At 71.9% G+C, this 56,564-nt stretch carries 48 protein-coding genes (1 of these 48 cut by a window edge); 23 read left to right on the forward strand and 25 right to left on the reverse strand.

Going from position 1 to position 56,564, the window contains the following annotated elements; genetic code table 11:
• A protein-coding gene (locus tag ACWEFL_RS09830) for an ATP-binding protein (protein ID WP_451709939.1) crosses the window boundary here: on the forward strand, positions 1 to 1,102 show its final stretch. Its footprint begins 1,115 nt before the window's first position; 1,102 of the gene's 2,217 nt are visible here — the last part of the coding sequence; the start codon falls outside the window, past its left edge; it ends in the stop codon at positions 1,100 to 1,102.
• A gap of 349 nt (positions 1,103 to 1,451) precedes the next feature.
• Here the strand turns inward: ACWEFL_RS09830 and ACWEFL_RS09835 are convergent, their stop codons facing one another.
• From ACWEFL_RS09835 to tdh, 3 genes are read right to left on the reverse strand one after another with little or no spacing between them, the layout of a single operon-like run.
• The gene (locus ACWEFL_RS09835; RefSeq protein WP_451709941.1) at positions 1,452 to 2,366 is read right to left on the reverse strand and encodes a LysR family transcriptional regulator; all 915 of its coding nucleotides are present in this window, start codon (positions 2,364 to 2,366) and stop codon (positions 1,452 to 1,454) included.
• Between the two features lie 42 nt (positions 2,367 to 2,408).
• Complete coding sequence (locus ACWEFL_RS09840; protein WP_451709943.1) at positions 2,409 to 3,590, reverse strand: glycine C-acetyltransferase; 1,182 nt, start codon at positions 3,588 to 3,590, stop codon at positions 2,409 to 2,411.
• A 54-nt stretch (positions 3,591 to 3,644) separates the two neighbouring features.
• A complete protein-coding gene (tdh, locus tag ACWEFL_RS09845; protein WP_451709944.1) occupies positions 3,645 to 4,673 on the reverse strand; it encodes an L-threonine 3-dehydrogenase in 1,029 nt (342 codons plus the stop codon).
• A 360-nt stretch (positions 4,674 to 5,033) separates the two neighbouring features.
• Here tdh and ACWEFL_RS09850 point away from each other — a divergent pair, with 360 nt between their 5' ends.
• Positions 5,034 to 5,324, forward strand: coding sequence for a hypothetical protein (locus tag ACWEFL_RS09850; protein WP_451709946.1), 291 nt, complete (start codon positions 5,034 to 5,036; stop codon positions 5,322 to 5,324).
• Positions 5,325 to 5,531: 207 nt separating this feature from the next.
• Here the strand turns inward: ACWEFL_RS09850 and ACWEFL_RS09855 are convergent, their stop codons facing one another.
• From ACWEFL_RS09855 to ACWEFL_RS09885, 7 genes are all read right to left on the reverse strand, one after another.
• Positions 5,532 to 6,683, reverse strand: coding sequence for a DUF6397 family protein (locus ACWEFL_RS09855; protein ID WP_451709947.1), 1,152 nt, complete (start codon positions 6,681 to 6,683; stop codon positions 5,532 to 5,534).
• Between the two features lie 136 nt (positions 6,684 to 6,819).
• Positions 6,820 to 7,224 carry a roadblock/LC7 domain-containing protein gene (locus tag ACWEFL_RS09860; RefSeq protein WP_451709949.1) on the reverse strand — a complete coding sequence of 135 codons (405 nt, stop codon included), beginning with the start codon at positions 7,222 to 7,224 and terminating at the stop codon, positions 6,820 to 6,822.
• A gap of 78 nt (positions 7,225 to 7,302) precedes the next feature.
• A complete protein-coding gene (locus ACWEFL_RS09865; RefSeq protein ID WP_451709951.1) occupies positions 7,303 to 7,908 on the reverse strand; it encodes a GTP-binding protein in 606 nt (201 codons plus the stop codon).
• 253 nt (positions 7,909 to 8,161) lie between these two features.
• Positions 8,162 to 8,569 (reverse strand): DUF742 domain-containing protein, encoded by a 408-nt coding sequence (locus ACWEFL_RS09870; protein WP_451709953.1) that lies wholly within the window; start codon positions 8,567 to 8,569, stop codon positions 8,162 to 8,164.
• A gap of 22 nt (positions 8,570 to 8,591) precedes the next feature.
• Entirely contained in the window at positions 8,592 to 9,023 is a 432-nt protein-coding gene (locus ACWEFL_RS09875) for a roadblock/LC7 domain-containing protein (RefSeq protein ID WP_451709955.1), read from the reverse strand.
• The gene (locus tag ACWEFL_RS09880) at positions 9,020 to 11,656 is read right to left on the reverse strand and encodes a nitrate- and nitrite sensing domain-containing protein (RefSeq protein ID WP_451709956.1); all 2,637 of its coding nucleotides are present in this window, start codon (positions 11,654 to 11,656) and stop codon (positions 9,020 to 9,022) included. The genes ACWEFL_RS09875 and ACWEFL_RS09880 overlap by 4 nt, the downstream gene beginning before the upstream one ends.
• A 141-nt stretch (positions 11,657 to 11,797) precedes the next feature.
• Positions 11,798 to 12,637, reverse strand: coding sequence for an MHYT domain-containing protein (locus ACWEFL_RS09885; RefSeq protein ID WP_451709958.1), 840 nt, complete (start codon positions 12,635 to 12,637; stop codon positions 11,798 to 11,800).
• Between the two features lie 150 nt (positions 12,638 to 12,787).
• Between ACWEFL_RS09885 and ACWEFL_RS09890 the strand changes: the two genes are divergently transcribed.
• The 3 genes from ACWEFL_RS09890 (at position 12,788) to ACWEFL_RS09900 (ending at position 15,044) form a co-directional block, all read left to right on the forward strand.
• Entirely contained in the window at positions 12,788 to 13,384 is a 597-nt protein-coding gene (locus ACWEFL_RS09890; protein ID WP_451709960.1) for a class I SAM-dependent methyltransferase, read from the forward strand.
• A 341-nt stretch (positions 13,385 to 13,725) separates the two neighbouring features.
• Positions 13,726 to 13,959 carry a hypothetical protein gene (locus ACWEFL_RS09895; RefSeq protein ID WP_451710029.1) on the forward strand — a complete coding sequence of 78 codons (234 nt, stop codon included), beginning with the start codon at positions 13,726 to 13,728 and terminating at the stop codon, positions 13,957 to 13,959.
• A gap of 191 nt (positions 13,960 to 14,150) precedes the next feature.
• Positions 14,151 to 15,044, forward strand: a complete 894-nt coding sequence (locus ACWEFL_RS09900) for a hypothetical protein (protein ID WP_451709962.1) — start codon at positions 14,151 to 14,153, stop codon at positions 15,042 to 15,044.
• 243 nt (positions 15,045 to 15,287) lie between these two features.
• Here ACWEFL_RS09900 and ACWEFL_RS09905 read toward each other — a convergent pair whose 3' ends face one another.
• Positions 15,288 to 15,470, reverse strand: a complete 183-nt coding sequence (locus ACWEFL_RS09905) for a hypothetical protein (protein ID WP_451709963.1) — start codon at positions 15,468 to 15,470, stop codon at positions 15,288 to 15,290.
• 91 nt (positions 15,471 to 15,561) lie between these two features.
• Entirely contained in the window at positions 15,562 to 16,731 is a 1,170-nt protein-coding gene (locus tag ACWEFL_RS09910) for a fatty acid desaturase family protein (protein WP_451709964.1), read from the reverse strand.
• Between the two features lie 560 nt (positions 16,732 to 17,291).
• Between ACWEFL_RS09910 and ACWEFL_RS09915 the strand changes: the two genes are divergently transcribed.
• From ACWEFL_RS09915 to ACWEFL_RS09930, 4 genes are all read left to right on the forward strand, one after another.
• A complete protein-coding gene (locus tag ACWEFL_RS09915; protein ID WP_451710031.1) occupies positions 17,292 to 20,261 on the forward strand; it encodes a DEAD/DEAH box helicase in 2,970 nt (989 codons plus the stop codon).
• Positions 20,262 to 20,314: 53 nt separating this feature from the next.
• Complete coding sequence (locus tag ACWEFL_RS09920) at positions 20,315 to 21,715, forward strand: SWIM zinc finger family protein (protein ID WP_451709966.1); 1,401 nt, start codon at positions 20,315 to 20,317, stop codon at positions 21,713 to 21,715.
• A gap of 712 nt (positions 21,716 to 22,427) precedes the next feature.
• Positions 22,428 to 23,051, forward strand: coding sequence for an N-acetylmuramoyl-L-alanine amidase (locus ACWEFL_RS09925; RefSeq protein WP_451709968.1), 624 nt, complete (start codon positions 22,428 to 22,430; stop codon positions 23,049 to 23,051).
• Between the two features lie 104 nt (positions 23,052 to 23,155).
• Positions 23,156 to 24,409: a GAF domain-containing protein gene (locus ACWEFL_RS09930; RefSeq protein ID WP_451709970.1), complete on the forward strand. Its 1,254-nt coding sequence runs from the start codon at positions 23,156 to 23,158 to the stop codon at positions 24,407 to 24,409.
• Positions 24,410 to 24,615: 206 nt separating this feature from the next.
• Here the strand turns inward: ACWEFL_RS09930 and ACWEFL_RS09935 are convergent, their stop codons facing one another.
• Both ACWEFL_RS09935 and ACWEFL_RS09940 read right to left on the reverse strand, forming a co-directional pair.
• Positions 24,616 to 25,812: an acyl-CoA dehydrogenase family protein gene (locus ACWEFL_RS09935; protein WP_451709972.1), complete on the reverse strand. Its 1,197-nt coding sequence runs from the start codon at positions 25,810 to 25,812 to the stop codon at positions 24,616 to 24,618.
• A gap of 61 nt (positions 25,813 to 25,873) precedes the next feature.
• Entirely contained in the window at positions 25,874 to 27,088 is a 1,215-nt protein-coding gene (locus ACWEFL_RS09940) for a CaiB/BaiF CoA transferase family protein (RefSeq protein ID WP_451709973.1), read from the reverse strand.
• A gap of 345 nt (positions 27,089 to 27,433) precedes the next feature.
• Here ACWEFL_RS09940 and ACWEFL_RS09945 point away from each other — a divergent pair, with 345 nt between their 5' ends.
• Both ACWEFL_RS09945 and ACWEFL_RS09950 read left to right on the forward strand, forming a co-directional pair.
• The gene (locus ACWEFL_RS09945) at positions 27,434 to 28,921 is read left to right on the forward strand and encodes a PucR family transcriptional regulator ligand-binding domain-containing protein (protein WP_451709975.1); all 1,488 of its coding nucleotides are present in this window, start codon (positions 27,434 to 27,436) and stop codon (positions 28,919 to 28,921) included.
• Positions 28,922 to 29,882: 961 nt separating this feature from the next.
• The gene (locus ACWEFL_RS09950; protein ID WP_451709976.1) at positions 29,883 to 30,698 is read left to right on the forward strand and encodes a hypothetical protein; all 816 of its coding nucleotides are present in this window, start codon (positions 29,883 to 29,885) and stop codon (positions 30,696 to 30,698) included.
• A 287-nt stretch (positions 30,699 to 30,985) separates the two neighbouring features.
• On the opposite strand, the gene ACWEFL_RS09955 is transcribed toward ACWEFL_RS09950, so the two are convergent.
• The 4 genes from ACWEFL_RS09955 to ACWEFL_RS09970 form a co-directional block, all read right to left on the reverse strand.
• Positions 30,986 to 31,855, reverse strand: coding sequence for an HpcH/HpaI aldolase/citrate lyase family protein (locus ACWEFL_RS09955; protein ID WP_451709978.1), 870 nt, complete (start codon positions 31,853 to 31,855; stop codon positions 30,986 to 30,988).
• A gap of 59 nt (positions 31,856 to 31,914) precedes the next feature.
• Entirely contained in the window at positions 31,915 to 32,775 is an 861-nt protein-coding gene (locus ACWEFL_RS09960) for an FAS1-like dehydratase domain-containing protein (RefSeq protein WP_451709980.1), read from the reverse strand.
• The gene (locus tag ACWEFL_RS09965) at positions 32,772 to 33,938 is read right to left on the reverse strand and encodes a CaiB/BaiF CoA transferase family protein (protein WP_451709982.1); all 1,167 of its coding nucleotides are present in this window, start codon (positions 33,936 to 33,938) and stop codon (positions 32,772 to 32,774) included. The genes ACWEFL_RS09960 and ACWEFL_RS09965 overlap by 4 nt, the downstream gene beginning before the upstream one ends.
• A gap of 352 nt (positions 33,939 to 34,290) precedes the next feature.
• The gene (locus ACWEFL_RS09970; protein WP_451709983.1) at positions 34,291 to 35,244 is read right to left on the reverse strand and encodes a LysR family transcriptional regulator; all 954 of its coding nucleotides are present in this window, start codon (positions 35,242 to 35,244) and stop codon (positions 34,291 to 34,293) included.
• Positions 35,245 to 35,806: 562 nt separating this feature from the next.
• Between ACWEFL_RS09970 and ACWEFL_RS09975 the strand changes: the two genes are divergently transcribed.
• The 3 genes from ACWEFL_RS09975 to ACWEFL_RS09985 all read left to right on the forward strand — a co-directional run bounded on the left by ACWEFL_RS09975 (position 35,807) and on the right by ACWEFL_RS09985 (position 39,172).
• On the forward strand, positions 35,807 to 36,973 hold the full coding sequence (locus ACWEFL_RS09975; protein ID WP_451709984.1) for an acyl-CoA dehydrogenase family protein: 1,167 nt from the start codon (positions 35,807 to 35,809) through the stop codon (positions 36,971 to 36,973).
• A gap of 392 nt (positions 36,974 to 37,365) precedes the next feature.
• The gene (locus ACWEFL_RS09980) at positions 37,366 to 38,154 is read left to right on the forward strand and encodes an electron transfer flavoprotein subunit beta/FixA family protein (protein WP_451709986.1); all 789 of its coding nucleotides are present in this window, start codon (positions 37,366 to 37,368) and stop codon (positions 38,152 to 38,154) included.
• A 55-nt stretch (positions 38,155 to 38,209) separates the two neighbouring features.
• Positions 38,210 to 39,172 carry an electron transfer flavoprotein subunit alpha/FixB family protein gene (locus tag ACWEFL_RS09985; protein WP_451709988.1) on the forward strand — a complete coding sequence of 321 codons (963 nt, stop codon included), beginning with the start codon at positions 38,210 to 38,212 and terminating at the stop codon, positions 39,170 to 39,172.
• A 206-nt stretch (positions 39,173 to 39,378) separates the two neighbouring features.
• On the opposite strand, the gene ACWEFL_RS09990 is transcribed toward ACWEFL_RS09985, so the two are convergent.
• The 3 genes from ACWEFL_RS09990 to ACWEFL_RS10000 form a co-directional block, all read right to left on the reverse strand.
• Positions 39,379 to 39,789: a VOC family protein gene (locus ACWEFL_RS09990; RefSeq protein ID WP_451709990.1), complete on the reverse strand. Its 411-nt coding sequence runs from the start codon at positions 39,787 to 39,789 to the stop codon at positions 39,379 to 39,381.
• Positions 39,790 to 39,799: 10 nt separating this feature from the next.
• Positions 39,800 to 40,240, reverse strand: coding sequence for a helix-turn-helix transcriptional regulator (locus ACWEFL_RS09995; RefSeq protein ID WP_451709992.1), 441 nt, complete (start codon positions 40,238 to 40,240; stop codon positions 39,800 to 39,802).
• A gap of 90 nt (positions 40,241 to 40,330) precedes the next feature.
• On the reverse strand, positions 40,331 to 41,149 hold the full coding sequence (locus ACWEFL_RS10000) for a LysR family substrate-binding domain-containing protein (RefSeq protein ID WP_451709993.1): 819 nt from the start codon (positions 41,147 to 41,149) through the stop codon (positions 40,331 to 40,333).
• A gap of 58 nt (positions 41,150 to 41,207) precedes the next feature.
• On the opposite strand from ACWEFL_RS10000, the gene ACWEFL_RS10005 reads away from it, so the two are divergent.
• From ACWEFL_RS10005 to ACWEFL_RS10020, 4 genes are all read left to right on the forward strand, one after another.
• On the forward strand, positions 41,208 to 41,636 hold the full coding sequence (locus tag ACWEFL_RS10005) for a DUF5997 family protein (RefSeq protein ID WP_451709995.1): 429 nt from the start codon (positions 41,208 to 41,210) through the stop codon (positions 41,634 to 41,636).
• A 164-nt stretch (positions 41,637 to 41,800) separates the two neighbouring features.
• The gene (locus tag ACWEFL_RS10010) at positions 41,801 to 41,923 is read left to right on the forward strand and encodes a DUF418 domain-containing protein (RefSeq protein WP_451709997.1); all 123 of its coding nucleotides are present in this window, start codon (positions 41,801 to 41,803) and stop codon (positions 41,921 to 41,923) included.
• 308 nt (positions 41,924 to 42,231) lie between these two features.
• Positions 42,232 to 43,539: a magnesium transporter MgtE N-terminal domain-containing protein gene (locus tag ACWEFL_RS10015; RefSeq protein ID WP_451709998.1), complete on the forward strand. Its 1,308-nt coding sequence runs from the start codon at positions 42,232 to 42,234 to the stop codon at positions 43,537 to 43,539.
• Positions 43,540 to 43,898: 359 nt separating this feature from the next.
• Positions 43,899 to 45,485 (forward strand): NRAMP family divalent metal transporter, encoded by a 1,587-nt coding sequence (locus tag ACWEFL_RS10020; protein WP_451709999.1) that lies wholly within the window; start codon positions 43,899 to 43,901, stop codon positions 45,483 to 45,485.
• Here ACWEFL_RS10020 and ACWEFL_RS10025 read toward each other — a convergent pair.
• Positions 45,387 to 45,929 (reverse strand): hypothetical protein, encoded by a 543-nt coding sequence (locus tag ACWEFL_RS10025; protein ID WP_451710001.1) that lies wholly within the window; start codon positions 45,927 to 45,929, stop codon positions 45,387 to 45,389. The two genes, ACWEFL_RS10020 and ACWEFL_RS10025, sit on opposite strands and share 99 nt — an antisense overlap.
• Before the next feature lie 282 nt (positions 45,930 to 46,211).
• Positions 46,212 to 46,787 carry an AMIN-like domain-containing (lipo)protein gene (locus ACWEFL_RS10030; RefSeq protein ID WP_451710003.1) on the reverse strand — a complete coding sequence of 192 codons (576 nt, stop codon included), beginning with the start codon at positions 46,785 to 46,787 and terminating at the stop codon, positions 46,212 to 46,214.
• An 855-nt stretch (positions 46,788 to 47,642) separates the two neighbouring features.
• On the opposite strand from ACWEFL_RS10030, the gene ACWEFL_RS10035 reads away from it, so the two are divergent.
• The 3 genes from ACWEFL_RS10035 to ACWEFL_RS10045 all read left to right on the forward strand — a co-directional run bounded on the left by ACWEFL_RS10035 (position 47,643) and on the right by ACWEFL_RS10045 (position 52,256).
• Positions 47,643 to 48,992, forward strand: a complete 1,350-nt coding sequence (locus ACWEFL_RS10035; RefSeq protein WP_451710004.1) for a cytochrome P450 — start codon at positions 47,643 to 47,645, stop codon at positions 48,990 to 48,992.
• Between the two features lie 151 nt (positions 48,993 to 49,143).
• Positions 49,144 to 51,075 (forward strand): peroxidase family protein, encoded by a 1,932-nt coding sequence (locus tag ACWEFL_RS10040; protein ID WP_451710006.1) that lies wholly within the window; start codon positions 49,144 to 49,146, stop codon positions 51,073 to 51,075.
• Between the two features lie 503 nt (positions 51,076 to 51,578).
• A complete protein-coding gene (locus ACWEFL_RS10045; RefSeq protein ID WP_451710008.1) occupies positions 51,579 to 52,256 on the forward strand; it encodes a hypothetical protein in 678 nt (225 codons plus the stop codon).
• A gap of 255 nt (positions 52,257 to 52,511) precedes the next feature.
• Here the strand turns inward: ACWEFL_RS10045 and ACWEFL_RS10050 are convergent, their stop codons facing one another.
• The gene (locus tag ACWEFL_RS10050) at positions 52,512 to 52,847 is read right to left on the reverse strand and encodes an indolepyruvate ferredoxin oxidoreductase subunit alpha (RefSeq protein WP_451710010.1); all 336 of its coding nucleotides are present in this window, start codon (positions 52,845 to 52,847) and stop codon (positions 52,512 to 52,514) included.
• Positions 52,848 to 52,869: 22 nt separating this feature from the next.
• Positions 52,870 to 53,856: an NAD(P)/FAD-dependent oxidoreductase gene (locus ACWEFL_RS10055; protein WP_451710012.1), complete on the reverse strand. Its 987-nt coding sequence runs from the start codon at positions 53,854 to 53,856 to the stop codon at positions 52,870 to 52,872.
• A gap of 250 nt (positions 53,857 to 54,106) precedes the next feature.
• Here ACWEFL_RS10055 and ACWEFL_RS10060 point away from each other — a divergent pair, with 250 nt between their 5' ends.
• Both ACWEFL_RS10060 and ACWEFL_RS10065 read left to right on the forward strand, forming a co-directional pair.
• The gene (locus ACWEFL_RS10060; protein WP_451710014.1) at positions 54,107 to 55,369 is read left to right on the forward strand and encodes a Rieske 2Fe-2S domain-containing protein; all 1,263 of its coding nucleotides are present in this window, start codon (positions 54,107 to 54,109) and stop codon (positions 55,367 to 55,369) included.
• Positions 55,370 to 55,451: 82 nt separating this feature from the next.
• Positions 55,452 to 56,408: a DODA-type extradiol aromatic ring-opening family dioxygenase gene (locus tag ACWEFL_RS10065; protein ID WP_451710016.1), complete on the forward strand. Its 957-nt coding sequence runs from the start codon at positions 55,452 to 55,454 to the stop codon at positions 56,406 to 56,408.
• Positions 56,409 to 56,564: the final 156 nt, after the last annotated feature.

A 56,564-nucleotide genomic window follows, 5' to 3' on the forward strand; every position in this document is an offset into this window, starting at 1 on the left:
CCGCTTCCGCATGCTCGACACGATCCGGGAGTACGGCCGTCTGTGGCTGCGCGCGCTGGAAGAGGAGCCGGCCGTGGCACAACGCCACGCCGACCACTTCCTACAGTTCGCCGAGCAGGCGGACAGCGAGTGGCTCGGCCCCGGGCAGGCCCAGTGGTACCGGAGGATCGGCGCCGCGCACAACGAGCTGTGCGCGGCGCTCGATCATTTCCTCACCGAGTCACCCGGCCACGCGCAGCGGCTCGCCGGGCTGCTCGGCTTCTTCTGGAGCTGCTGCGGCCATCTGCACGAGGCGCGCGACTATCTGGAGCAGACCCTCATCGCCCACACCGGGCCCGGACCGGACCGGACGCGAGCGCTCTGGGCGCTCGGGCTCATCCTCACCCTCCAGGGTGAGTACGAGACGGCGCGGCGCATCAGCGACGAATGCACGCGCTCGGCGCACGGCGACACGGATGGGGAGGGCAGCCTCGCGGCGGCGTACCTCGGGGGCCTCATCGCCCTGTTGACGGGCCGCCCCCTCGCCGCCGACGCCATGGCCGCGCAGGCGCTGGAAGCGGCGGGAGGGCTTCCGTTCGACTCCCCTTCCCGGCTGCGCTGCCACCTCGTACGCGTTTTCGCCCTGACCGGCCTCGGTCGGCTGCCCGAGGCGCGTGAGCGCGCGCTGGCGCTGCGGGAGGGATGCGTCGACCGGGGCGAGTCATGGACCCTCGCGTATCTCGACTATCAGCTCAGCCTGATCGCGCTCTTCGCGGGGAAGCCGCAGGAAGCCGCCCGGTACGCGCGGTCGATGCTCGAAGGCAAGAAGGGCATCGGGGACAGCTTCGGCATCGCTCTCGGGCTCGATGTCCTCGCCGCGGCGACCGCGGCGGGCGGCGACGGCGCCCGCGCGGGTCAGGTGTACGGAACGGGCCAGGCGTTCTGGAGTACGGTCGGCCATCCTCAGCGCGGTACGCCGGAGCTGCGGGCGGTGCGGGAGACGTCTGAGCGAGCGGCGCGGGCGGGTGTCGGCGACGCGGTGTACGAGCGCGCGTACCGGGAAGCCGCGAACGCGGACCGGGACGCGGGACTCCGTGCGGTGCTGACGCCGCCGCATGCCTGACTCCCGCGGGTCCGAGGAGTAGGGCGGCTGAACGCTTCCCGGCTCGCCGCCGGTCCCCGGTGGGGCCGGTTCTCCGCCTGCGGGGGCCGGGGCCGACGGCCTCTCCGTTCCGGTGGGGGCGCTCATTCCTCTTGGGCGGGCAAGCGCGGTCCGGGTGCGTTCTGCCCGGTGAGTGTCCGGGCCGTGGCCGGGCCATGGCCGGGGAGACCGGCTCAGGACGGGTGACGTCACCCCATCGTCTGTCCGGCCACCAGTACGGTCCGACCCCAGAAGTCGATGTTTCCGGCAGCGGTAACGCCTGCCCGCCGACGGCTGCGGAACCGAGCCTGCCCCGGCTCCGTGACTCCCGTCAGGCGGCGGCCAGCGCGGACGCGGACTTGGCGAGGGCGGAGAGGACCGGGCAGATCAACGGGTGGTGTTCGGCTCCCCTGCGTACCGCGGCGAACACCCGGCGGGTCGCGGCCGGGCCGGACACCGGGCGCACCACCGCGTCCCTGAGTTCCATCCCGCGGAGGGCGGAACGCGGGACGAGCGCCACTCCGGCGCCCGTTCCGGCGAGCGCGACGATCGCACGGAAGTCGTCGGACGAGTGGACCACGCGGGGGTGGAATCCGGCCAGTTCGCAGGCGAAGAGAATCATGTCGTGGCAGGGGTTGCCGGGGTAGGGGCCGATCCAGTCGTCGTCGGCCAGTTCGGCGAGTCCCACCCGCGTGTGTGTGCCGAGGGGGTGTCCGGCGTGGAGGACCGCGTCGAAGGGTTCCGCGTGGAGCGGCACGCGGGCCAGCCGTGGATCGTCTTCGCCGGGGGCGCCCCGGTACTCGACCGCGACCGCGAGGTCCGCGTCCCCGTCGAGGACCAGCAGCAGGCTTTCGTCGCCCTCGGCGTCCCGGACCCTGATCCGGATGCCCGGATGGTCCGCGGTGAGGACGCCGATCGCGGGGGCGACGATCTCGGCGATGCCGGTGGCGAAGGCGGCGACCACGACGTCTCCGGAGGCGCCGCCCGCGTACGCGGCGAGTTCCGCCTCCGCCCGCTCCAGCTGGGCGAGGACGGTGTGGGTGTGGGCGAGGAGGATCTCTCCGGCCGCGGTCAGCCGGACCCCCTTGCCGCCGCGGATCAGCAGGACGTGGCCCGTCTCCTGCTCCAGGGCGTTGAGCTGCTGGGAGACGGCCGAAGGGGTGAGATAGAGCGCCGCGGCCGCGGCGGTCACCGTACGGTGGTCCGCCACGGCCCGGAGTATGCGCAGCCGCCGGGGGTCGATCACACCATCATCCTGCCAGCGGGCGCTTCGCGGGCTCGGCCCGGCTCATCCGTTCAGCGCCCGGCGTGCGTCGACGAACGCGGCGACCGCCTTCTCCACGTCCTGTGCGGAGTGCGCGGCGGAGAGTTGCACACGGATGCGCGCCTGGCCCATGGGGACGACCGGGTACGAGAAGCCGATGACGTAGACGCCCCGCTCCAGCAGGAGTTCCGCCATCCGGCTCGCCTCGGCCGCGTCGCCGATCATGACCGGGACGATGGGGTGGTCGCCGGGGAGGATCTCGAAGCCCGCTCCGGTCATCCGCGTACGGAACAGGTTGGTGTTCTCTGTCAGCCGCTTCCGCAGGTCGTCGGCCGACTCCAGCAGGTCGAGGACCGTGAGGGAGGCGGCGGCGATCACCGGTGCGAGGGAGTTGGAGAAGAGGTAGGGGCGGGAACGCTGGCGCAGCAGGGCGACGATCTCGGCGCGGGCCGCGACATAGCCGCCGGACGCGCCCCCGAGGGCTTTGCCGAGCGTGCCGGTGATGATGTCGACGCGGTCCATGACGCCGGCCAGTTCGGGGGTGCCCCGGCCGCTGGGGCCCACGAAGCCGACGGCGTGCGAGTCGTCCACCATCACCATGGCGTCATAGCGGTCCGCGAGGTCGCAGATCTCGGCGAGTGGTGCGACATAGCCGTCCATGGAGAAGACGCCGTCGGTGACGACGAGCCTGCGGCGCGCGTCCTGGGTTTCCTTGAGCTGTTGCTCCAGTTCGGTGAGGTCGCGGTTGGCGTAGCGGTGGCGGCGGGCTTTGGAGAGGCGGACCCCGTCGATGATGGAGGCATGGTTCAGGGCGTCGGAGATGACCGCGTCCTCGGGGCCGAGGAGCGTTTCGAAGACACCGCCGTTGGCGTCGAAGCAGGAGGAGTAGAGGATCGTGTCCTCCTGGCCCAGGAACGCGGAGAGCCGGGCTTCCAGTTCCTTGTGCACATCCTGGGTGCCGCAGATGAAGCGCACGGAGGCCATCCCGTATCCCCAGCGGTCCAGCGCCTCCTTGGCGGCGGCGATCACCTCGGGGTGGTCGGCGAGGCCGAGGTAGTTGTTGGCACAGAAGTTGAGCACCTCTCCCGAGGCGACGGTGACGGTGGCGCTCTGCGGGGTGCCGATCACGCGCTCGGGCTTGTGGAGACCGGCTTCGCGGATCTCGTCGAGGGTGCCGCGGAGATCGTCGCGGACGGACGCGTACATGCGGGGTGGCTCCTTGGGGTGGCTGCGGGCTGGTCTTTCTTGAGGGATCGCGGGTCAGTGGGCCCAGTCGAGAATGATCTTGCCGCTCCGGGCGGTGGCGGCCTCGTCGAAGGCGGCCTGGAAGTCCTGATACCCGTAGCTGCCGGTGATCACCGGGCTGAGGTCGAGTCCGGCTTCCAGCAGAACCGTCATGGCGTACCAGGTCTCGTACATCTCGCGCCCGTAGACGCCCTTGACGGTGATCATCGAGGTGACGATCCTCGACCAGTCGACGGGGAACTCCTGAGTGGGAAGCCCCAGCATGGCGATGCGGCCGCCGTGGGTCATGTTGTCGACCATGTCGCGCATGGCCTCGGGGCTGCCGGACATCTCCAGTCCGATGTCGAAGCCCTCCTTGAGTCCCAGCCGCCGCTGTGCCTCGGCGATGTCGTGGTCGCGGACGTTCAGCGCGAGGGTGGCTCCCGCTTTGCGCGCGATCTCCAGGCGGGATTCGCTGACGTCGGTGATGACGACGTTGCGCGCGCCCGCGTGGCGGGCGACGGCGGCGGCCATGATGCCGATCGGGCCCGCGCCCGTGATCAGTACGTCCTCACCGACGAGCGGGAAGGAGAGCGCGGTGTGCACGGCGTTCCCGAAGGGGTCGAAGATCGCGGCGACGTCCAGGTCGACGCGGGTGCGGTGCACCCACACGTTGGACGCGGGCAGCGCGACGTACTCCGCGAAGGCCCCGTCCCTGCCGACGCCCAGTCCCACCGTGCTGCGGCACAGATGGCGGCGGCCCGCGAGACAGTTGCGGCACTTGCCGCAGACGAGATGGCCCTCCCCGCTGACGACGTCTCCCAGCGCGATGTCCTGGACGTCCGCCCCGACGTCGGCGACCTCGCCGACGAACTCGTGGCCGAGGACCCGTGGCGTGCCGACGGCCTGCCGGGCCCAGGCGTCCCAGGAGCGGATATGGAGGTCGGTGCCGCAGATCCCGGTGCGGAGGACCTTGATGAGCACATCGCCGGGACCGGTCTTCGGCTCCGGGACGTCCAGGAGCCACAGTCCGGGCTCGGCATGTTGCTTGACAAGTGCCTTCATCGGGGCGGCTCCAGGCATGGGTTCGGACGGCCAGGGACGAATACGGCCAGGCTGCGCAGGTACGGCCGTCACCGCAAACCGTGGCGGCGGCGGAGAACGGATCCCTACCAATCTGTCGAGCGTGGCCCCGGGAGTCCATCGAGGATTTCTTAAGCGGGCCGACAGCACAGCTTCACGGCCTCCGGCCCGGCTCCGTTCCCGCGCGGGCCGCTCCGGTCCTGCCGCGGGTGCCGCGAGGCGGTGGCCGGAGCCGCTCCCCCGCCGCCGACGGCGCTCGGCGCGGGTGACCGAACGGTGCTTCTCCGTGATCGGCCTGCCACATCGGTCGCGCAAACGGCCTAGTGGTGCGAGCCTGGGTGGATGAGCTGGGCATCGTGGACGACCACTGGTGTGTACTCCGGGCGCGGAGGAGTGCTCACCGACGAGGTCGGGGTGTTGACCGGGGATCTCACTGTGCACACCACCTGGGCCGGTGGTGAGGCGCGCGTCGCCGTGCAGTACAGCGGCGCGTCCGACTGGTTCACCATGTCGGGCAGTCCCACGCCCTGCGATTCGGAGGACGACAGCCGGAGTCTGCACCAGGCCGTGGTGCAGGCTGTGGAGACGGGCGGCGGCGCCACCGTCCCGGCCGTACCGCACGCGACTTCCTGAAGACCGCCCCTGTTCTGTCCGGCGGATCGGCCGCGGGCCGCACGGGCCGGGCGGGGTGGGCGCGGTGCGCCGCAGGCGGAGGGCCGTCCTCACCATGGGCGCGGGCACCCCCTCGGTGGCGACGGGCAGGGCGGTGACAGGCAGCGCTCGGTCGGGTGTGCCTGCGGGCATGCCCCGGTGGGTGCCGCAGGGATGCGCGCAGACCTCTCAGATCGGCGGCCTCGCTTTCTTGAAGCGCAGCAGGGCGAGCAGTCCGCGCCCGCCTGCTGCGCGTCGGTCCGGAACGGTTCGGCCGCCACGGGGAACCGTCCGCGAATCGGCCGCCGGGGCGGTACCGGAGCGAGGTCTGTGGCGAGGTGGGGGGACCGACGCCGTGTCCTTGGTCGGAACCATGGGCGGATGAGCCGCGGGGAGCGTCGCAAGCGGGGTCCCGGCGACCGCGCGTGCTGCTGTCCAGGGCTCGCATGGAGCGGGTCGCCCCGGACGGAGTGCGGCCGGTCCCGCAGTCGTGCCGGGCCTGTGGGCGCGGTCGACGACACCGTTCTCGGCGGGCCGCGGGGCGGGGCACTCCTCCCTCGCCTCCAGCAACTCGTGTGCCAGGCTGATCCGGTGCCACATGATCTCGTCGGGATCGTCGGCGAGCAGCAGCCGCCCGACCACCTCACGGGCGGTCGGCGACACGGGCCGCGCGGTGACGAACTCGGGGCGCAGGGCCTGTAGATGCGAGCGTTCGCAAGGATCGGGCACGACATCGGCCACGGTCCCCGGGTCGAGGAGGGAGGCGATGGCAGCCGCGCGTCCCCAGGGATCCTCTGTGGTCCGCAGCTGGAGCCCGAGCCGTCTGGTCCGCCAGTTCCGTGGACGCCGGTCCGCTCCTGCGTCCAGCATCGTCCGCAGCGCCGGCGGAATTCGCCCCCTGAGCAGTTCGGGGTGGATCACCGTGAAGTCCCGCAGTTCTTCCGCGAGATAGAGCCAGACGACCGCGCGGTAGCGGTTGAGGTAGAAACGGACCGGAGTGAAGTGGCCCGTGCGGGCGAGGCGGGTGAAGCGCGCCGGGGTGATCGACACGAGCGCCGCGCCTTCCGCTGTGCCCACGGTCCGCACACGATTCCGCAGGACGTCGGGAAAGCCATCGGCAGCGCGCAGCCGGTCGATCTCCTCCTTGGCCACACTCAGCGGGACGCCGTTCGCGCCGCATGCGGCGCGAACCTGTCCCAGTTGGACCGCGAGATCGAATTCACCCCGCTTCAGCTCCAGCGCGCGGGCGGCGCCGCCGCGCGTGAGAGGCCGTCCGGTGGACGGTCCTGAGATGTCCCGCGACGGTGCGGTCTCTGTCTTCCTTGTTCCTTGTGCTGCCATGGCGATCGGCCTCCCCGTGAGATCACGAATACTCTCGGTGACGACCATAGCCCGGCGCGGCACTATCCCGTCCGGCCTGTGGATAACTCCGGCGGCCGGTCCCGGCGCGAGGCCGACCGGATGGGATACTCGCAGGTCAGATGGTGTTTCCGCCGGGTTGCCTGGCCTCGACGTTCAGATGCTCGCCCACACGGTTGACCATCAGCGTCATCTCATAGGCGATCTGGCCGACGTCGGCCTCGGCCTCGCTGAGCACACAGAGGCAACTGCCGTCCCCCGCCGCGGTGACGAACAGCAACGCCTCGTCGAACTCGACCATGGTCTGGCGCGCCCTGCCGGCGCGGAAGTGCCGTCCGGAGCCGCGTGCCAGGGAGTGCAGGCCGGAGGAGACCGCGGCGAGGTGTTCGGCGTCCTCACGGACCAGTCCCGCGCTCGCCCCCGTCACCAGACCGTCGTTGGACAGCACCAGCGCGTGCCTGATGTGCTCGATCCTCTTCGTCAGATCGTCGAGCAGCCAGTCAAGTCCTTTGTCCAGCGGCATGTTTGATCCCTCCCCGTGCACGCGTTCCCCGTGATGCGCGTAAGCCTTTCGTACCACAGAGCACAGGGCAAGGTGTTCCTAGCCCACGGAATCAAGCAGTCTTGCCGTGTACATACGACCGGCATATTCAACAAGGCGGATCAGGACCTCCTTCCCCGAGTCGCGATCGCGGGCGTCACAGAGCACAACGGGTGTTCCGCGGTCCAGATCGAGCGCGCGGGAAACCTCTTGCGCTCCATATCCGCGCGCTCCGGCGAAACAGTTGACCGCAACAACGAAAGGGATCCCGCGGTGCTCGAAGTAGTCGACCGCGGGAAAGCAGTCCACCAGACGCCTCGTGTCGGCGAGGACGACCGCGCCGAGAGCCCCCTGGGACAGGTCGTCCCACAGAAACCAGAAGCGGTCCTGTCCGGGGGTGCCGAAAAGGTACAGGGACAGGCCGGAGCGAATGGTGATACGACCGAAATCCATGGCGACGGTCGTCGTCGTCTTGTGATCGAGACCGCCGGTGTCGTCCACGGCACTGCCGGCCTGACTGAGCTGTTCCTCCGTCCTCAGTGGCCGTATTTCGCTGACCGCCCCGACAAGGGTCGTCTTTCCCACCCCGAAACCGCCCGCAACCAGGATTTTCAAGGCGAGGGCGGTGGTTTCCCCGTCTTCGGCGGGAGGGTTTTCCGAGCTCATCTGTCACTTCTCTCTGAATCGGGCCGGGTCGTTTGTGAGAACTGCGTGCGGCACTGCCGGTTCCAGGGCCGTGAGAGACGCCCACTCTGCTTTCACCCCTCGGGTGCCCGTCGCTCCGACCCTGGCGAGAGGCCGCCGGTGCGCGGAGCGGTCCGGGGACAGGATCGGGCCGTAGGGCTGAAGCGGCGGCTCCGGACACCGATGCCCCGGCACACGGAGGACGGCCCGGCACAGGGAGGACGGTCCGAGGCCGCTACAGGGCGCGCAGACCCGCGATCACCTCCCTGAGAATGCGCTCGTCGGGAAGCTGGGCGGGCGGGACAGGACGGCTGACCGCGACATGGCCTGCCTCCAGGAGGTCCCCGAGGAGTACGCGGACGACGCCCACCGGCAGATCGGCGTCCGCGGCCAGTTCCGCGACCGACTGGGTCTCGTGGCGGCAGAGGTCGAGCAGAGCCCGGTGCTCGGGTCCGAGCAGGGCTTCCTCGGCCGGTCCCGGCCCGTCGGCCGCGATGTCGATCAGCGCGATGAAGTCGAACCGTACGTGCGCGGGCCCCGAAGTGGTCCGTCCTCCGGTCATGGCGTAGGGACGGACGAGCGGGCCGGCCTCGGCGTCGTACCACTGGCTGCCGGGGGTGTCCGTGTCAGTCGACTCGGTCATGGTCTGTCGCCTCGGTGATCTCTCAGGTCGCGGTGACGCGCGGCGGGGTGCGCAGATGTTCGCCTACTCGGGTGACGAGTCGGGCCATCGCATAGGCGATCAGCCCGATGTCGGCGACGACAGAGGTGAGCACGGCGAGGCAGGATCCCTCTCCCGCGGCGGCGACGAAGAGGAAGCCGTCGTCCATCTCCACCATCGTCTGGCGCACTCCCCCGGCGCCGAAGTGGCGTCCCGCCCCTTTGGCGAGGCTGTGGAATCCGGACGCGACGGCGGCGAGGTGCTCCGCGTCCTCACGGGACAGGTCCTGCGAAGCCCCCACCGGCAGTCCGTCGTTGGACAGCACCACCGCGTGGCGGACCTCGCCGCTGTGGCGGACGAGGTCGTCCAGCAGCCAGTCCAGTTCGCCTGAGAAGTGGCCTGTCGCGGGTGTCCGCGCCGTGTGGTGCTCGATCATGCGCTGTCTCCTTCGGTGCCGTGGGCGGGCGCGCCGGGTGCGGGCGGGCCCGAGGGAAAGGTTCCGTACCGGCCACCGCCCTGGGCGGGCGCGCCGGGCGACGCTCCGCCGCCTCGCGCCCAGCCGTTGCGGTAGGCCGTCATACGGTCCCGAACGTGTTCAGGGGTGCGTTCCGGGTTGTCGTCGGGCCCGGCCTGGGTGCTCCGGCCGTTCTGGGTGCCCTGGGCGCTCTCGGCGGTGCGTCCTTCGCGTAGTTGCGGCGCGAGGTTCGCCTGTCTGACGCGGCGTGGGAGTCCGCTGTCGTCGTCGGGCGGCGGCGGGGCGCTGCGCAGTCTCGGTGCCCTGACGGCGGCGGGCGGTCGGCCAGTCGGCCGGGGCGTGATCGCCGGGCGGGGGGCGGGCGCGGGAACGGAGTGACCGTGCGTCGGCGGTACGGGTCGTGCCGCCGGCCGTCCGGGCCGCTCGGTGCTCGGGCCGGATGCCGCGTGCGAGCTTCGGGGGTCCGGGACGGCGCTCTGCAGCAGCGACGTCGGCAGCAGCACCACGGCGGTGGTGCCGCCGTACGGGGACGGCCGCAGATGGACCTTGATCCCGCGGCGTACCGCCAGCCTGCTGACGACGAAGAGGCCGAGCCGCTCGCTGTCGAAGAAGTCGGGCGCCTCGGACTCGCCGAGCCTGCGGTTGGCGTCGGCGAGCAGCTTCTCGCCCATTCCGAGACCGCGGTCCTCGATCTCCAGGGCGTAGCCGTTGCCCACGGGTTCGCCGCTGACGCGCACCTTGGTGTGCGGCGGCGAGAACTGTGCGGCGTTCTCGACGAGTTCGGCCAGCAGATGGGTGACGTCGGCGACCGCCGCGCCGACGATCGCGGTCTCGGGCAGCTGCCGTGCCTCCACGCGCGCGTAGTCCTCGATCTCGGAGACCCCGGCCCGTACGACGCTGGTCAGGGGTACGGGCATGCGCCAGGCGCGGCCGGGGGCGGCGCCGGAGAGGATGATCAGGCTTTCGGCGTGGCGGCGCATACGGGTGGTGAGGTGGTCGAGCCGGAAGAGGTCGCCGAGTTCGTTCGGGTCTTCGGCTCGGCGTTCCATGGCGTCGAGCAGGGTGAGCTGACGGTGCACCAGGACCTGGCTGCGGCGCGCGAGGTTGACGAAGACGCCGGAGATGCTGCCCGCGAGCTCCGCGCGCTCGACGGCCGCACGCAGGGCGGCCCGGTGGACGGTGTCGAGCGCCTCGCCGACCTGGCCGATCTCGTCGTCGGCGGGGCGGCCCAGCGGCGCTTCGGCCTGAATGTCGATCTCCTGGCCGGTGCGCAGTCTGCGCATGGCCTGGGGCAGCCGTCGGCGGGCGATCCCGAGGGCTCTGTTGCGCAGTTGGGTCAGCTCGACGACGAGGCCGCGGCCGATGCGGACGGAGATGATCAGGGAGGCCACGACCGCCGCGAGCCCGAGGACGACAACAGCTCCGGCCGGGGTGAGCAGTCCGTCCTCGACGGGGTCGGTGCTGTGGGCCGCTCGGCGGTGGGCGTCGGTCTGGATGGCCCGCATCCGTTCGGTGACGGCGGTCTGCGCGGTGTCCCAGTCGGGGGCCGCGACGGCTTTCGCCGCCCGGCGGCCCGTGGAGGAGGCGAGCACCTTGTCCTCGGCGGTCTGGAGCCGCCGGTATTCGCTCTGGTTGGCGAACTCTCGCCAGGCACGGCGCTCGGGGCCCCGGAGGTCGGTTGCGGCGGCTACGGTGAGAGTCCTACGGGTTGCCACGGCTCCGGTGAACTGCCGTAGCCGTTGTGCGGTCATCGAGTCGCCGAGTTGTGCCGAGCCGAGGAGTGCGTCCTCCCTGGCGAGCATCTCACCGGCTCGGGCGAATTCCAGGAGGACGCGGGCGCCGGACGCGGGACCGGAGTCATTGGCTCCGGCGACTGCGCCCGAGACGTCGAAGGCGTCGGTGACGACGGCGGTGTACTGCTCATAGGCGGCGTCCCAGGTGGCCCCGCGGCTGAGGACGGCGGTGCGCAGGGTGCGCAGCTTCTCCGCTCGGGTGACGAGTCGTTCGACCCGTGCGGCCACATCGTCCGGGATGCCGTCGGCGGCGGCGACGGTCGTGGTCTCGTCGAGTCGGAGGGCACGGATGGCTTCATCGGTGCGCCGGCCGTCCTGCCGGAGCGCGGCGGCACGCTCCTGCGAGGGTGCCGCCACCTGGCGGACCGCTGACCGCCGTTCGGCCTGGAGCGCGGCTACGACGGTGGCCACGGGTCCGCGCACCTGGGTTTCGAGGCTCTGGAGCTGGCGCAGCCTCGACACGTCCTGAGCGGTGGAGACGGTGGCGAATCCCCAGAGGGCCAGCAGCGAGACCACGGGCACCATCAGAAGGGAGATGACCTTGGCGCGTACGGTTGCTGCACGCGGCAGACGACGCGGGCCCGGTGCGGCCGACGGTCCTGACACATCGCCCTGCCGCGCGCCGCCGTCCCATGCCGCCTGTGCTCCGTGTGGCTCCTGTATCTCCTGTGTCTCCTGGCCGGTGTGTTCGACGGCGGGCCGCCCGGCGTGTGCGCGCCGCCCACGGGGCGGGTTCGGCGGTGTGACGGGCAGGGACGGCGACGCAGGGGCAGCGCCCTGGTCGCTGCGGGGTGTGCGCATGGCCTCCTCGTTCCGGATGCGGGCGGGGGTGACGACGGGGTTCGGCGGGTGGGACGGACTCCCCGGCTCGGGCCGGGTGGGCGGGGCTCGCGGGAGGCGTGGTGGTCCGGCGGTGCGCCGGGGCCACGGCCTGGGCGGTGATCAGGTCCTGGAGGTGGCCGCTGTCGTGGCCGCCGTCGTGGGTGCGGGTCTGTCCGCGGGGGTGGGATTGGTCTCGGACTCGGACTCGGACTCGACCGATGCGTAGACCGCACGCTCCTGCGCCGTCGGGGAGAGCGCGACGAACGCCGCGGTGACGAACAGGTAGGAACCGAGACCGACGGCGAGGGGGAAGATGAACTGCATGGCGGTCGCGCCGGACAGTGCCGTGTCCGCCGTCCGCGCGATCCGCACGCTGACGGCGAGCATGCCGGTGTAGTGCATGCTGCTGACCGCCGCGCCCATGACGAGCGAGGCGACGGCGACCGCGACCGGCGACTTGATGTTGATGGCGGCCCAGAGCGCGACGGTGGCCGCCACCACGGCGATGACGACGGAGAGCGCGACGAGCAGCGGGTCGTAGTCGACGGTGCCGTGCAGCCTCAGAGCGGCCATCCCGAGGTAGTGCATGCTGGCCACGCCGAGGCCCGTGGTGAGACCTCCGACCAGCAGTGCGCCGGGGCGGTTGCTCCCGTACCCGACGCAGAACACTCCGATCCCGACGACCAGCATGGCGACCACAAGACTGAGGATCGTGAGGGGGACGTTGTAGCGGATGTCGGTGCCTCGGACGGCGAACCCGAGCATGGCGACGAAGTGCATCGTCCAGATGCCGGTGCCGATCGCGGAGGCGGCGGTGAGCAGCCAGTTGCGGCGCGATGAGCCCGTGGCGGCGAGCGCGCGCACGGTGCAGCGCAGTCCCAGGGCGGCGCCGATCACAGCCATCACGTATGACAGCACGGGAGTCAGCAAGCCGAAAGATGCGTGGTCCAAGTGTCCCATGGCTCAGGGACGTTATCCCTGGTAGGGGCGCATACCGGAAGTACTTTCGAAAGGTGATGGAATATGACAGAGATACGTTCCTCCGCGATCGCCCAGGGGCCGAACGTGGGCACCGCGCGGTCGTGTACGGCACTAAGGGATCATGGTCGTATGTCCGACGACCACACACGCGTACAGGATTTCTTCAGCGTCCGAGCCGCCGGCTGGGACGCCCGTTTCCCGGACGACGGCCCGGCCTACGCGGCCGCGGTGGCCCGCCTCGGGCTGAGGGGAGGAGACACCGTACTCGACGCGGGCTGCGGAACGGGGCGCGCGCTGTCGCCGTTGAGGTCGGCGGTGGGGGTGCGGGGCACCGTACTCGGTGTGGACCTCACGCCTGCCATGCTGACCGAGGCTGTGCGCGCGGGGCGGGACGGCGGGGCGCGGCTTCTGCTGGCCGATGTCACCCGGTTGCCGTTGCGCGCCGGATCTCTCGACGCTGTGTTCGCCGCGGGGCTGATCGGCCATCTGCCCCGGCCGCAGGCGAATCTGCGGGAGCTTGCGCGGGTGGTGCGCGCGGGCGGGACCCTCGCGTTGTTCCACCCGCTCGGCCGTGCGGCGCTCGCCGCGCGGCAGGGACGACGGCTCACGGACGACGATCTGCGGGCCGAGCCGAACCTGCGACGTCTGCTCGAGGGTTCGGGCTGGCGGATCTCCTCGTACGAGGACGGGGACCGATTTCTCGCGCTGGCGGTACGTCGGAGCTGAGCGGCCCCGGCTCCCAAGCCCCGGCACCGCCGCCTCGGCACACTCGGGACTCGGGACTCGGGACTCGGGAGGAACCCTCTCCTGTCAGAAGCGTGTCGAGGAGTCTCCTGGGCATGTGCCGATAAGCGGCGGAATCCGCTCGTCCGCGGGCTCGCAGGCACCTGAGCCGGGTGGTGCGGCCGATGTCGTGCCGCTGTTTCGGACTGAGGGCCGCGTCGAGCGGGGATACCACGGATGAGCGATCGGCGGCGACTGCCGCCCTGGGGAAGGTGATCCGGGTGTTCAGCAGACTGCACAGGTTCCGCGAGTCCCTCGCCCGCCGCCCGGAGCAGGGACCGGTCATCCCGTCCCCTTCACGAGAGCACAATGTCTTCGAGGCCGCGGCGTCCTATGTCTCCGGATGTGCCGAGGACGATGAGGAACAGATGGACACGGCGGTCACCTGGGTGTCTCCGGAAGCACTGTCCTTCGGGATAAACGAGCTGGCGTGCCGCGCGGTCATCGCTCTCGCGCGGGAGCGGGACGAATCCCCGGAGGCGGTTGCCCGGAGCCTCCTAGGACTGCCCGCGGCCTGACGCCCCTGCCGGACCGGACGCCAGGGCGGACGCAGCGGCGACGCGCCGTGGACATGGGCCCGTGGTGGGAACGGACCGGGGCCGGATTGTGTCCTCTTCGCCGCGGGAGAGCTCTCGACGTCCGGGTTACCCACTGGTTATGGTGCGCCGACAAGCGATCGGGCAGGGACGGGTCGGACGGGGAGGGTGATGTGACCGGGCCGGAAGACGCCGTCGACGACGACGCGCTGTACGTGCTGACCGCCATGCTCCTGACGCCGGCACAGTTCCCGAGTGTGCTCGGGGACGACTTCCCCGCCGTGTGCGAGGTGCTGGGCATCACGCCGTACACCGGGGGGTACGGGATGGTCCTCGGTCAGGACTCCACCGGCGCCCGGTGGACGGTCGTGATCGACGATGTGTCCCTCGTCGCCGTCGCCATCGCGTCCTGGGACTGCGGGATGGAGTACGACCTGTCCCCCGACGAGCGCACGGTCGTGAGCGTGCTCCCCGGCTGGCCACTGGCCCTCGCCGTCGCCGCTCCGGGGGTGCCCGAGCCACATGACCCGGCACCGGAGGAGTGCGACGGCCGGGCTCCCCTCGCACCGCCGGACAGCGGGAGCTGGGGTCCCGCACAGCGGCGGCTGGGTGCGGACGAGATCGCGCTCCACTGGGCGCAGTGGCGGCAGCGGATCGACGACGACACAGTCTTCCCCCGTCCGGACACGCCCGAAGACGATCCGGCCGGTGAGCCCGGACAGGGCCGGCGGGAGGATCCGGACGGTCCGCAGAGACGGGGCGGGGAGGGCGCTCGGCCACCAGAGTCGCATCCGGAGTCGCATCCGGGGCTGCGGCGGGCGCTGGACAGCCTGCGCTCCTATGTGGAATCACCACCGCCGGTGGGCCGCGTCCGGTCCGGCTTCGCGCCGGGCGGCGCGCGTACGCTCCGCGCCGACGGTCCCGGCTGGTCCATGGTCGCCAGGACCGACGACATCGCCTTCTTCCTGCTGGACGAGGAGCCCGGCGAAGTTCTGCCGCTGGGCCGCGGGCCCGAACTGCCGGGATTGCTCGAAGCGCTCGACGGGCTGGCCGTGAAACCGTACTGAGGGCCTGAACCTCCCCGGCCGGACGACGAGGCCCGGATGGGGCATGGCCGCCCATCCGCCACCGGCGGGATCCCGTCTCGCCGAGCACCGGAGCGCCGCTGCCGCAACGGGCCGCGCGGCCCCTTCGGCGAGTCCGAGACGTCACGCCGGACCACGCCGCACGGCTCGGCGGTGGCCGGACCGGTTCCGTATCGGCACGGATGCACCCGGAGCCGCGGCCGATCGCCGATCCGGGAGCGGGAGTCAGCGGCCGATCTCCTTGCGGGAGATCCTCCGGAGCCTGCGGCGCTGGCTGGGGTCGAGCATCAGATACGCCGCCGTGGGCACTCCGAGGACGACCAACAGTGAAAGCCAGAATCCGATCAGCGGCATCAGGAGCAGGCCGACGGCCACTCCCCCGATGATGATCTTCGTTCGTGTCGACATCTCGACGCCTCCTCAGCGCGGCCTCGGCCGTTCCTGCCGGTGGAACGTACGGGCACACTTCACAGTTCCACTATGCGTCGGAACAGTTCCACTATGCGTCGGCGCGCAGTGGTTCGCCGACTCGGTGCATATGGGTCAGGGCCTGCCGGTAGGACTCGATGAGCCCGGTCTCGGTGTACGGGACACCGAGCGAGCGGCAGTGGGCGCGCACGAGCGGCTGGGCGAGCCGGAGGTGCGGGCGCGGCATGCTCGGGAAGAGATGATGTTCGATCTGGTAGTTCAGACCTCCCAGGAGCCAGTCGGTGACCGGGCCGCCGCGGACGTTTCGCGAGGTCAGGACCTGTCGGCGCAGATGACCCCAGCGCTCGCCGCTCTGTTCGTCGGGCATCTCCATGCCCTTGTGGTTCGGGGCGAAGGCCATGCCCAGGTGGAGCCCGAGGATCATCTGGTGGATGAGAGCGAAGAGCACCGCTTGACCCGGCGTCATCGTGGTCAGCAGCAGCGTGGCGTAGGCGATGACATGGGCCAGCAGAAGCCCGCCTTCGACGGCGCGTTCCCGTCCTGACTGTCGGCGGCCGTTCTTCGGTTCCGCGGAGAACACGGCCTGGAATCCGTAGACCTTGAGCGCGATGCCTTCGAGGGTGGTCAGCGGGAAGAACATCCACGCCTGGTGGCGGGTGAGCCAGCGTCGGAAGCCCGCGCGGCCGACGGCCTGCTTCTGTGTGAAGACGACGATGTCGGCGGCGACGTCCGGGTCCTTCTCGAGGTGGTTGGGATGGGCATGGTGGCGGTTGTGCTTGTCGTTCCACCACTCCTGGCTCATGCCGAGCAGCAGATTGGCGTGGATCAGCTGGATGATCCGGTTCTTGCGGCGGTCGCCGGTGATCTGGGCGTGCCCGGCGTCATGGCCGAAGAAGGCGGTACGGGTGGAGAACAGGGCGAGCGGCGGAGCCAGCAGGAGCACCCACCAGGAACCCCCGACGAGGGCCATGCCGGTGATCACACCGGCGATGGCGAGCAGATTGACGATGATGCCGCGGGCGTACCAGCCCCTGCGGTGCTCCAGCAGCCCCTGCTCCTTGACGACGCGCAGCAGCGGCGCGAACTCGCTGCCGGGCTTCCGCTTCTCCTCCCCTCCCTCCTCTCTTCTCTCCTCTCCTCCGGTCGCGGCGGGGGCCGATGAGGGTTCCCTCGCGGGTTCTCCGGTCGCGGCGGGGACCGATGAGGGTTCCCTCGCGGGGGCGGCTGCGGCCTGGGGCATGAGGATCTCCGGTCTGTGGGCCGTGCGCGGACGCGGACGGCGTCCGCGGATCTGCGGGGGTCTGGAAGCGCGGTCGGCGAGAGCCCGGAACCGCGAGGGAGCGCTGACCTGCGCGACTGCGCTGACCTGAGAAAACGTAGATCCGGGGCCCCTTCGCGGACCATGGCGCCACCACCCGGCCCCCGCATGGGGAAACCCCGCCGACCGGGGTGTCGCTGGGTACACCCTCCGGCTCGTACGTACAGGTGTACGTGAGCCGGATCACCGGCCCACGGGCACCGCGAGAGCGCGGGATCCGCTATCCTCGGCGGCTTCCGCCCCGCCAGTAGTCAAATTTGAGGAATGCGGTCATCGCTGTGCACAGACCCTCCGCGGCACCCCCTGCATCCGCCGCCGGAACCCCTCTCGCCGCCTCATCGCCCGACGGCTCCGCCGCAGCCGCCGAGAACACCGCCCCCGAGGACAAGGGCTCCTCCTCGTTCGGCCTTCCGCCCGAAGGGGTCCCGCCGGAGGACTTCTCGTCCGAGGAGTCCTCCGCCGCGCTCGCCCGCTGCTCCGCCGTGTTCGTGCCCGGCGATCCGGCCCGGACCGGCCGTGTGGCGTTCTGGACTCCCGGCGGAGCCTCCCACGGCGGGACCGGTGCCCCGCCCGGCGCTCCGTGGGGTTCCGTCGAAACGCTGACCGTGGTCGCGGACGATCTCCGTCCGCGTCCCGTACCGGCGCGGCTGCTGCCGGTACGGGACGCTCTGCCCGTGCTGACGAGGGCCCGGACGCACCCGGACGCCTCGCCCGCCGCCGCCTTCTGGGGCGCGGCCACCGTGCTCGCCCTGCAACTCGTGGCCCGTGGGCTGCTGTTGCCCGGACTGAGCCCCACCGAACACGACGCCTGGCGGGTGGGACCGCTGACTCCGCGGGACCTGGAGCGGATTCACGCGCTCGCCGCCGCGATGCCTCCGGCGGCCCACGCCGTACCCCTGACCACAGGCTCCGACGCCGGTGGGCCCGGTCCGGACGCCCCCGTACTGCTGCCCCGCCCGGAGCGTCTGCTGCGCTCCTTCCTGGACGCCGTCGCGGACGGGCTGCCGCGTACACCGGCCGCTCGGATCGCGGCGGGCGGCCGGGCGTTCGCGGCGCGGGAACCCGGACAGTTGCGGAACGCCCGTGCCTGGGCGGCGGACATCGCGGCGGGCCACGACGCGGGCGTACGGCTCTCCCTCCGCATCGAACCGACGCGAGCACTGGATCCGATGCCGGCGGTGGATCCGATGCCGGCGCGGGAGCCAATGCCCGGGAAGGAGCCGGCGCTCGCGGCGGAGACCGCGCCGTCAGGTGGACCGGCGCAGGCCAGGAGAGCCGGCCCGGTGGATGAGACCACGGACACGGGACCCGGATTCCGTGCCGTCCTCCAGATGCACAGTGCCGGCGATCCCTCGGTCGTCGCGGACGCCGCCGACGTCTGGGCGAGCGGCGGTCGGACAGCGTCGGCCTTCGGGCCACGTGCCCGGATGGACGCGCTGCTGGCGCTGCGGCGCGCGGCGCGCGCCTGGAGTCCGCTCACTCCCCTGCTGCACGCCGCCGTGCCCGACGCGATCGAACTGGCCGACGACGAGGTCGCCGAACTGCTCGGCGAAGCCGGCCGTACCCTCGCGACGAGCGGTGTCGAGGTGCACTGGCCGAGGGAGATGGCTCAGCGGCTCACCGCGCGTGCCGTGATCCGACCGCCGGGGAACGGTGACGAGGCCGCCGCCGCAGGCGAGTCCGGGCTGCCCTCCTTCCTGTCCGCCGACGCGCTGCTCGCCTTCGACTGGTCGTTCGCGCTCGGTGATCAGCGGCTGTCTCGTGAGGAGCTGGACCGCATCGCCGAGGCGAACCGCCCCGTCGTACGCCTGCGCGACCAGTGGGTGCTCATCGACCCCGAGGAGGTCCGGCGCGCCCACCGGAGCCAGGATCGCAAGCTGTCGCCGGTGGACGCCCTCGGGGCCGTGCTGACCGGCTCGGCCGAGGTCGACGGCCGCCGAGTCGACGTGGAGGCGTCCGGATGGGTGGCGCGGCTGCGGGACCGCCTCGCCGACCCCGAGGGCGGGCCGCAGGAGATCGGCCCGCCCGCCGCGCTCACGGCCACTCTCCGCGAGTATCAGCTGCGCGGACTGAACTGGCTGAACCGGATGACCTCCCTCGGTCTCGGCGGCTGTCTCGCCGACGACATGGGCCTCGGCAAGACCATCACGCTCATCGCGCTCCATCTGCATCGCCAGACCGATGAATCGGCCGCCGGGCCCACCCTCGTCGTCTGCCCGACCTCGCTGATGGGCAACTGGCAGCGGGAGATCGAGAAGTTCGCGCCGGGCACCGCCGTACGCCGGTTCCACGGCGCGTCCCGGGATCTGGAGGGCCTCGCCGACGGGGAGTTCGTCCTCACCACGTACGGAACGATGCGGCTCGACGCCGAGCGGCTCGGCGAGCCGGCGTGGGGCATGGTCGTCGCCGACGAGGCGCAGCACGTCAAGAACCCGTACTCCGCGACGGCTCGGCAGCTGCGCGCCATCGGCGCGAAGGCGAGGGTGGCGCTGACCGGCACCCCCGTCGAGAACAACCTCTCCGAGCTGTGGGCGATCCTCGACTGGACGACCCCCGGCCTGCTCGGCGGACTCGGGACGTTCCGTACGCGGTACGCACGAGCGGTCGAGGACGGCGGCGATCCGGCCGCGGCCCAGCGGCTGGCGGCGCTGGTACGGCCCTTCCTGCTACGACGGCGCAAGTCCGATCCGGGCATCGCTCCGGAGCTGCCGCCGAAGACCGAGACCGACCGGACGGTGTCGCTCACGGTCGAACAGGCCGGTCTGTACGAGGCGGTGGTACGGGAGACCATGGCCGCGATCTCGGAAGCCGACGGCATGGAGCGGCGGGGACTGGTGATGAAGCTGCTCACCGCGCTGAAGCAGATCTGCAACCATCCGGCGCAGTACCTCAAGGAGGAGCGGCCGAGGATCCCGGGGCGCTCGGGCAAGCTGGAGCTGCTCGACGAACTCCTCGACACGATCCTGGCCGAGGACGCGAGTGTGCTGGTCTTCACCCAGTACGTCCGGATGGCGCGGTTGCTGGAGCGGCATCTGGCGGCGCGTGGCGTCCGGACGCAACTGCTGCACGGCGGTACACCGGTCGCCGAGCGGGAGGCGATGGTCAACCGGTTCCAGGAAGGCCGGATTCCGGTCTTCCTGCTGTCGCTGAAGGCCGCGGGCACCGGTCTCAATCTCACGCGTGCCGGTCACGTCGTGCACTTCGACCGCTGGTGGAACCCCGCGGTCGAGGCGCAGGCCACCGATCGTGCGTACCGCATCGGCCAGACCCAGCCGGTGCAGGTCCACCGGCTGATCGCCGAGGGAACCATCGAGGACCGGATCGCCGGAATGCTGGCGCGCAAGAGGGAGCTGGCGGACGCGGTACTCGGCTCGGGCGAGGCCGCGCTGACGGAGCTGACCGACGCCGAGCTGGCGGATCTGGTGGAGCTGCGAGGGGGCGGAGCACGATGAACGGTCGTTTCCACGGACATCATTCAGACGACACCGAGGGCCCAGGGGACGCTGTGGATTCCGGGCGTACGGACGCGTCGGACGGCTACGGCGGGACGGACGGCCACGGCGGGACGGACGGTTACGACGGAGCAGACGGCCACGGCGGTGCGGACGGCCACGACGCGGCGGACGAGAAGACGTTCGCCGCGCAACCTCCGGTCCGGGGCCGGGGCTTCGCCCTCACCTGGTGGGGGCGGACCTGGATCAAGGCGCTGGAGGACACCGCTCTCGACTCCGGGCAGCTCAAGAAGGGCCGCAGACACGCCCGCGAGGGCGCGGTCGGGGCGGTGTCGGTCCGTCCGGGCAGGATCACGGCGGTCGTACGGGACCGGGACGGCACCGGGCACCGCAGCGATGTGCTGTTGCCGCGGCTGAGCGACGCGGAATGGGACCGGTTCCTCGGGACGGCGGTGGACCGGGCGGGGCATATCGCGGCTCTGCTGGACCGGGAGATGCCGCCGCACCTGGTCGAGGACGCGGCCTCGGCGGGTGTCGAACTCCTGCCGGGCATCGGGGATCTGGAACCCGAGTGCGGGTGCGGGGCCTGGGACCTGTGCCCGCACACGGCCGCCCTGTGCTACGAGGTGGCGCGGCTGCTGGACCAGGATCCGTTCGTCCTGCTGCTGATGCGGGGGCGCGGCGAGCGACGGGTGCTGGACGAGTTGCAGGCGCGCAGCGTGGCCCGCGCCGCCGCCTCCGGCACCGCGGGCGCCCCGGCGGAACAGGCGGAACCGGAGGGCGTACCGGCCGACGAGGTGTTCGCGGTGCGGGAGACCCTGCCGCCGCTGCCTCCTCCGCCGCCGCTGCCGGACGAGCCGGGGCAGCCGCCCGCACTGGGCACCGAAGCGGAGCCGGTTCCGGGTGTCGATCCGGACGCGCTGGAGTTCCTGGCCTCGGACGCCGCGGTACGGGCGCACCGGATGCTCGCCGAAGCGCTCGCTGCGGGGCATGAGCGCCGGCCTCCGGAGGCCGAGCTGACGCTGGACCAGGACGCGGTACGGATGGCGGCGTCGGCGCCGGGGCCGGTCGTCTCGAGCCGTCTGGCGGCGGGGACCGGGCGGCAGCGCGCCGAACTGGATCTCGCCGTACGGGCCTGGCTCACGGGCGGTCCGGCCGGGCTGGCGGTGCTCGGCGACGGGTGGACGCCGGAACCGGAGGCGCTCGCACGGGCGGCGGTGGCCCTGGAGGAAGCCTGGGACGCCGGGGAGCGGCCGCGGCTGCGGGCGGCCGGAGCGGGCCGCTGGACGGTGGTGGGCGCGGAGGCCCAGTTGCGCCTGGGCCGGGACGGGCGCTGGTGGCCGTATCGCAGGGAGAAGGGCCGCTGGGCCCCGGCCGGTCCCGGGGACCAGGATCCGGCGGGCGCGCTGGCGGGGCTGCTGAGCGGGAACGGCGAGACGGGCGGAACCGGCTGAGGGGACCGGAATCCCGCGCACGGCCGGGAGTACGCGAACGGCCGGACCGGCAGTACAGGCCGGACCGGCCGGACGAGCATGACCGGCGGGACGGGCGGGACCGGCCGGACGGGCGGGACGCGCTGCAAGGGCCCGAGCGACGGAACGGGCGGGCGAAAGCCGCCGGACCGGACGGGGGCCCCTGCGGTGTACGCCGGGCCACCGCGAGACCCTGTGCCGCACCGACGCCGAGCCGCCGGAGCCCTGGCCACACGGCCGGGGCCGGCCCGCGCCCCCGGTCGTGGCGGGACCCCGCCGCCGCATCGCCGTACGACCGCCGGGTACCGGGGCCGGCCGACGGCCGAGAAGACGGCCGCGCCGAATTTCTCACCAACTCATCCAACTTTCCGGCGAGTTGGAGCATCCCGACTCCGCGCAGCCGTCTTCCGCCCCGGCGTCCGCCGCCGTACGGTGGACCCGCCCGGGCCGGACCGGTCGGGACCGGCTCACGCCTCCCGCCGGACCGGCCCGGGACCAACGGGCCCGGAACGACCGGCCCTCATCGGCCAGTCGGGGGAAGGCCATTCGCCCGCGCTCGCGACACCGGCGAGACCCGCACCGCCGCATCCGCGAGATCGGCGGCCGGCAGGAGATCCTCGGGGCGACCTCCGGCACCGGCCATGGGGTCGCCGCGTTCGCCCCGCTTCTGTCGTCCCCCACCAGGAGAGGCCCCATGGACCGTAGAAGACTGCTCCGGCGTGCCGCCGCCGCGGCGGTGACCATCGGTGCTCTGCCGCCCGCGGGCCGTGCGCGAGCGGCCACCGCCACGCCCCGGCCGGGCGCTCCGGCAGCGGCACCCGGCCGGGCGGGCGTCGATCACCCCTCCGCCCACTGGATGCCGGCGTCCACGTCCAACTACACCGCCTCCCACCGCCCTTCCTCGTACTCCGTCGACTTCGTGGTCGTCCACGTCACGCAGGAGACCTTCGCGGACACGATCAGCATCTTCCAGAATCCGGCGAAGCGGGTGTCCGCCCACTATGTGGTCCGCTCGGCGGACGGCCACGTCGCACAGTGCGTACTGGAGAGCAACGTAGGCTGGCACGCCGGCAATTGGGACTACAACACCCGCAGTATCGGCATCGAGCACGAGGGCTGGGTCGACGAGCCCGCCTACTTCACCCACTCGCTCTACGCGCGGTCGGCGGCGCTCACCGCGTCGATCTGCGATCGCTACGGCATCCCGAAGGACCGTGCGCACATCATCGGCCACCACGAAGTCCCCGGATCCACGCACACCGATCCCGGACCGCACTGGGACTGGGTGCGCTACATCCGTCTCGTCAACTTCGCCTGACCGCGCTCTTGGTCGCACCCTGTAGCCAGAAACGTTTCTGAACATACGTCAACCGCTTGTCGAGCCCGCCCTCCTGGGTCACGATATGGGCCTGGGAGGCCGAGTTGAGAGACGCATGGGTGGCCCTGGAGCCGGGCGCGGATCCGGCGGAGCGTAGCCGCGCACTGCGCAGGGCGTACGACGCGTATCTGACCGCGGGGACGGTCGAACGGCCGGTACGCCCGGTGGTGGCCGCCTCCTGGCGGCGGTCGGCGCGCGCCCGCGTCAGCCCGGAGACCACGGTCGGCGTGGAGCTGGACGAAGACGCGCTCAACGCGTACCGCGAGAATCATCCGCTGGCGCTGGTGATGCCGCTGGTGCGGGAGCTGACGAGCGCGTACGCGACGGACGGCGAACACCTCGTGGCGGTCTGCGACGCGCACGGCCGGCTGCTCTGGGTGGAGGGACCGCTCGCCACCCGCCGCAAGGCCGGCCTGATGAACTTCGTTCCCGGCGCGCGCTGGGCCGAGGCGGTCGCCGGGACGAACGCGCCGGGCACGGCGATCATGGTCGACCGACCGGTGCAGGTCTTCGCGGCCGAGCACTTCTGCCGTGCGGTTCAGGCGTGGACCTGCGCGGCGGCCCCGATCCACGACCCGGCCACCGGCCGGGTCCTCGGTGCGGTGGACATCACCGGCGGGGACCGGCTGGCGCATCCCCACAGCCTCGCCTTCGTGGGCGCCGTCGCGCGGGCCGCCGAGTCACAGCTCGCGCTCCTCGCACCGCCGCCGGCCACGGGGAGCGTACAGCTGACCGCGCTGGGCCGGGATGAAGCGCTGCTGGTCGTGGACGGGCGCAAGACGCGGCTGAGCCGCCGTCACAGCGAGATCCTGGTACTGCTCGCCCACCGTCCCGAGGGCGTCGGCGGCGACGAGCTGCTCACGGAGCTGTACGAGGACGAGTCGGTCACCCCCGTCACCCTCCGGGCGGAACTCTCCCGGCTGCGCGGACTGCTCGGCTCCGAGCTGCTGCGTTCACGGCCGTACCGCCTCGCCGACCGGGTCGACACGGACTTCGACACGGTCTCCCGGCGGCTGGCGTCGGGGGCGGTGACGGGTGCGCTCAGCGCGTACGCCGGGCCACTGCTGCCCGCCTCGCAGGCCCCGGCGGTCGTACGACTCCGCCGCCGCCTGGAGGGCCAGATGCGCGCGGCCCTGATCGCGCGCGGCGATCCGGGGCTGCTCGCGGACTGGGCGTACAGCCCCTGGGGGGAGGACGACCTCCCGGTCTGGCGCGCGCTGGCCTCCGTGCTTCCCTCGTCCCGGCGACCGGCCGCGCTGGCACGTGTCAGGGAGATCGACGCCTGGCAGGGGTCGTGACGGCTTCCGCACGGCTCAGGGCCTATCCGGTGGATCTTGGAGCGGCCGAGCCGCCCACGGACGCGGGCGCCCGGACCGCAGGGCCGGCTCGTTGAAACCCCGGCCCACGAGGTCCGGGAGCGGAGGGCGGAGGGCGGGTAGCAGGGAATCCGGAGCGCGGCGGCCCCCGTCCGGGGAGGCCGCCGTGTCGGCTCCGTGACGCTCCCTCAGCGGAAGGCCGCCACTCCCGTCATGGCCTGTCCGATGACGAGGGTGTGCATCTCGGGGGTGCCCTCGTAGGTGAGTACCGATTCCAGGTTGGCCATGTGCCGGATCACCGGGTACTCCAGCGAGATCCCGTTGGCGCCCAGGATGGTGCGGGCGGTGCGGCAGATCTCCAGGGCCTTGCTCACGTTGTTGAGCTTGCCGACGCTGACCTGTTCGGGCCGCAGCCCCGCGCCGTCCTTCCGGCGGCCGAGGTGCAGGGCCAGCAGGGTGCCGCAGGTCAGCTCGACGGACATGTTCGCCAGCTTCTCCTGGGTGAGCTGGAACCCGGCGATCGGCTTGCCGAACTGCTCGCGCTCTCGCGCGTAGTCGAGGGCCGCGGCCAGCGAGCTGCGCGCGGCTCCCATCGCGCCCCAGACGATGCCGTACCGGGCCTCGTTCAGACAGGACAGCGGCCCGCGCAGCCCGCGCACTTCGGGCAGAACCGCGTCGGCCGGAAGCCTGACCCCGTCCAGGACGAGTTCACTGGTGACCGACGCCCGCAGCGACATCTTGTGCTTGATCAGCGGGGCGGAGAATCCGGGGGTGTCGGTCGGCACCACGAATCCGCGGACGCCGTCCTCGGTCCGCGCCCACACCACGGCGACATCGGCGACGGATCCATTGGTGATCCACATCTTGCGGCCGTCGAGAACCCAGTCCCCGCCGTCGCGTCGGGCGCGGGTGCGCATGCCGGCCGGATCGGATCCCTGGTCGGGCTCGGTCAGACCGAAGCAGCCGATGGCCTCGCCCGCCGCCATCGCGGGCAGCCACCGCTGCTTCTGCTCCTCGCTGCCGTGCTTCCAGATCGCGAACATCGCCAGCGAGCCCTGGACGCTGACCAGTGAGCGGATGCCGGAGTCGCTGGCCTCCAGCTCCAGACAGGCCAGGCCGTAGTCGACCGCGCTCATCCCCGCGCAGCCGTACCCCTCCAGATGCATGCCGAGGAGCCCGAGGCCGCCGAGTTCCCTGGCGAGTTCACGGATCGCGGGGAGTTCGCCGCTCTCGAACCACTCGGCCACATAGGGGTCGACGGCCGAGTCGCAGACCTGGCGGACCGCGGCCCGGACCGCCTTCTCCTCGGGGCTGAGCATGTCGTCGATGCCCGTGAGGTCGAGCGGGTCGATCTTGGTACGGGAGGTGCCGGGGTCGGTGGACATTCGCCTTGCCTTTCGCGCGGGTCGCGTGGATCGGGGGTGGTCGGGGGCCGGGAGGGCCGGGTCAGCGGGTGGCGGGGAGGGGCGCGTCGCCTGGTCCGTCGAGCCAGGCGCGTACGGTCTCGTCGTGCTCGCCCAGGGCCGGCGGCGGCTGCGCCTCGCTCACCAGGCCGGTGGAGTACGTCACCGGGTGCCTGGGGGCGGGCGTCCCGCCCCCGGCCGGAGCGACGGTGGGCGACAGGCCCAGTTCCTCGGCGAGGGCGAACCCGTCGGTGACGGCGCCGACCTTTCCGGCCGGTACGCCCGCGGAGGTGAGCCGCGCCTGCCAGACCGCGCCGTCGTCCCCCGCGAGGCGCTCCTCCAGCGCGGCCACGAGTTCCTCGCGGTGGCCGACCCGGACGGCGTTGGTGGAGAAGCGCGGGTCTTCCGCGAGTTCCGGCACGCCGAGCACGGTGGCCAGCCGGGTGAACTGGCCGTCGTTGCCGCAGGCGACGGCCAGCAGCCCGTCGCGGCAGCGGAGGGTCTCGTACGGGGCGATGGACGGATGCCGGTTGCCCATGCGTGCCGGTGGGCGGCCGGTCTCCAGGGTGCTCTGGGCCTGGTTGACCAGGGAGCCGAGGAGGCTGGAGAGGAGATTGACCTCGACCCGGCAGCCGCGTCCCGTGCGTTTCCGGTCCGTCAGGGCCGCGAGCACGCCGATCGCGGCGTCCTTGCCGGTGAGCACGTCGACCAGGGCCACCCCGGCCTTCGTCGGGTCGCCGTCCGGGTCGCCGGTGATGCTCATCAGGCCGCCGACGGCCTGCACGATGAAGTCGTAGCCCAGCAGTCCCGCGCCCGCGCCGCTGCCGAAGCCGGTGATGGAGCAGTACACGACTTTGGGGTTGGCCGCCGAGACCTCCTCGTAGCCCAGGCCCAGCCGGTCCAGCGAACCCGTGCGGAAGTTCTCCACCACGACATCGGCGCGGCGGGCCAGCTCCCGCGCGAGGGCGCGGTCGGTTCCGTCGGCCAGATCCAGGGTGATCCCCAGCTTGGAACGGTTGACGCTCTCGAAGTAGGTGGTGGACGTCGCCGACCACGGCGGCCCCCAGGAACGGGTGTCGTCGCCGGAGCCGGGCCGTTCCACCTTGACGACCGTCGCGCCGAGGTCCGCCAGCGTCATGGTGCACAGCGGACCGGCCAGCACCCGGCTGAAGTCCGCGACCAGCAGCCCCTCCAGCGGTCCGCCGCCGACGCCCGGGTTCCCGTCCGGCCGCGGGTCCTGTCCCCTGTACCGCGTCATGCCCTGCCTCCCGTCTCCGGGGCCGCCCGGTCGGGAGTCACGACGGTGATCGGGGCGCTTGCCGCCGGTGTCGGGACGGCCGTGGGGGCGTCGGTCCGCGGATCGCGGCCCGCTTCGGCAGGGGGCGCGGCGACGCGGCTCGCCTCCGTGGACGTCGCCGCACCGGGGCGTGTCTCGGCAGGGGGGACGGCAGGGGGCATCCGGAGGTCCTTCCATGGCGGGTCGGCCGATGGTCACGAAGTTAGACGTGATCAGACATCGAATTCCCTGGATGATGCATCCGAAGATCAGTGAAACTTATACGAAGTGCACCGTATTCGCCCCCAGGAGCCCCAGGGAGGGACCATGCCCGCGCTCGACGAACTCGTACGTCTCCTGGGCTCCGATCTCGAACCCGTCACCCCTGCCGTACCCCCGTACCGGGAGATCACCGGCGTCCATGTCAGCGAGCTGACCGATCCGACGCCCTATCTCGCGGGCGGCGAGCTGCTGCTCACCACCGGCATGGGGCTGACCGGGCAGACGGCGCAGGCCCGGGCGTACACGGCCCGGCTGGCGGCCCATGGCGTCGCCGCGCTCGGCATCGGCCTGGGCCCGGTCCACAAAGCCGTCCCGAAGGTGCTGGCAGCCGCCTGCGAGAGCGCCGGGCTGCCGCTGCTCGCCATTCCCGCGCCCACCCCGTTCCTCACCGTCGCCCGCACCTACTGGTCGCTGACCGCCGCGGTCGGCCGGGAGGAACTGAGCGCGGCGCTCGGCGCCCACCGTGACCTGGTGCGGTCGGCCGCCGGGCCCGATCCCGTACGCGCGGTGGTGCGCACTCTGGCCGACGCCGTCGAGGGATGGGCGGCCCAGCTGACCCCCCAGGGGGAAGTGGTGGCGGTCTGGCCACGCGAGCACGGGGCGAGTGCCCGGCGGATCACGGCGGAGGTCGCCCGGCTGCGCGTGGCAGGCCCGCACTCGTCCGCGACCTTTCCCCTCGGCTCCGATGACGTCGTGCTGCAGCCGCTGACCGGACGCGGGCGGCTGAGCGGTTTCGTCGCCACCGGCTGTCCGCGCCCCATGAAGGCGCCGGACCGGCAGCTCGTGCTGACGGCGTGCGCTCTGCTGGCTCTGCAGAGCGAACAGCGGCGGCGCGGTGTCACCGCCGCGCGCACCGCACGGGCGTGCGTGGCCCGGCTGCTGCTGAGCGGCCACCTCGACGCGGCCCGCGCGCTCGCCGCCGAACTCGGTCTGCCCGCGATCGCCCCACGGGTGCGGCCGCTGGGGCTCGCGGGACTCGCCGACGACCCCGACGGCGTGTTCGACGTCCTCGAACACGCGACGGCCGGGGAGGGGTCCGCGGCCACCGGGGGCGGGCAGCGGATCCTGGCGGTGTCCGAACCGGACGTGCTCTGGGCGCTGGCCGGACCGGACGACGCGGAGACCGTGCGGGCCGCCGTCCGGCGGATGACCGCTGAAGACCCCCTCGGGATGCGGGCCGTCCTGGGCCCCGAGACCTCCCTGGCCGAACTGCACCGGCAACTGCCGCTGCTCCGGCGCACTCTGGCGGCCACCGCGCCCGGCGACCTGCGCGACCTGGCCGCCTATGGCGCGCCCGCCGCGCCCGGCCTGGACGCGCTCCTGGCGTACCGCCGCAGCGATCTGGTCGGGGCGGTAGCCGCGTATCTGCGCCATCGGGGCAACTGGGAACGCGCCGCCGCCGACCTCGGCGTCCACCGCAACACCCTCCGCCACCGCATGGGCACCGCCACCCGGCTGCTGGACGCCGACCTGGACGACCCCGACACGGCGAGCCGCGTCTGGCTGGCGCTGCGGGAGAACGGCCTCGCCTGACCGGGCCGGACCCTGGCCTGCCGACGAGGGGACCGGTGTCCGCGCACACCCGGTCGGCATCGAGACGAACGCCGGACTCGCCGGGACCGGTAGGCCGCCCTCACCCCGGCATGGCCGGGTGGGAGAACCCCGGCGGTGACGGCGAGTGGATCGCCACCGTCCGCTGCGCGGAGGCCGAGGGGACGGCCCCGATTCCGTACGCTCCCGGACGCCGTGGAAGCGGAACCCTGAGCGCCGGGATCCCTACGGGTCCTGGACGCATGCCGGGTCCGGGACGGACACCGGGTCCGATGCACCCGTCCGGTCCGAGGAGTTCGCCGCACGCCGCCGGGTCGCGGGCTGGTGGCGCGGCGAGACCTCGCATGGCCGACGATCAGGTCGTCTCCGATGGATCAGGCCGGGTTGGTGAGCGGGGTCTGGTGCCGTGGATCGCAGGGGCGGAGGAGGGAGCCCATGCGGTGGGGGCACCTCCCGGGCTGCCAAGCCCAGGATGGGGGTACCTCCCGCGCCGCCAGACCCACGATGGGGGCACCTCCCGGGCCGCCAGGCCCAGGATGGGGGCACCTCCCGGGCCGTCAGACCCAGGGGGAAGGTCCCAGGCCACACGAGCCCAGCAAGATCCATCAGAAGCGGCCTAGGCCACCCGGTGTCAGATGACAGCCCTTCAGGAGCGACGGCGTGCGGTGCGTCCGGCACACCGCGGCCATCCGCTGCGGGGCTGACGGAGTGAGTACGGGCGCCCAATCGCCCGTACAGTCCAACACCCCCTCAACCAGCCACTCCAGCAAGCCACTTACGACCGCGTCGGCCGCCGTCCGGGCTCCGCGCGGCCCCTCGGATGCGCCCACTCGGCCCTCTCCCACCCCCTCCCCCACGTGTCCGAAATGACAGATAAAGGGATTATCGGACTGTCCATCCATGGACCGGCCTCTCAGCCGATGTCTCAGAGATAGGGAATGACATGACCACGCGCAACATCGCCATGACAGCCGCAGTCGCGGCCGCCGCGGCGCTCGTCGCCACAGGCGTCACCTACGCCTCGGCAGACGCCGCGCCCGTCGCGGACCCGGTCGCGGCTCCGATCGCGGTCCCCGCGGCCCCGGCGGCCCCCGCGCCGGCCCCTGCCGCTGCCCCCCAGGCAGCCCCCGCGGGCAGCGACGGAGGCTCCCGCAAGGAAGAAGAGCGCGAGCACGGCAAGGAAAAGGAACACGGCAAGGAGCACAAGGAGCACAAGCGTAAGCACTTCCACCACCACCGCCACCACCATCACCACCACCGCCACCACGAGGGGCGGATCGACTTCAACGAGCGGACCTACTCCGCCCACCCCGGCGGCTGCATCACCGTCGTCAGCGGCCTCGGCGCCAAGACCTTCAACATCCGCAACAACAGCCACCGGACCGTCGAGGTCTTCCGGGGCGCCACCTGCGACAACGGCGCCCCCCTCGCCACCGTCGGCCCCTGGAGCTCCAGCAACGGCGTCATGCCCCACCAGCACAACCACCACCACGGCAAGGAAGGCAAGGAGGGCAAGGAAGGTAACGACGACGGCGGTATCCACGTCCGCCACGGCGTCGTCGGCAGCTTCCGCGTCATCCACGAGCACCGCCACCACCACCACGAGCGCCGCCACCACCACCACGGGCGCCATCATCACCACCACCACGGCGACCACCACGAGGAGGGCCGCCACGAGGAGGGCCACCACGACGAGGGCGGCCACCACGAGGGCGGCCACCACGAGGGCGGCCACCACGAGGAGGACTACGGCAGGTAATCACACCGGCAGCGACGACAACAGCCACAACATGGAGACCCCGGCCCGCCGCAATCGGGCCGGGGTCTCCGGCATGAGAACCCCCGAGACAGACAACCACCACACCAGGGAAAGCACCACCCGAACAGCCCCCACCCCGGTGCCCCCGCCACATCACCCCACCGAACCAACGCCGACCGCGTCCCGGCCCGCCGCGGCCGCGGGGCGGGCGCCGTCCCGACCGGTCCCCTGCGTCCAACGGGCGTGCGCGGCGGGAGCCGCCGCGCACCACGTCCCACCTTCCGTGACTACGCCAGGGGTCCGGGACCCCCGACACCGGCGCCCGACGGCCCGTTCCGCGCCCGGTCGAGAAGGGCGCGGGCCCGGAGCAGTACGGGTCGATCGATCATCTGGCCGTCGTGAACCGCCACGGAACCGTCCGGTGCCGCCTCGATGACACGGCGGGCCCATGCGAGATCCTCCTCCGACGGGCTGAAGCCCTCGTTCGCGTCCGGAACCTGGGAGGGGTGAATGCACAGCTTGCCGGTGAAGCCGAGGGTCACCGCGTGTTCGATGTCGGCCCGCAGGGCGCTCGGGTCCCCCAGCGCGGTGGTCACTCCGTCGATCGGCGCGCCGCGGCCCGCCGCGGCGGCGGCGAGGACGAGTGCGGATCGCGCGTACCGAAGGGCCTCGTGCGACGTGTGCCGGATGCCCAGCTGAGTGGCGAGGTCGACGCTGCCGAACGCGGGGCGCACCACCGACGCGGCGGCGCACACCGACACCGCCCCGGCGACCCCGGCGGCTGTCTCGATCAGCGGGACGATTCCCGTGCCGGCGGGCAGTCTCCGTGCCACGGCGTCCAGTTCAGCCGCGTCCTCCGCTTTGGGCACCATCACGGCGGCGGCTCTCCCGGCGACCATCGCCAGGTCGTCCCCGTGCCACGGGGTGCCGGCGGCGTTGATCCTCACCACCGCCCGGTGCCCCTGGTCCAGCCACGCGCGGACCTCTTCCCTGGCCTCGTTCTTCCGGTCCGGACCGACGGCGTCCTCCAGGTCGAGGATGACGGCGTCGGCCCCGCCGGCCGCTGCCTTGCCGAACCGGTCCGGCCGGTGTCCCGGCACGAACAGGAACGTCCGCGCCACCGCCAACGCGTCGCCCGGATCGCGGATCTCGTTCACCAGTTCGCTCCTCACAACACTCGCTTCTCACAGCACACGGCGGGGCGCGGGGCCCGTGGTCAGGGTCGGTCGAGGCTCCGCAGCGAGCCCGTGGCGGTCTGCCGTCCGTGGGCGTCCCGCACGCCGGTGGTCATCGCTTCCCCGTCCCGGACGGCCGTGACCACCATGCCCTGGTGGTCGAAGAGCGGTGACCTCAGCCGGTACTCGAAGAGCTGATCGCCCTGGCACCCCCGGGCCCGGGCCGCTTCCGCCATGGCGAGGGCCTGGAGCGGCCCGTGGACGAGCAGGCCGGGGTAGCCCTCGACATCGCGCGCGTAGTCGCGGTCGTAGTGGATGCGGTGGCCGTTGTAGGTGAGCGCCGAGAACCGGAACAGCAGGGTCGGGGAGATTCCGACGGCCCATTCGCCGTCGGCGACCGCCGCGGTCGCACCTGCGGCCGCGGTCGGATCCGACGCTCCTCCGCCCGTCGGCTCCGCCGGGCGTTCCGCCGCCGCGACGGCTTCGCGGTAGACGATGTCCTGCTCCTCGTCGACCACCACGCGACCGTCCTGAAGCACCTGATGCCCCACCACGACGATCGTCAGGGGCCCCGATCGGCCCTGCTTCTCCTGGACGGACAGCACTCTCGTACGTCTGGTGGCCGCTTCGCCGCAGCGCAGCGCTCCCCGGACACGGACCCGCCCACCGGCCCACATCCGGCGTCGGCCCGGTCCGGGCGGTGCGGGAACGGTCCCCCGGACGGGATGCCCGTCCGGGCCGAGATCGGCTTGCGCGGGCCGGTCGAGCAGATAGATCCAGTGCCAGAGAGGCGGCAGGCCCTCGCCGCCCTCCAGGTCGGGTACCGGAACGTCCAGGAGCGCGCCCAGAGCCCGCGCCGGGCCGGGCAACAGGATTTCGGTCCGTTCGACGACCTCGTTCACGCGGACGCCTCCTTCGTCTGCCGGGGCGCGAGGCCCAGTTCGGCGCGTACCGCCTCCGTGTGCGCGCCAAGCGCGGGCACCGGACCCATGGCGGGTTCCCATCCGGCCGACTCGACCGGGGGGAGCAGGGCGCTCATGACTCCGCCGGGTGTGTCCACCGGACGCCAGCGGTCGCGGGCCTCGAGTTGCGGATGCCGGGTGAACTGCTCCGGGGTGCGCAGCCGGGCGTTGGCGATGCCGGCCTTCTCCAGTAGTTCGACGACCTGTTCGGCGGTGCGGTCGGCGAATGCGCCTTCCACGACGGGGGTCAGGGCGTCGTCGTTCTCCACCCGGTCGGTGTTGGTCAGGAAGCGGGGATCCTCGACCAGGTCCGGGCGGTTGAGCACCTCGCGGCAGAGAACAGCCCATTCACGGTCGTTCTGAACTCCCAGGAACACCTCGCCGTCCTGGGCCCGGTAGGGACCGTAGGGCGCGATGGAGGCGTGCCGAGCCGCGGTCCTGCGGGGCGGTTCCTCGCCGTAGCGGGAGAAGTACGCCGGCTGGCTCATCCACTCTCCCAGCGCGTCGATCATCGCCACATGCAGGTCGGCGCCCCCGCCGGTTCGCTCCCGGTCGTACAGGGCCGTCAGGATGCCGGTGTAGGCGTACATGCCGGTGGCGATGTCGGCGATGGAGATCCCGGCCTTCGACGGCGCCTCGGGCGTGCCGGTCGTCATCAGCAGCCCGGTCTCGCACTGCACCAGGAGGTCGTATGCCTTCTTGGACCGGTAAGGACCCTCCGGGCCGTACCCCGAGATCGAGCAGTGGATCAGCTCGGGCCGGGCGGCCCGCAGGGTGGCGGCGTCGAGGCCCAGGCGCTCGACCGCACCGGGGATCAGATTCTGCACGAAGACGTCAGCCCGCTCCACGAGCGCGTCGAGCACGGCCCGGTCGGAGGGGTCCTTGATGTCGAGTGCGACGCTCTCCTTGCCCCGGTTGAGCCATACGAAGTAACTCGACTGGCCGTGCACGGTGCGGTCGTATCCGCGGGCGAAGTCGCCCGCCCCCGGCCGCTCGATCTTGATGACCCGCGCGCCGAGGTCGGCGAGTTGGCGGGTGGCGAACGGCGCGGCCACGGCCTGCTCAAGAGCGACGACGGTGATGCCTTCGAGAGGGTGGCGCATGGGTGCCTTCCTTGGTCGGCCGGTTCGGGCGGGGTCGGAAGGCGTCGCACCCGGCGGGACGCCGGCCGTTCCCGCTCTTGCCTTCGGGTTCCATCATGAGCGCTTATGACGCCTCGCGTGAAATACCGATTCATCATGCCTGCCATGCATCGGCAGGATGGCCCGTGCGTGCGGATACGCGGGCGACTCCAGCTCGATCCCGCCGCGCAGCACCCGGGATGGCCCGTGCGCGCGGGTGCGCCGACGGTGGAACCGGCTGGGCCGCCCCGCGCGCAGGGCGGTCCACACACCCGCCGTACCCGGCGCGCCGCAGCATCGCTACGGACCGGGACGTCGCTGCGGACCGGATGTGTCAGGCGTCCTCGGCCGACGGGCTCGGCGTGTGCAGGTGCGCGGAGGGCCACTTGCCCTGGCGTACGGCCGCCTCGATCTGGCGGATCAGCTCCTGCGCGACGGCCTCGGCGGCGGGCGGTGTGCGCCTGATTCTCGGCGTCCCGAGGACGATCGGACGCCATACGTCCGGTTCGCACAGCGGCGCGGCGCTCAAGGAGCCGTCGGCGACGTCCTCGGCGATGCCCACTCCGGGCAGGATCGTCCAGCCATGACCGGCCATCACGAGTTGCTTCTGCACCCGCAGGGAGTTGGTCTGGACGGCGATGTCCAGGTCGACCTCGGCGCGAGCCGCCGCCGCGTCGACCAGGGTGCGCAGGGCGTGGCCGGAGGCGGGCATGACGAAGGGGTGCGCGGCGACCTCCGCGAAGGGGACCGGGCTCTCGGCCCGCAGGCCCTCCTCGGCCGGTGCGACCGCCCAGAGGTTCTCGCGCAGCAGCGGATGCGCGTTGAGCGAGGGGGTGTCCGCCAGGTTGTACAGCAGACTCAGATCGAGATCCCCGTCGTCGAGCCACTGCTGGAGATGGCCGGAGTACGCGGTGAACAGACGCAGTTCGATGCCGGGATGCTCCTTGGCCAGTGCGGAGACCAGGGGTTCCGCCAGCAGGTCGGTCGCGCTTTCGAGCAGGCCCACGGTGACGATGCCGGTCAGTACGCCCGGCGTGGGCTGAACCTCCACGCGGGCCCGTTCCAGTTCGTTCAGGGCGCGCCGAGCGCGTTCGACCATCGTGGCGCCCGCCTCGGTGGGACGCATTCCCTGCCGGGTCCGCTCGAAGAGGGCGACGCCGAGTTCATGCTCCAGGGCGCGGATCTGCCGGGTGACCGCAGGCTGGACCAGATGCAGCGCTTCCGCCGCCCTGGTGACGCTGCCGACCTCGGCCACCGTGATGAGCGCCTTGAGCTGCTTGATGTCCACGCCTGCGCTCCCGACCATCCCCACACGGCATGGGGACATCACCAATGACTATTTCACTCGCACTGCCATGAGAGTCCATGATGGCACTGAGTCCAGCATACGAGGCCGTCAGGATCGCCCCGCGCCGTACGGAAACCGCGCGCGGCTCCCTACCCGGCCCACTTCCCGGAGGTCTCCCCATGACCGAACCACCGCTCCTTCGCAGCGCGGGCATCGGTTCCGGATGGCCGCCGCCGGTTCCGCCCGCACGGTCGGAACACGGAGCCGTCCACACGGATACGGCGTACGGGGTCCGCGCCACAGCGGTCTGCGCCACAGGAGTCCGCGCCCCGCACACGCACGCCGGGAAGCCGAGGCCGTGCGCCCCTTCCACCGGTGGACGCGGCGGGGACCGGTGGCGTACGGACGCCTCCGCACCGTCTGCCTCCGGCCGGAACGTCGTGGCCGGGACGTCCTGGCCGGGCCGTAAGACAGCGCGACCGGGCGCGCCGTCACCGGGCCGCTCCGGCCGCCCGCCGGCCCGTCCAGCGGTACCCAGCGACATCGAGCGAGGAGCTTCAGCATGAGCACGACCGACATCCTGTCCGAGGACGAGCAGTTCATCGTGGGCACGGTGCGCGATTTCGTCGACAGGGACGTCAAACCCCTCGTACAGGAACTCGAGCACGCGAACACCTACCCCGAGGCCCTGATCGAGCGGATGAAGGACCTCGGAGTCTTCGGGCTCGCCGTCCCGGAGGAGTACGGCGGCAATCCGGTCTCCACACCGTGCTACGTGCTCATCACTGAAGAACTCGCCCGCGGCTGGATGAGCCTGGCGGGGGCGATGGGCGGTCACACCGTGGTGGCGAAACTGCTGCTGCTCTTCGGCACCGAGGAGCAGAAGCGCCGCTACCTCCCGCGCATGGCCACGGGTGAGGTCCGGGCGACCATGGCGCTGACCGAGCCGGGCGGCGGCTCCGACCTCCAGGCCATGCGCACCGTCGCCCGCAAGGACGCCGAAGGCTATGTGATCAACGGCTCGAAGACCTGGATCACCAACTCCCGGCGGTCCCAGCTGATCGCCCTGCTGTGCAAGACCGACCCCGATGCCACCCCCGCGCACAAGGGCATCTCCATCCTCCTGGTCGAGCACGGCCCCGGCCTCACGGTCTCCCGTGACCTGCCCAAGCTGGGCTACAAGGGCGTCGAGAGCTGCGAGCTGTCCTTCGAGGACTACCGCGCGCCCTCCGACGCCGTCCTCGGCGGCGCCGAAGGCGCGGGGTTCGCCCAGATGATGAAGGGCCTGGAGACCGGACGGCTCCAGGTCGCCGCCCGCGCGCTCGGCGTCGGCCGGGCAGCCCTGGAGGACTCGCTGGCGTACGCGCAGGAGCGTGAGACGTTCGGCACGCCGATCTGGCAGCACCAGTCGATCGGCAACTACCTCGCGGACATGGCCACATCGCTGACGGCCGCGCGCCAACTCACGCTCCACGCCGCGCGTGAGGCCGACGCGGGCCGCCGGGTCGACATGGAGGCGGGGATGGCCAAGCTCTTCGCCTCCGAGACCGCGATGCAGATCGCGCTCAACGCGGTCCGCATCCACGGCGGTTACGGGTACTCCACCGAGTTCGACGTGGAACGGTACTTCCGCGACGCGCCGCTGATGATCGTCGGCGAGGGCACCAATGAGATCCAGCGCAACGTGATCGTGCGCCAGCTCGTCAAGCGGGGCGGTCTCGACGCCTGAGAACCCGGTGCGGTCCGGCCGCACGGGTCCGGGTCCGGCCGCCGGGAGGCCGGACCCGGGAACGCGGGGGTACGTGGACAGGCGGCAACCGCCCTGAGAGGGACCGTGCGCGGCGCGGGGAGACCCGGCCGGGCGCGGGCACGGCGGGCGGGCGGGCGCCGGACTCCGCCCCGAGCGCCCTCGTCCGCCGTGGCGGGGGCCGGTCCGCACCCGGCCCCCGCCACAGACGGAGCGGCCCGCCGAGGGGCACGCCACCGAACCGGACGGCCCGGACGAGGGCCGCCCCGGCACAGCCGTGGGAAGCAGCGGCCCAGCCGTGGTGAAGCAGTAGTGAAGTCGCCTGAAGTCGTAGTGACCAGGTCATGTTCGAGGAAGCGCTAGGAGATGTCCCGATGGCGAACATCGTCGTCTGTGTGAAGTACGTTCCGGATGCCACCGCCGACCGGCGCTTCGCCGGTGATCTGGCCGTGGACCGCGACGGGGTCGACGGTCTGCTGTCCGAGCTCGACGAGTACGCCGTCGAGCAGGCCGTCCGGATCTCCGAGGAGTCGGACGGCACGGAGGTCACCGTGCTGACGATCGGCCCGGAGGACGCCAAGGAAGCGCTGCGCAAGGCGCTGGCGATGGGAGCCGACAGGGCCGTCCACATCACGGACGACGACCTGCGCGGCACCGATGTGATGGGAACCGGGCTGGTGCTCGCCAGGGCCGTGGAGAAGGCGGGCTTCGACCTGGTCATCACCGGTATGGCCTCGACCGACGGCGGCATGGGCGTTCTTCCGGCGATCCTGGCCGAGCGGCTGCGCGTCCCGCAGCTCACCCTCCTGTCCGAAATCGAGGTGGAGGTCGAGAACGGCACCGTCACCGGCCGCCGCGACGGCGACAGCGCGAGCGAGCGGGTCCGGGCGTCCCTGCCCGCGCTGGTGTCCGTCACGGATCAGTCGGGCGAGGCCCGCTACCCGTCCTTCAAGGGCATCATGGCCGCCAAGAAGAAGCCGTTGGAGACCTGGGGTCTCGCGGATCTGAAGATCGAGGCGGACGACGTCGGCTTCCGGGGCGCCCGGACCGTGGTCGATTCGGTGGCCCAGCGCCCGCCCCGTACCGCCGGCGTCGTTCTCGCCGACGAGGGCGACGGCGGCAGGCGGCTGGCCGAGTTCCTGGCCGAGCGCAAGTTCATCTGAGCCCCGGCCGCACCTCAACCGCCCCCAGACCCCTCGCGATCGCTGGAGAATTCCCATGGCTGAAGTCCTCGTCCACGTCGACCACGCGGACGGCGTCGTCCGCAAGCCCACCCTTGAACTGCTGACCCTGGCGCGGCGTCTCGGCGAACCCGTCGCCGTCGCCCTCGGCGCCGGAGCCGAGGCGACCGCGGCCGTGCTCGCGCGGCACGGCGCGGTCAGGGTTCTGGTCGCCGACGCCCCCGAGTTCGCCGGATATCCGGTGGTACCGAAGGTGGACGCGCTCCAGGCCGCGTACGCGACCGTGTCCCCGGCGGCCGTGCTCGTGCCGTCCTCCGCCGAGGGCAAGGAGATCGCGGCCCGCCTCGCGGTCCGTATCGAATCCGGCATCATCACCGACGCCGTCGATCTGGAGGCGGGCGACGAAGGACCGGTGGCGACGCAGTCGGTGTTCGCCGCGTCCTTCACCGTCAAGTCCCGTGTCTCCAAGGGCACTCCGGTCATCACGGTCAAGCCGAACTCGGCTCCGGTGGAGCCCGCGCCGGTCGAGGTCGCCGTCGAGACGCTCGCCGTCGCCTTCACGGAACCGGCCACGAGCGCCGAGGTCCTCTCGCGCGCCCTGCGCGAGCCGACCGGCCGCCCCGAGCTGGCCGACGCCGCGATCGTGGTCTCCGGCGGACGCGGCGTCGGCGACGCCGAGGGCTTCCGCGTGATCGAAGCGCTCGCGGACTCCCTCGGGGCCGCCGTCGGGGCATCCCGCGCGGCCGTCGACGCGGGCTGGTACCCGCACTCCCACCAAGTGGGCCAGACCGGCAAGTCGGTCTCCCCGCAGCTCTACATCGCCGCCGGCATCTCGGGCGCGATCCAGCACCGGGCCGGTATGCAGACCTCGAAGACCATCGTGGCCGTCAACAAGGACGCCGAGGCCCCGATCTTCGACCTCGTCGACCTCGGAGTGGTCGGCGATCTGTTCCAGGTCGTCCCGCGGCTGACCGAGGAGATCGAGTCCCGCAAGGGCTGACGGCAGGGAACACCGGTCCGGCAGGCTCCTTCCCGAGCCCGCCGGACCGGAGGGTCAGCTCTTTCTCGGACGTCCATGACGCGACCGCGTCCGGGCGGGAGGCCCTTCTCCCGCACAGGCCGCGCGTCCCGCTTCCCCGCTTCCCCCGCTCCTCGGCCACGCGGGCGCACACCGCGTCCGGAGAGACCCTCGAACGGCCGGGACCGTCAAGCCTTGGCCGCCTGCTGGATCCGCACCATGTTGCCCGAAGGGTCGCGGAAAGCGCTGTCGCGCGGGCCCCAGGGCTGGTCGACGGGCTCCTGGAGGACCTCGGCCCCGGACGCCCGTACCCGCTCGAAGGCCGCGTCGAGATCGTCGGTGCTGAAGACGGTCATCGGCAGGACGCCCTTGGTGAGCAGTTCCTGCAGCGCGTCGCCGTCGGCCTGGGAACGGCCCGCATGCGGTTCCGAGAGCACGATTTCGAGGTCCGGCTGAGTCGTGCTGCCGAGGGTGACCCAGCGGAATCCGCCGGAGGCGACGTCATTGCGCACGTCGAGGCCGAGGGCGTCACGGTAGAAGGCGAGCGACTCGTCCACGTCGTTGACGGTGATGTGGCAGTACTGGAGTGCGATGTTCATGCCGCCCACGTTAGGCGGCGCCGGAGCGGCCCGCTTCTTCAATCCTGCTCGGCGGATTCCTCGCCGGGCGGGTGCGCACCTTGGCCACGCACGCGGGCATCGCCGCCACGGCGGGGTGCTCACGGGCACGGTAGGAACTCGGCGTCTCCCCCACGATCTCGGTGAACCGCGAGCTGAACGAGCCGAGCGAGGTACAGCCGACCGCCATGCACGCGTCGGTCACGCTCATGCCCCCGCGCAGCAGCGCCATCGCCCGCTCGATCCGGCGGGTCATGAGATAGCCGTACGGCGTCTCGCCGTAGGCCGCCCGGAACCGCCGCGAGAAGTGCGCCGACGACATGAGCGCACGGCGGGCCATCGTCGGCACATCGAGCGGCCGCGCGTACTCCCGGTCGATCAGGTCCCGCGCTCGGCGCAGATGCGCGAGATCGGCGAGGTCTTCCGGAGTCATGGAACGACGCTACCAGCCTGTTCGAGCGGAGCCTCGCCGCAGGCGGCGGCAGGGCCGCACCGAACCGCCGGTGCCGCCCACACACCGGGGCTACGACCGGCGGCGGGGCTTGCCGCCCTGGGAACCCTTGGACCTGCCGGACCCGCCAGACCCCTTGGAGCCCTTGGACCCCTTGGAACCTTGGGAACCCTTGGATCCGCCCGAGCCGTTGCGGTGGCCCTGGCCGGCCGGCTTGCGGGCCGCCGGTTTCCGCCGGGCACCGCCGGCGCGCTCGCCCTTCGGCTGCGGCGGAGTCGGCGGGCGGCCTCGGGTGCTGTTGACGGTCCGCCCTCGGACGATCCCGATGAACTGCTCCACCAGGTCGGTGGTCTCGTTCTCGGGCCAGGAGAGCGCGACACGCGATTGAGGGGCGTCCGCGACGGGCCGGTAGGTGAGGTCCCTGCGGTGGTGCAGGCGGGCGAGTGACTGCGGGACCACGAGCAGTCCCACTCCCGCCGCCACCAGTTGGACGGCGTCCCCGGTGGTGGCGGGGCGTTCGTTCGCGGGCCGTCCCGGCCGGTCCTCCCAGTCGAGGGTGTCGTCGAGGGGGTGCAGCACGATCTCATCGGCCAGGTCTTCGGCGGACACCTCGTCGACCGCCGCCACGATGTGGTCCTTCGGGACCACGACCACCGTCGTCTCGGTGTAGAGGGGGATCGCGCTCAGATCCGTACGGTCGACGGGGAGACGTACGAAACCCGCGTCGGCGCCGCCGCCCCGCAGCACTGCGGGCGCTTCGTCGGCGGACACCGCGACAAGGGTCAGGGGGACCTCTGGAAGCCGCTCGTTCCAGATCCGCACCCACTTGGTGGGCGTCACCCCCGGAACATAGGCGAGCCGGAACGAAGGGGGTGCTTCCGAGAATGTCACCGGGCCAGGCTACCGGCCGTGGTCGGAGGTGGCACACACGCTCGATACCCTTGACATCATGACGTCGCACCAGACCTCCCAGACCATGAAGCCCGCCACCGCGGCGAAGAAGCTGGGTGTGTACCTCCAGGCCACCCCCGCGGAGTTCCAGGAGGGTGTCGTCTCGCGCAGCGAGCTCAGCGCGTTCCAGGCCGATCCGCCCGAGTGGCTCCAGGAGCTGCGGCGCAACGGGCCGCATCCCCGGCCGGTCGTCGCGGCGAAGCTGGGCGTCTCCATCGCCGGTCTCGCGCGCGGCGGAGTCACCGACGCCCTGACCACGGAGCAGATCGACGCGCTGAAGAGGGACCTGCCCGAGTGGCTGCGTAAGGAACGCGCCACTCAGGCCGAGGTGCGCAGGGAAGCGGTACGCATCAAGGAGAAGCACGCCGCGCAGGCCGAGAAGCACGCTGCGGAGGCGGCCGACCGGAGCGGCGGATCACGCTCCTGACCCCGTTCCGGCGGTGGCGCGGGGCACAGGCGCGCCCGCTCCCGCGGGGGCGAACAGGAACCGCACCCGGCCGACGCTGTGGTCACGCAGGCCGTGAATCGGTCTCACAGAGCGCGAACAGTCGAATCTCCACCCCATAGGCGGCGGCGATCCGACTGTTCGGCGTGCTCGGCGACGCGCAGACGCTGCTCAGCCACTGGTGGCTGCGGACCCACCGGTACGGCCCGGCCGAGTGGGTGCTACGGGCGGTGACCATCGCCCGCCTCCCACCGTGGCGCGGTCACTGACACCTCACCGGTACGGGCCGCACCACCTCCGAACCCGAGGGGAGTCCGCCGCGCCGACATACCGCCGCGCCGACATACCGCCACACCGATACGCCGCCGTGCCGGTGCGGACCGGCCTCCGAATCGGCTACCGAACCGGGCCACGGCCGCCCAGCGGCGCCGTTCGGTGAGATGGACCGGATCCCCTTGCCGCGCAACCGGGTCAAGGCCCTGGGCGACGGCGGCAGGTCGACTGTTCGACGACTGTGTCCATACAGACGACTGTGTCCATACAAGGGTTCAAGAAGCCGTGTGTCTATTTTGTCCCCATGAATGGTTCTCTGCGTCTGGCGGAGGTCGTCGGGCGGCCATTACTCGGGCAGCACCAGGAAGCCGTCGGACGGCTGTCGGACGTCATCGTGCGGCTGCGAGGGCAGGAGTATCCGCTGGTGATCGGGGTGGTGGGGAGACTCGGCCGACGCGAGGTCTTCCTTCCCGCGGACCAGGTGGCCCGGTTCAGCGCCGAACACGTGACGTTGACGAGCGGGCGGATGGATGTACGGGCGTTCGGCCGTCGCGAGGGTGAGGTGCTGCTGCGAGCGGACGTGCTGAGGCATCGGCTGGTCGATGTGCGGGAGGCCGAGTTCGTCCGCGTGTACGACGTGCTGCTGGAGCCCGCCGCCGAGGGGTGGGCGGTGACCCGCGTCCTCACCCGTCGCCGCCGGCCCCGATGGCTGCGGCGACGGCACGGGGCCGCAGCCGGTGGGCAGGAGGCGGGCTGGCGGGACTGGAAGTCGTTCGAGCCGCTGATCGGTCACACCCCCACGATGGCGGGCAGGCGGGTTCTGGGCAGGCTGGGACGGCTGAGGCCCGCGGGCATCGCGGATCTGCTGGAAGAGGCGAGCCGGGCCGAGTCGCGGGAGATCCTTCGGGCGGTCGGCGCGGATCCGGAGTTGGAGGCCGATGTCTTCGAGGAGTTGGAACCCGACGCGCAGGCCCGGCTGTTCCGTGACTGGTCGGACGAGGAGGTGGCGGCGGTGCTGGGGCGGATGCGCGCCGACGACGCCGCCGACGCCATCGGCGGACTGCCCCAGGAGCGGCGTCGGGCCGTTCTGGACGCCCTGACCGCCAAGCAGCGGCTGCGGGTGCTCACGCTGCTCGGCTTCCACCCCTCCAGCGCCGGCGGGCTGATGTCCCTCGACGCGCTCACCGCCCCCGCCGATCGCACGGCGGGTCAGGCGCTCCAGGCGGTGAGGGGTGCCCTTTCGCTCCAGCCGGAGGCCCTGAACAGCTTCTTCGTCACACGGGAGGGGAACCGGCTGGTCGGCGTCGTTCCGCTGGTCGCCCTCGTACAGGCCGACGCCTCCGTCAGGCTGGGGGATCTGGCGGACGCCGACCCAGTGCGCGTCGGGCCGGACACCGACGTCGAGGACGTCGCCCTGCTGATGACGGACCACAATCTGCTGGTCGTCCCGGTCGTCGACGGCAGCGACGAGATCCTCGGGGTGATCACCGTCGACGACGTGCTCGAAGTCATCGTGCCCCGGGACTGGCGGCAGCGGGCCCGCGCCCCACGCCCCAACCCGCACCCGAACCCCCCGAGCCCCGGACCGCCCGCACCCCCGGCGTCCGCGTGAGCCCCGACGCCACGCCTCCCGACGGCGAACGGCCCCCGCGACGCCCGGTCCCACCACGTCCCGCCGACGGCGAAGCCGTACCCGGCCCCCCGCCCCCCGCCCGTCCTGCGGACGGATCCGCCACCACGCCGGGCCACGCTCCCGAGCCGACGGACAAGCAGGCGAAGAAGCCGGAGAAGCAGAAGAAGCAGAAGAAGGCAGAGAAGGCGGGAAAGCCAGGGAAGGCCGAGCCACGCCCACCCGGTGCCCGTCCTCGCCCGACGCCCCCGCCCGCAGGAAGGGGAGCACGGAAAGAACCCACACCTCACGAGAAACCGCCCGCGCCGCCCTCCCGAGGACCCCGCCCCGCCGCGACGTCCGTGAGCACGGGCGAGGCGGAGGAGGAGATCCGCGGGGCGCTCGGCCGGGTGCCCGTCGGCGGCACGGAGGGCGGCCGCGACCTGCGGCGGCGCGTGCTCACCATGCTCGCGGTCACCGGACCGGGACTGATCGTGATGGTGGGCGACAACGACGCCGGAGGAGTCGCCACCTACGCCCAGGCCGGACAGGACTACGGCTACTCCCTGCTGTGGGTCCTGCTCCTGCTGATCCCGGTCCTCATGGTGAACCAGGAGATGGTGGTACGCCTCGGTGCCGTCACCGGAGTCGGCCACGCACGGCTGATCATGGAACGCTTCGGCCGGTTCTGGGGCTGGTTCAGCGTCGGCGACCTGTTCGTCCTCAACTTCCTCACCCTCGTCACCGAGTTCATCGGCATCTCGCTGGCCGCGTCCTATCTGGGAGTCTCCCGTTACGCGGCCGTTCCCCTGGCCGCGGTCCTGCTGATCGCGGTCACCACGGGCGGGGCCTTCCACCGCTGGGAACGGTCGATGTTCCTCTTCATCACGGTCAGCCTGCTGATCATCCCGTTGACCCTGCTGTCCCGGCCCCGCTGGGGACAGGCCGCCCACGACTTCGTCGTCCCCGGCGTCCAGGGCGGCGTCACCGGCGACGCCGTCCTCCTGATCATCGCCGTCGTCGGCACCACCGTCGCCCCCTGGCAGCTGTTCTTCCAGCAGTCCAACGTCATCGACAAACGCATCACCCCCCGCTTCATCGCCTACGAACGCGCCGACACCTTCCTCGGCTCCCTCGTCGTCGTGGCAGGCGCCGCCGCGCTGATGATGGTCGCCGACTACGCCGTCCGCGGCACCCCGGCACAGGGCCGCTTCACCGACGCGGCCGGAGTCGCCCACGCCCTCGGCGAGCACAGCCACGTACTCGGGGTCATGTTCGCCGTCATCCTGCTGGACGCCAGTATCATCGGCGCCGCCGCCGTCACGCTCGCCACCAGCTACGCCTTCGGCGACGTCTTCCATATCCAGCACTCCCTGCGCCGCGGCTTCCGCGAGGCCAGGCCGTTCTACCTGTCGTACAGTCTCCTCGTCGTCGCCGCGGCCTCCGTCGTCCTCATCCCCGGCGCCCCTCTCGGCGTCATCACCGAGGCCGTCCAAGCCCTGGCCGGCCTCCTGCTCCCCTCCGCCGCCGTCTTCCTCCTGCTGCTGTGCAACGACCCCGACGTCCTCGGCCCCTGGGTCAACCCGCGCTGGCTCAACATCCTCGCCGGCCTCATCATCGCCGTGCTGCTCCTGCTCTCCGGCACCCTCATGACCTCGACGCTCTTCCCGCACCTCGACGCCGGCCGGATCCTCCTCTGGCTCACGGGAGCGCTCGTCGCGGCTCTGGTCGCCGTGACCGCGTCCACCGCGCGGCGCCGCCCCGCCCGCCGGAGGGTTCCCGCCATGACGCCCGCGGAGAAGGCCGCCTGGCGCATGTCTCCGCTGACCCTCCTCCAGCCGGCGCGATGGTCAGCGGGACGGCGAGCCGGGATGATCCTCCTGCGCTGCTATCTGCTCCTCGGCGCCCTGCTGCTGCTCGTCAAGGCCGTCCGCCTCGGCACCGGGTGATCCGGGGCCGGGCGCCCGTTCCCGAGCGGCCCGCACCAGCACTTCCGCCACCTCGTGCGGCACCCCCAGCCGGCTGGTCAGCCACGCCACCCCGTAGCCGTGCCGGGCGAGCACCCACGCCTCCTCGACACGGACCGGGTTCCCACCGTCCCCACCGGCCGTCCGCCGAATCCCGGACGCCGGAAACCCCTCCAGACCCCGACGGGAGAACCACTCCCCGCCCGGATCCCTCACCACCACCCGCCCATGACGCGCCTTGAACCGCCCCTCCAGGACCAGAAACGCCCACACCAGGCACCCCAGGGCCACGACCGCCGCCGTCGCGACGCCCGCACCGGGACGGGACGGCGCGGGCACCACGAACGCCACCAGCTCGGCTGTGACCGCCAGCGCCGCCACCAGCAGCACCACGGGACCACCCCGGAGCCGGCGCGTCCTCACCACAGCCACCTCCTCACTTCCATCATCACCCCGCACCCCCGACGCGCGGACCGGAACCACCCGCCCCGGCAGCCGAACCCGAGCCACCGGCCGGAGGCTCGGAGACTCGGGAGTTCAGAGGCCCGGCCTCACCCCGGGCCCCCTTCCGGGTTCACTCGGCCACACCCCTCACGCGGATACCGCCCGGACACGCAGGGGCTCCGGGATCAGCCCGTTGCCGGCTTTCCGGCGCGTCCGTGCCATGCCCACTCGGGGTGCGGCCGGGCGGCCCCGGTGCCGTTCTCGCTACCAGGTGTGCGCGACGTCCACCACCACCTGCTCGCCGAACTGGAGCACCCGGAACGGCAGTCTGGCGCGGACGCCCAGGCCGACCTGGGTCTGCCCTTCGAGGCTCGCGCCGAACTTGGTGTCCTTGAAGGTCCGGTACCCGGTGAGGTTCACACCCGGTAGCGGCTGCTTGGCCCGAGCGGCGTAGACGGGCTTGCCGGTGGCCGGGTCGTAGCTCGGGGCGTTCACATGGATCTGCAGGATGGCACCGCCGGCGACGGGGATCCTCTCGCCGGAGCCGTCCTGATAGAAGGCGCTGACGTAGCCGACGTGGTAGCCGACCTTGCCGGAGGCGCCGCCGATGTCGAAGACCATGCGGTCGTAGCAGGTGTTCCGACCGGTCCTGATGTTCCTCAACGGCTCGGCCACCGCGTCGGCGGCCGACTTGGTCCCGCTTCCCCACACGGTGGAACACGCCGCCGCTGAAGCGGCCCCGTCCACCTGTCCGGTCACCGCGCCCGCTGTTCCGGCCGTGCCCGCCAGTGCGGCGCCCGTCAGCACCAGGGCCGCAGAAACCGTTCCTAACCTTCGCATGATGTGCCTCCAGAAGTTCGAGTTCGGACTGCTGTGAAGGGGCGGCGCCCCTTCCGCGATCTCCCCTTTCCGTCAGGCCGTTCGGCGGCATCCGTACCTGTGCGCAATTCGGTGAGACGGGGACCGGGCGGCCCCGCGGTGAGCGGTCGGAACCGGCGCTCCGGTGAGGTCGCGCCTCACGTACGTACGTGATACGCGTGTGCTCCCCGGTACTCCTTCGAGGCTTCGCGACCGGTGCGCGGCCGTGCGGGAGCGGTCGTGGTCGCGACGCCCGCAAGTCCGCAGTCGCCAATCCAGACGACGGAACCGGGTGAAAAGTTGCGCTGAACCGCACGATTCACATGATCGCTCCCGCAAATCCGTGGAACGCGCCCTTCCCACACGCGCGTCGGCGTCCGCGGCGGGCAACCCGACCACCCGGCAGCGGCAGCAGCGCCACGCCCGCGTTCGACCGGGCAGGACCACACCGGCCTTCGCGGGCCGACGGACCCGGATCCCTCCGGGTCCCACTCACCCGGTGTACCGTCCGTCAACTCCGGGCCGGTGCATGTCACTCCCCCACTCCGCCGACACGGACGAGGGCCGGGAGCACCGGGAATCGGCGGTCACCGTGACAGCCGACGGGACACACGGGGGAGCGCCGGGCCCGGCCGTCGCGGGGAGGAGGCGCGTCACACCCCTTCCCCGGAACTCCCGTCGTTCCGACTACCGCCCGTGCGCTTCCCTTCGGCGGCAGCGGAGGAGGCCACTTGCGAAGCGTCAACGCAGTGTGGTGACTTGACTACCCATCGTTGCCACCGGCTTCGCGGAGGAACCCATGCGTACGGTCCACAACCCCGGAAAGGCGGTCTCGGCGTGACCCACTCCACCGAGGACCGGCGCACGGACCGCGACTCCTCCACCGCGCCCCCGGTCCGCGCGGGGCTGGCGGAGACCATCCGCTTCGTCGCCACCCACACCCTGCCCGTCTTCGCCCGCGGGGTCGCCAACCCCCGGTTCAAGGTGGTGTCCCTGTACGCGCGTCTGAACCAGCCCCGCTGGTCCAACGCGACCCTGCGTGCGATAAGGGCCCGCCACCGCGGCGCACCCGTCCGGGTCCGCGCGCTCTCCGGCGACATGCTCGTCCTCTTCGACCAGGCCGACATCAGGCGGTTCTTCGAGGAACCCGTGATGACCCTCGCCATGGACGCGGACGACAAGTTCAACAGCCTCTCCGTCTTCGAGCCCACCGGCGTCATCTGCTCGCACGGCGCACAGCGCGAGGACCGGCGGCGCGTCAACGACGAGGCGCTCGCCGCCGAGGAGCCGGTGCATCCGTCCTGTGCGGAGTTCCAGGGCGTCGTCGAGGAGGAGTGCCGACGGCTCGTCTCGGGCGGCTTCCTCGACTTCCCCCGCGTCTGGAGGACGATGACCCGCGTCTCGCGGCGGGTGGTCCTGGGCGACCGGGCGGCCGACGACGAGGAACTCACCGACTGGCTCATCACCCTGCGAGGCCGGGCCAACTGGATGGGTTGGAGCAGGCCCACGGCCAACAAGGCCCTGTACGCCAGGGCCGAGGCCAGGATCGCCCGGTACGCGGCCGACGCGCCCGCGCACACCCTGGCCGCTCGCGCGCTGGCCGTCCCCTCCCCCGAGGGCACCGATCCGCTGGGCCAGACCCACCACTGGCTGCTCGGCGTCGACCTGGCCGCCCCCGTCGTCGCCCGCACCCTGCTCCTCCTCGCCCTGCACCCGGCCGAACAGGACGTCGCCCACGCCGAGGCCGCCGGCCGTGTTCCAGGGCTGCCGCGTCTGCGGACCTGCCTCCGGGAGTCCGTACGGCTGTACCCGATCGTTCCGGACCTGGTACGGGTCACCCGCGCCGAGACGGTGTGGCGCGGGGTGCGCTTCCCGGCCGGTACCGACGTCCTGGTCCCCATCGGCTTCCACCAGCGCGACCCGCACCGGGTGCCCGGCGGCGATCTCTTCGCACCGGGCCGCTGGCTCGCGCCCGGCGCGGACCGGGACTTGAGCATGGGCCCCTTCAGCCACGGCGGCGCCCGCTGTCCCGGGGAGCGGATCGCGCTGCTGCTGACCTCGATGGTCTGCGCCGAGGTCCTGCGCGGCCACCGCCTCGCCGGTGCGCGTCCTGCCCTCGACGTGGGGCGTCCGCTGCCCGGAATCGTGGACACGGCCGGCATCCGGCTCCGGCTCGTCCCCCGGTAGGCCGTCCCGTCGAGCCGCCGCACGGTACGCGCACGACCTCGAACCCGACGTCCCCGACACCCGCGAGCACATGGACACCGAACTCGCCGCCTTCCGCGGCCCGGTGACCGGTACCCGCTTCTTCACCCTCCACGACCGCTGAGGAACCCGCATGACCGACACCACCTCCCGCCAAGCCTCCGGCGCCGCCGGGTCCCCGCCCGAAGGGCCCCCGCCCGAAGGGCCCCGGCCGCGGGGAGTGCCGAATCCGCTGCCCGAGGCGGCCCCCGCCACCGGGGGTCCTCGGCCTTTCGGTCCGCCCTCTCTCGTCGAGCGCCTGGAGTCCGCGGCTTTCGCCGGAATCAACCAGAGCCGCGAATGGTGGGAGCTGCCCACCTTCCTCGGGCTGATGAACGTGAAGGTCCTCCGCTCCGACCTGCGCCGCGAGAACCTGCACGACACTTTCGGCGCGGGCGGCGAGCGTCCCCGCCGCCCCACCCCGCGCCTGGCCCCCCACCGCTCGTACGACGGTTCCGGATACGACCCGTACGACGAGGACATGGGCCGGGTCGGCACCCGTCTCGACCGCAACGCCCCTCTCCACATGGCGTTTCCGGACTCCGACGCGGAGCTGATGGAACCGAGCCCCCGTGAGGTGAGCCGACGGGTCCTGGCCCGCCGCGAGTTCACTCCGGCGACCTCGCTCAATCTGCTCGCGGCGGCCTGGATCCAGTTCCAGAACCACGGCTGGGCCAACCACGGCGACAACGCGGAGGCGGAGCCCTTCACCGTTCCCCTCGCCGCGGACGACGACTGGGCCGAGTGCCCGATGCGGGTCAACCGCACCCGCCCCGACGCGGTCTCCCACACCACACCCGACGCCCCGCCCACGTACGAGAACACCGTCACCCACTGGTGGGACGGTTCCCAGATCTACGGTTCCGACGAGAAGCGCTGCCGCTCGCTGCGCACCGGGGAGCGGGGCCGGCTGCGGCTGGAGAACGGCCGACTGCCCTCGGACACCCGGCCGGGACTCTCCTGTCTGGACGCGACCGGTTTCAACGGCGACTACTGGGCCGGTCTCTCCCTGCTCCACACACTCTTCGCCAAGGAGCACAACGCGATCTGCGATCTGATCGCCGCCGAGCACCCCACCTGGGACGACGAACGGCTCTTCCACACGGCCCGGCTCGTCAACACCGCCCTCATGGCCAAGATCCACACCGTGGAGTGGACACCGGGGATCCTCGACAGTCCGGTGGCTCGCCACTCCATGAACGCCAACTGGTACGGGCTCCTGCCCCGGTGGGTGACCAAACGCTTCGGACGCCTCACCTCGAGCGAGGCGCTCGGTGGCATCCTGGGCTCACCGACGGACCACCACGGGGCACCCTTCTCGATGACGGAGGAGTTCGTCTCGGCGTACCGTCTGCACCCGTTGATCCCCGACGAGATCACGATCCGCGACCACCACAAGGGCACCGTCCGGGAGGTCGTCGGCTTCGACGACATGCAGGGCACGACCACCCGCGACGCGATCGACGCGTACGGGATGAGCGACCTGTTCCACACCTTCGGAACCGCTCACCCCGGCGCGCTGGTCCTGCACAACCACCCCGACGCACTGCGCACGCTGAGGCGGCTCTCCGGTGAGCACATCGACCTGGCGACCGTCGACATCCTGCGCGACCGGGAGCGCGGCATCCCCCGTTACAACGCCTTCCGGCGGATGCTCCGCAAGCGCCCGGTCGCCTCCTTCGAGGAGCTGACCGGCGGGCATCCCGACGACACCCCGCTCCTGCGGGAGCTGTACGACGGCCGCCTCGATCGCGTCGACACCCTGGTCGGCAATCTCGCGGAGCCCCGGCCGGACGGTTTCGGGTTCAGCGACACCCTCTTCCGGATCTTCGTCCTGATGGCCAGCCGCCGCCTCAAGAGCGATCGCTTCTTCACCACGGACTACCGGCCCGAGATCTACACCGCCGAGGGTCTGCGCTGGATCGACCGCAACTCCATGGTCACCGTCCTGCTGCGACACCACCCCGAACTGGCCCCCGCTCTCGACGGGGTCGCCAACGCCTTCACCCCCTGGAAGGAACCGTGAGCGAACCTCATGGGTGACGTCCCCGGACGCCGGTTCGACAGCCGGGGCGACGGACAGTGAAGGTTCCGTCCCCGTCGGGTTCCGGCTCCGCGGGCCTCGAGGACGTCGAAGTGTCTCCGCCGACACCGCGGTCGGCTCCGCACCGGCGGAGCGAGACGGTCTGCGCGGCGGTGCCGGTGGGGCGGAGGCTCTGCGCCTTGGCCCGGACCGCGGCGAGGTGTACGCCCAAGGGCCGGGGCACACAGGTCTCTCGTTCATGGTGACCGCCTGTTCCCATCAGCCCAACTCCGGTCAGCACAACGCCTGATGGCCGGTGCCGACCTATGGCCCGTACCGCCGCCACACCCCGGCGGCTCACCGTCCGGGCGGCGCCCGGACGCCTCGGACTTCATCATGGGCTCTCACCCGCCGAGTGCGTGGCGGGGTACCGGGCCGCAGGCGTCCATGGCGCGGTGACGTAGAGTCCGTTCACCGGACACCCGACACACCCAACAGGAGTTGTTATGCCCCAGGTGGAGAACACCGATCTCAAGAGCGCGTACGCCGACAAGGTCCGTGGCGACCTGGAAGAGAACACGGTCGAACAGGATCGTGTCCGTGCGGACATCGCCACGCTGCAGGAGCAGCTGGCCGTGCTGGAGCAGGACCACGAGCTGCTGCGGAGCATGAACGCCGCGCTCGGCGGCGGGAAGAACGCTCCCGCGGCAGGAAGGAGCACGCCAGGAAAGGCCCGCGCGAAGAAGGCCGCGGCGAAGAAAGCGACGGTGAAGAAGGCGACGGCGAGCAGGCCCGCCGCGAAGCCCGCCGCAAAGGTCGCGGAGAAGCCCGCGGAGAAGGCCGCTTCGAAGAAGCCGGCGAAGAAGCCCGCGAAGACGGTGCCGGCGGCGAGGTCGGCGGCCGACAAGGCGGCGCCGGAGAAGGGCCCGGCACTCACCGACCTGATCCACCGTCACCTCGTCGCGCAGTCGGAGCCCCGCACGGCACGCGAGATCGCCCGTGCCCTCGCGGACGCCCACCCCGAGCGCAACACCAGCGACAACCTCGTGCGCACCACCACCGAGCGTCTGGTGGCGCGTGGCCGGGCGGAGCGGGCCAAGCAGGGCATCACGGTGTACTACACGGCTGTAGCCGCGGCCACCGCGCCGACCGCCGCCACGGCGGAGACCGGTGCCGACGCCTGACGGCAAAGGCGAGAAGCGGTCACGGCCGCCGGGAGGGCCGGACTCTCCGGCGATTCCCCGCGGTCGTCGCAACACGTGGTTGTGTTGATCAGGCCGTGAGCAGTTCATGCAGGCGCTCGGCTGGGGTTCCCAGCCGAGCGTTTCGCACAGACGGGCGGCCGTCCGGCTCGGGGCCCGCGGTGCCGGGTCGGCACGGGTCCCCGCACACGCCGCCCGGTCTCCTTGGTCCGGGGGCTCCCTCGGGGCGCGGGCCGTTCAGTACGCGCTCACCAGCGTCGTGTCGACGCCCAGGTCCCCGACGGGCCCCGCCCCGCCCGGGTCCCCGAGGGGTGTGTCGCGGCCGGGCAGCGGTTCGGCGAAGAAGGCGACGGAGTCCGCGAGGAAGACCGCCCTGCTCTCGTCGGAGCGGGCCTTCCGGTCGGGGTAGATCGCCTCGACCGGGCACTCGGGCTCGCAGGCGCCGCAGTCGATGCACTCGTTGGTGTTGATGTAGCTCTTGCGATCCCCGACGTAGATGCAGTCGACGGGGCAGACGTCCAGGCAGGCTCGGTCGGTGACGTCGATGCACTGCGCGCCGATGACATAGGCCATGGCGGTACCTCCGATCGGTGGTTCAGACGGTTTCGGTGGAGTGGCCGGGGAAGAGGGAGAGTCCGGGGTCGAGTCGGACGGCGGCGTTGTTCACCGCGGTCGCCACCTCGCCGAAGCCGACCGACATCAGCCGGACCTTGCCCTCGTACTCGGTGATGTCCCCGGCCGCGTAGACACGTTCGAGGTTGGTGCGCATCCGGGTGTCGACGACGACGGACCGGCGGCGCAGCTCGAGACCCCAGGCGGCGAGGGGGCCGAGATTGCTGACGAAGCCGAGCGCGGCGACGACGCTGTCGACGGCGAACACCCGTGGCTCGGCGTCGCCCCGCACCCTGACCAGGGCCCGCCGGAGCACACCGTTGCCGGTGAGGGCCTCCACCTCGGCGTTGGTGACGATGCGTACACCGCTTCCGGTGACGGCGGCGACGCCTGCCGCGTGGGCGCGGAAGGCATCCCGGCGGTGCACCAGGGTCACCGAGCGGGCGATCGGCTGAAGGGTGAGCGCCCAGTCCACGGCGCTGTCCCCGCCGCCGACGACGAGAACGTCCTGACCGCGGTAGGCGGCCGGGTCGGGTACGAAGTAGCTCAGGCCGCGGCCCAGGAACTCCTCACCGGCGGGCAGCGGCCGGGGGGTGAACGTGCCGATGCCGCCGGTGAGCACCACGGCACCGGCGTCGACGAGCTGACCGTCGGCGAGCGTGACCTGCGGTCGGCCCGCCGGGCAGTGCCGCAGTGCGACCGCCTGCCGTCCCAGCAGGAACCGCGGGTCGTAGGTCTGGGCCTGGGCGAGCAGCGCGGTGACGAAATCGCGCCCGCGGACGCCCGGCAGGCCGGCGACGTCGCGGATCTCCTTCTCCGGGTAGAGCGCGGCGACCTGCCCGCCGGGTTCGGGGAGGGCGTCGACGACGACCGTCCGCAGGCCGCGGAAGCCGGCGCAGTAGGCGCCGTACAGGCCGGCCGGGCCTGCGCCGACGACGAGGATGTCTGTGGTGATGGGGGCTGCGGGCATGCCGACCTCCGTCGGTCACGGATGGGGATGGGGAGTGGACGGATGTCGTCCAGGCGGTGTGTGCGCTCCGCACGTTAGGCGGCCGGTGTCTCCGCGCCGTGTGTCCGGGACCGCTCAGCGGAACCGCCGGTGAAGTCCGGACCGGGGTTCGGTCAGCGGACCGCCGCCCTTGGGGGGGGACGATCCCGGTGATGCACTTCCCCCGTATCCGGGTCGCACGGCGGCCGGGAGGTATCCGAAGGGAGCGCTCATGAGCGTACAGAGCGGGGACGAGGCCACTCCCCCGCGCCGCCTCGCCTCACGGCCGGGAAGACTGCCCGGCCGGCAGGACTGGTCGAGCTGGCCGCACTACCAGGCCGCCGCCTCGGGATTCCGCGGCTACTGGTACCCGGTGCTGTACTCCTCGCAGGTCACGGGCAAGCCCCGGCAGATCACACTGCTCGGCGAGAAGATCGTGCTGATCCGCGACAACGGAACCGTCCATGCGCTCAAGGACCGGTGCCCGCACCGGGGCGTGCCGCTGAGCGAGGGCAATCAGCAGTTTCCGGGCACCCTCTCGTGCCCGTACCACGGCTGGACGTTCGATCTGCGGACCGGTGATCTGCTGGCCGCGATCACCGACGGTCCGGCCTCCCCGATCTGCGGCAAGGTCACCCAGCCGACGTACGAGGTCGCCGAACGCCTCGGCATGGTGTGGGTCTTCGTCGGCGACGGCGAGAAGGCCCCGCCGATCGACGGGCAGCTGCCGGAGGAACTCGTCGACAACGCGGCGGTCGTCGGCTCCCGTATCCAGCCGCGCCAGGGCAACTGGCGCTTCGCCTGCGAGAACGGGTACGACGAGGGACACGCCAAGTATCTGCACCGGACGGCGCTGTGGCGGGTGTTCAAGGCCATGCCCGTCTGGAACGAGACCCGCATCGTCCAGCGCGGCCGGTGGATCTACCGCGTGCAGGAGAAGCAGCACTGGGACGCGGACTTCCCCGGTCTGGGGAGGTGGAACAACCAGGCGTGGTTCAAGATGAAGCCGCCGCGGGAGGTCGCGAACATCGGGAACACCGGTTCGCACCGTGAGGTCAACCCGGTCATCGCCGCGCAGGAGTTCCCCGGTTTCGCCTCGGTCAGCATGCCCGGCGTCCTGCGCATCGTCTATCCGACCTTCATCCACTACGAGTTCTACGTGCCGGTCGACGACGACCACCACCTGTACGTCGGCGTCATGGCGAGCTTCCGGCGGGGCATCCGGACGCTGCCCTTCTACGTCAAGTACCTCGGCTTCGTCCGATGGCTCTTCCACGGCCAGTTCTCGGGCCAGGACAAGTGGATGGTGGAGGTGACGGACGCACCGCCGGAGCGCCTCTACCGTCCGGACGACTCCCTGCTGAAGTGGCGCAAGCTCGCCGAGGACACCTGCGAGGAGCGGGCCGCCCGGCTGCGCGGCGACGGCGCGGGGCCCGCCGGGCCGGATGCCGGGAGGCGGCCGGCCGCGGTGCGGGAATCGCGGGCCGGGAACTGAACGGTCACCACGCGGGACCGCCGGGCCGGCGAGCGGCCGGGCACCGGGCGGTGACCTCCTACGGGAGCGAGGGATTTGGAACATGGCACAGATCGTGCTCGGGGTCGGAGCGTCCCACTCGACCCTGATGAACACCCATGGGGACCATGTGGTGCACACCGACCGGGCGGAGCGGTTCCGCGCCGCGCTCGACGAGGCCAGAAGCGCCGTCGAGGCCGTCCGGCCCGACGTCGCCATCGTCATCGGATCGAACCACTTCCGGGGCTTCTGGCTCGACATGATCCCGGCGTTCACCCTCGGCGTGGGCGAGGTCATCGCCTCCGGCGAGAGCGGGACGCCGAAGGGCCCGCAGCGGACCGACCCCGCCTTCGCGCAGGCCCTCGCGGAGCACCTCGTCGACGGGGGCACCGAGGTCGCTATCTCCGCGCGCCTGCAGATCGACCACGGCCAGACCCATGCCGTCCAGTACCTGCTCAACGGCCTGGACGTGGCCGTGGTGCCGCTGGTGGTGAACGTGTTCGCGGCTCCGCTGCCCCGGATGGACCGCTGCGCCGAGCTGGGCCGTAACATCGCGGCGGCGGTCGAGGCCCTGCCGGGCGACCGGCGTGTCGTGGTGATCGCCTCGGGCGGTCTGTCGCACCGGCTGCCCTGGCCCTCCGACTGGCGCGATCCGCGCGGCGAGGACGAGGAGTTCCTCGTCGAGGCATGGCTCAACGGACGCGGCGACTGGGAGCGGTACGACAGCCGTCGTCGTGCGATCGTCACGGCCGCCCGCCCGACGATCTCGACCGGTTTCGACGAGGAGTTCCTCACCGAACTGGAGCGCGGCGGGCTGCACCGGTACACGGGTCTGACCAGCCAGGACATCGAGGAGGCGGCCGGCAACGGCGGTCAGGAGCTGCGGGCCTGGGTGGCGATGGCCGCCGCGCTGAAGTTCGCCGCCGGCCGGAGGCTCGTATACGCGCCGATGCCGGAGTGGCTCACCGGGATGGCCGTCGCGCTCATCGAGCCCGCGGCCGTCCCCGGAGCGCCCTCGTGACCGGGACGGCGCAACCGCGGAGCGCGGACGCCGGGACCGAGGCGCTGGTGGGCCGGGTGCTCGCCCGGATCACCGCCGACCGGCTGCGGGAGGCCGCCCACGCCGTCACGGCGGTGGCCAGCCCCACCGGTCGGGAGGCCCCGCTCGCACATCTGC

Source organism: Streptomyces sp. NPDC004838 (genome assembly GCF_053600955.1).

Bases quoted from the DNA above. Each gene is read 5' to 3' on its own strand.
- ACWEFL_RS09925 (WP_451709968.1), top strand. From the start codon at position 22,428: ATGGACCGTAGAAGACTGCTCCGGCGTGCCGCCGCCGCGGCGGTGACC.
- ACWEFL_RS09985 (WP_451709988.1), top strand. From the start codon at position 38,210: ATGGCTGAAGTCCTCGTCCACGTCGACCACGCGGACGGCGTCGTCCGC.
- ACWEFL_RS09840 (WP_451709943.1), bottom strand. From the start codon at position 3,590: ATGTACGCGTCCGTCCGCGACGATCTCCGCGGCACCCTCGACGAGATC.
- ACWEFL_RS09885 (WP_451709958.1), bottom strand. From the start codon at position 12,637: ATGGGACACTTGGACCACGCATCTTTCGGCTTGCTGACTCCCGTGCTG.
- ACWEFL_RS10065 (WP_451710016.1), top strand. From the start codon at position 55,452: ATGGCACAGATCGTGCTCGGGGTCGGAGCGTCCCACTCGACCCTGATG.
- ACWEFL_RS09910 (WP_451709964.1), bottom strand. From the start codon at position 16,731: ATGCCCCAGGCCGCAGCCGCCCCCGCGAGGGAACCCTCATCGGTCCCC.
- ACWEFL_RS10055 (WP_451710012.1), bottom strand. From the start codon at position 53,856: ATGCCCGCAGCCCCCATCACCACAGACATCCTCGTCGTCGGCGCAGGC.
- ACWEFL_RS09880 (WP_451709956.1), bottom strand. From the start codon at position 11,656: ATGCGCACACCCCGCAGCGACCAGGGCGCTGCCCCTGCGTCGCCGTCC.
- ACWEFL_RS09980 (WP_451709986.1), top strand. From the start codon at position 37,366: ATGGCGAACATCGTCGTCTGTGTGAAGTACGTTCCGGATGCCACCGCC.
- ACWEFL_RS09945 (WP_451709975.1), top strand. From the start codon at position 27,434: ATGCCCGCGCTCGACGAACTCGTACGTCTCCTGGGCTCCGATCTCGAA.
- ACWEFL_RS09875 (WP_451709955.1), bottom strand. From the start codon at position 9,023: ATGATCGAGCACCACACGGCGCGGACACCCGCGACAGGCCACTTCTCA.
- ACWEFL_RS10060 (WP_451710014.1), top strand. From the start codon at position 54,107: ATGAGCGTACAGAGCGGGGACGAGGCCACTCCCCCGCGCCGCCTCGCC.
- ACWEFL_RS10030 (WP_451710003.1), bottom strand. From the start codon at position 46,787: ATGCGAAGGTTAGGAACGGTTTCTGCGGCCCTGGTGCTGACGGGCGCC.
- ACWEFL_RS09870 (WP_451709953.1), bottom strand. From the start codon at position 8,569: ATGACCGAGTCGACTGACACGGACACCCCCGGCAGCCAGTGGTACGAC.
- ACWEFL_RS09890 (WP_451709960.1), top strand. From the start codon at position 12,788: ATGTCCGACGACCACACACGCGTACAGGATTTCTTCAGCGTCCGAGCC.
- ACWEFL_RS09975 (WP_451709984.1), top strand. From the start codon at position 35,807: ATGAGCACGACCGACATCCTGTCCGAGGACGAGCAGTTCATCGTGGGC.
- ACWEFL_RS09995 (WP_451709992.1), bottom strand. From the start codon at position 40,240: ATGACTCCGGAAGACCTCGCCGATCTCGCGCATCTGCGCCGAGCGCGG.
- ACWEFL_RS10040 (WP_451710006.1), top strand. From the start codon at position 49,144: ATGACCGACACCACCTCCCGCCAAGCCTCCGGCGCCGCCGGGTCCCCG.
- ACWEFL_RS09965 (WP_451709982.1), bottom strand. From the start codon at position 33,938: ATGCGCCACCCTCTCGAAGGCATCACCGTCGTCGCTCTTGAGCAGGCC.
- ACWEFL_RS09935 (WP_451709972.1), bottom strand. From the start codon at position 25,812: ATGTCCACCGACCCCGGCACCTCCCGTACCAAGATCGACCCGCTCGAC.
- ACWEFL_RS09860 (WP_451709949.1), bottom strand. From the start codon at position 7,224: ATGCCGCTGGACAAAGGACTTGACTGGCTGCTCGACGATCTGACGAAG.
- ACWEFL_RS10015 (WP_451709998.1), top strand. From the start codon at position 42,232: ATGAATGGTTCTCTGCGTCTGGCGGAGGTCGTCGGGCGGCCATTACTC.
- ACWEFL_RS09865 (WP_451709951.1), bottom strand. From the start codon at position 7,908: ATGAGCTCGGAAAACCCTCCCGCCGAAGACGGGGAAACCACCGCCCTC.
- ACWEFL_RS09940 (WP_451709973.1), bottom strand. From the start codon at position 27,088: ATGACGCGGTACAGGGGACAGGACCCGCGGCCGGACGGGAACCCGGGC.
- tdh (WP_451709944.1), bottom strand. From the start codon at position 4,673: ATGAAGGCACTTGTCAAGCAACATGCCGAGCCCGGACTGTGGCTCCTG.
- ACWEFL_RS10045 (WP_451710008.1), top strand. From the start codon at position 51,579: ATGCCCCAGGTGGAGAACACCGATCTCAAGAGCGCGTACGCCGACAAG.
- ACWEFL_RS10050 (WP_451710010.1), bottom strand. From the start codon at position 52,847: ATGGCCTATGTCATCGGCGCGCAGTGCATCGACGTCACCGACCGAGCC.
- ACWEFL_RS09950 (WP_451709976.1), top strand. From the start codon at position 29,883: ATGACCACGCGCAACATCGCCATGACAGCCGCAGTCGCGGCCGCCGCG.
- ACWEFL_RS10005 (WP_451709995.1), top strand. From the start codon at position 41,208: ATGACGTCGCACCAGACCTCCCAGACCATGAAGCCCGCCACCGCGGCG.
- ACWEFL_RS09905 (WP_451709963.1), bottom strand. From the start codon at position 15,470: ATGTCGACACGAACGAAGATCATCATCGGGGGAGTGGCCGTCGGCCTG.
- ACWEFL_RS09990 (WP_451709990.1), bottom strand. From the start codon at position 39,789: ATGAACATCGCACTCCAGTACTGCCACATCACCGTCAACGACGTGGAC.
- ACWEFL_RS09855 (WP_451709947.1), bottom strand. From the start codon at position 6,683: ATGGCAGCACAAGGAACAAGGAAGACAGAGACCGCACCGTCGCGGGAC.
- ACWEFL_RS09850 (WP_451709946.1), top strand. From the start codon at position 5,034: ATGAGCTGGGCATCGTGGACGACCACTGGTGTGTACTCCGGGCGCGGA.